Source organism: Thiopseudomonas sp. SA1F2-1K, from assembly GCF_057443035.1.
In genome coordinates, this window is the sequence record NZ_CM172014.1 from 180,001 (window position 1) to 236,628 (window position 56,628).

Consider the following 56,628-nt stretch of genomic DNA (forward strand, 5'->3'; position numbering starts at 1 on the left):
GTTCTGTGACTGCGTACCTTTTGTATAATGGGTCAGCGACTTATATTCAGTGGCAAGCTTAACCGAATAGGGAAGGCGTAGCGAAAGCGAGTCTTAATAGGGCGAATAGTCGCTGGGTATAGACCCGAAACCGGACGATCTATCCATGGGCAGGTTGAAGGTTGGGTAACACTAACTGGAGGACCGAACCCACTAATGTTGAAAAATTAGGGGATGACCTGTGGATCGGAGTGAAAGGCTAATCAAGTCCGGAGATAGCTGGTTCTCCTCGAAAGCTATTTAGGTAGCGCCTCATGTATCACTGCTGGGGGTAGAGCACTGTTTCGGCTAGGGGGTCATCTCGACTTACCAACCCGATGCAAACTCCGAATACCAGCAAGTGCGAGCATGGGAGACACACGGCGGGTGCTAACGTCCGTCGTGGAAAGGGAAACAACCCAGACCGTCAGCTAAGGTCCCAAAGTTATGGTTAAGTGGGAAACGATGTGGGAAGGCTTAGACAGCTAGGAGGTTGGCTTAGAAGCAGCCACCCTTTAAAGAAAGCGTAATAGCTCACTAGTCGAGTCGGCCTGCGCGGAAGATGTAACGGGGCTCAAACCATACACCGAAGCTACGGGTGCACTCTTTTGAGTGTGCGGTAGAGGAGCGTTCTGTAAGCCTGTGAAGGTGAGTTGAGAAGCTTGCTGGAGGTATCAGAAGTGCGAATGCTGACATGAGTAACGATAATGGGAGTGAAAAACTTCCACGCCGAAAGACCAAGGTTTCCTGCGCCACGTTAATCGACGCAGGGTGAGTCGGCCCCTAAGGTGAGACTGAGAAGTGTAATCGATGGGAAACAGGTTAATATTCCTGTACTTCTAACTATTGCGATGGAGAGACGGAGAAGGCTAGGCCAGCGCGGCGTTGGTTGTCCGTGTTTAAGGCAGTAGGCTGAGATCTTAGGCAAATCCGGGATCTTAAAGCCGAGAGCTGATGACGAGTCCTCTTATGAGGATGAAGTGGTTGATGCCATGCTTCCAAGAAAATCTTCTAAGCTTCAGATAGTTAGGAACCGTACCCCAAACCGACACAGGTGGTCGGGTAGAGAATACCAAGGCGCTTGAGAGAACTCGGGTGAAGGAACTAGGCAAAATGGCACCGTAACTTCGGGAGAAGGTGCGCCGGCTAGGGTGAAGGACTTGCTCCGTAAGCTCTGGCTGGTCGAAGATACCAGGCCGCTGCGACTGTTTATTAAAAACACAGGACTCTGCAAACACGAAAGTGGACGTATAGGGTCTGACGCCTGCCCGGTGCCGGAAGGTTAATTGATGGGGTTAGCGCAAGCGAAGCTCTTGATCGAAGCCCCGGTAAACGGCGGCCGTAACTATAACGGTCCTAAGGTAGCGAAATTCCTTGTCGGGTAAGTTCCGACCTGCACGAATGGCGTAACGATGGCGGCGCTGTCTCCACCCGAGACTCAGTGAAATTGAAATCGCTGTGAAGATGCAGTGTATCCGCGGCAAGACGGAAAGACCCCGTGAACCTTTACTATAGCTTTGCACTGGACTTTGAAGTTGTTTGTGTAGGATAGGTGGGAGGCTTTGAAACTGTGACGCCAGTTGCAGTGGAGCCATCCTTGAAATACCACCCTGGCAACTTTGAGGTTCTAACTCAGGTCCGTAAGCCGGATCGAAGACAGTGTATGGTGGGTAGTTTGACTGGGGCGGTCTCCTCCTAAAGAGTAACGGAGGAGTACGAAGGTGCGCTCGGGCCGGTCGGAAATCGGTCTAAGAGTATAAAGGCAAAAGCGCGCTTAACTGCGAGACCAACAAGTCGAGCAGGTACGAAAGTAGGTCTTAGTGATCCGGTGGTTCTGTATGGAAGGGCCATCGCTCAACGGATAAAAGGTACTCCGGGGATAACAGGCTGATACCGCCCAAGAGTTCATATCGACGGCGGTGTTTGGCACCTCGATGTCGGCTCATCACATCCTGGGGCTGAAGCCGGTCCCAAGGGTATGGCTGTTCGCCATTTAAAGTGGTACGCGAGCTGGGTTTAGAACGTCGTGAGACAGTTCGGTCCCTATCTGCCGTGGACGTTTGAGATTTGAGAGGGGCTGCTCCTAGTACGAGAGGACCGGAGTGGACGAACCTCTGGTGTTCCGGTTGTCACGCCAGTGGCATTGCCGGGTAGCTATGTTCGGAAACGATAACCGCTGAAAGCATCTAAGCGGGAAGCGTGCCTCAAGATGAGATCTCACTGGGATCTTGAATCCCCTAAAGGGCCGTCGAAGACTACGACGTTGATAGGTTGGGTGTGTAAGCGCTGTGAGGCGTTGAGCTAACCAATACTAATTGCCCGTGAGGCTTGACCATATAACACCCAAACAATTTGGGTCTGGTTGATACCAAAACAAACGAAAATTTAGTTGAACTCAAAACACCGAATCAACTACTATTACATACCTAATTCGAAGGCACGACTAAGCCGAGGCACACCTGCCCAGCCCACAACGGACCTTCTAAAGAATTGCTTGACGACCATAGAGCGTTGGAACCACCTGATCCCTTCCCGAACTCAGTAGTGAAACGATGTATCGCCGATGGTAGTGTGGGGTTTCCCCATGTGAGAGTAGGTCATCGTCAAGCGCCAAACAAAAAATCCCCTGTACGCTCATCGCGACAGGGGATTTTTTTTGCTTAGGATTTATTGCTTTTAAGATAATTACTTCGAATGGCGTACTTTTATTAGGAGTTGTGGCGAACTACTGAGTGAAAGTATGCTACTTTGCTCTATTTGTTTATGGCTGAGAGTGATTATGTTTCAGTTACTGCAGTTACTTAATGATGGTCAGTATCACTCTGGTGAGGCAATTGGTAAGCACTTAGGTATCTCTCGGGCGGCAGTCTGGAAGCGGATTGAAGCACTGGAGCAGAGCATGGGGCTGCCAGTTGAGCGCTTGAAGGGTAAAGGCTATCGCCTGCCGCAGGGGCAATGGCTGCTCGATCAAACATTGATTGAACAGGCGGTAGCGATGCCGGTAACGGTGTATCAGAGCACTGACTCCACTAACCAAGCAGCAACCTTTTTGCTGGCTAAACAAGCCGCGCCTTTTTTAGTGTTGGCCGAGCAGCAAACTGCAGGCCGAGGCCGACGTGGGCGAGACTGGGTAAGTCCGCCGGCGCAAAATATTTATCTAAGTTTAGTGTGGCCAGTGAAACACAGCTTTGCCCAGTTAGAAGGCTTGAGTTTAGTGGTTGGCTTGGCGTTATATCGGGTCTTGAAGCAGCAACTGCCTGACCTGGATCTAGGGCTTAAGTGGCCTAATGACTTACTGCTCAATGGCAGTAAGTGTGCCGGTATTTTGCTGGAAATTGTTGGTGATCCTTCAGATAAGTGCCATGTGATTATTGGCGTTGGTATTAATGTCAATATGCAGCAGGCTGAGATTGACCAAGCTTGGACTTCATTGCGTGAGGCAAGTCAGCAGTTACTGAATCGCAATCAGCTGGTGCAGCAGTTTATTGTTGAGCTGCAAGACATGCTTGAGCAGCACTTTAGTCAAGGTTTTAGTGGTTTTCGAGAAGAGTGGCAGCGTGCCAATAGTTGGCAGGGGCAAGCTGTAAGCGTGTCGACTGCGAGTCAAGTGGTTCATGGTCAGTTAACTGGGGTGGCTGGTACTGGTGCTTTGATTGTCACACTTGATAATGGTGAGCAGCAGGTGTTTAGTGGTGGTGAAATCAGTTTACGGAAACAACATGATTCTTGAGCTAGATTGCGGTAATACTCGAGTGAAGTGGCGGTTACTCAGTGCCTCTGACGGGGTGGTGGCGCGTGGAAGCTTAACCCCTAAGCAAGACGTATGTAAAAGCTTGCCAGTACCTGCAGCCAAGATTAAGGCTTGCAGAATTGCTAGTGTATGGCAAGAGCAGGCGATAACAGAGTATGCTGAGTCTATTGCCAGCCAAGGTGTTGCAGTTTATTTAGTCCACTCTTCAGCAGAGTTAGCAGGTGTTAGAAATAGTTACCGTCAGCCTGAAAAATTAGGTGTTGATCGCTGGTTGGCGGTTGTTGCGGCTTACGATCGTTATCAAAGTGCGTGTTTAGTGTTAGATTTTGGGACCGCGGTGACAGCTGACTTTGTCGATAATCAAGGGACTTATCGCGGTGGTGTGATTGCCCCAGGTCTAGAGTTAATGCGTTCTACCCTTATGCAAAAAGCACAGCGCTTGAATGTTGCCTTGGATGGGGAGAACCCTGATCTACTGATGCCACAAGTGACCACAGCTGCAGGTATTGAGGCGGGGGTAAGGCAGATGATGAAGGGGTTTATTGCACAGCAATTGTTAGTCGCTGAGCAAACTTTTACAGCTAATTTTAAGCTAATCGTGGTCGGTGGGGATGCTGAGTTGCTTACTGAATTAGGCTTTGATGCGATTCAAGAGGCAGATTTAGTTTTTTTAGGGATGGCGTTGGCTTGTCCTTTGTAGTTTAAGTGCGAGTTTTTGAAGGGATAGGTATGCGCTGGTTGTTTTTTGGAGTGGTACTGTTAAATATAGGGTACTTTTTTACTTATGGGGTAGGACAAAACCTGGTAATTAATAGCAATGTTTTAGGTGAAGCAGTTACACGCTACAAGTTAAAAAAAGAATTGTTGCAACTAAAAGATACTCCATTATGGCTAGGTGGTTTTTTTGACAAGCGGCAAGCAGAGGCTTTATTGCAGCGCCTAGTTGCTAAGAATATTACGGCAAGCTTGGTTGAGCATGAAAAGATTCAAGAACTCACCTATTCACTGTATCTTGAAGGCGAGCCAGTAAAAAGCTCGGGGTTGGCAGTACATGCGCCGCTTGCTGGGTTAGATAGGTATCGACTATTGCAGGTTTTTGAGAGCTATGAGGCTGCATTAGGTATGCAGAAAAAGCTTGCGACTAGTGTTGATAATAAAACCTTTATCAAAGAAAACATCGAGAAGAGTCATACCTATTGGGTGAGCATGGGTGAGAGTGCAGCATTGGATGCAGGCCAGATATTAGCTCTATTTAAAGACTTTCCTGAGATGAAACTCGGTCGAGTTATTGAATAATTGCAAAATAATTAAAATTAGGCTTGACAGATGATTAAAGTGAAGGCAATATAGCGCCCTGTAAATCGGAGGGGTTCCCGAGCGGCCAAAGGGATCAGACTGTAAATCTGACGTCTACGACTTCGAAGGTTCGAATCCTTCTCCCTCCACCATTTTCTAGCGAGTTGCAGTTGCGGGTATAGTTTAGTGGTAGAACCTCAGCCTTCCAAGCTGATGATGCGGGTTCGATTCCCGCTACCCGCTCCAAATTGCAAGTTGTTTAAAAGTATAGACGCTCATGTAGCTCAGTTGGTAGAGCACACCCTTGGTAAGGGTGAGGTCAGCGGTTCAACTCCGCTCATGAGCTCCATTCTCATAAAGGCAGATATAACTATATATCTGCCTTTGTGCTATCTAGCTATCTATAAAAGTGCTTTCTGAATACTAAAGGAGCGTATCAATGGCTAAAGAAAAATTCGAACGCAGTAAACCGCACTTAAACGTTGGTACTATTGGTCACGTTGACCACGGTAAAACCACGTTAACAGCTGCATTAACTCGTGTATGTGCTGAAGTTTTCGGTGGCGCAGGCTCTTCTAAGGGCTATGACCAAATCGATAACGCTCCAGAAGAGAAAGCACGTGGTATCACCATTAACACGTCACACGTAGAGTACGATTCTCCGACTCGTCACTACGCGCACGTTGACTGCCCAGGTCACGCCGACTACGTTAAGAACATGATCACTGGTGCTGCTCAGATGGACGGCGCTATTCTGGTTTGTTCAGCGGCTGATGGCCCTATGCCACAGACCCGTGAGCACATCCTGCTGTCACGTCAGGTAGGTGTTCCGTACATCGTTGTGTTCCTGAACAAAGCGGACATGGTTGACGATGAAGAGCTGTTAGAGCTAGTTGAAATGGAAGTGCGTGATCTGCTCAGCACTTACGATTTCCCAGGCGATGACACCCCAATCATCACCGGTTCTGCATTAATGGCACTGAACGGCGAAGATGAAAACGGCCTAGGTACTACTGCGGTTAAGACCCTGGTAGAAACTTTAGACGCGTACATCCCAGAGCCAGTACGTGCAATCGATCAGGCGTTCTTGATGCCAATCGAAGACGTATTCTCAATTTCAGGCCGTGGTACTGTAGTAACTGGTCGTGTTGAGCGCGGTATCATTAAAGTAGGTGAAGAGATCGAGATCGTTGGTCTTAAAGACACCACTAAAACTACCTGTACCGGTGTTGAGATGTTCCGTAAACTGCTCGACGAAGGTCGTGCGGGTGAGAACTGCGGTATCTTACTGCGTGGTACTAAGCGTGAAGATGTTCAGCGTGGTCAAGTACTGGCTAAGCCAGGCACGATCAAGCCGCACACCAAGTTTGAAGCAGAAGTTTATGTTCTGTCTAAAGACGAAGGTGGTCGCCATACTCCGTTCTTCAAAGGCTACCGTCCACAGTTCTACTTCCGTACTACGGACGTAACTGGTAACTGTGAACTGCCAGAAGGCGTAGAAATGGTAATGCCAGGCGATAACGTTAAGCTAGAAGTTACTTTGATCGCGCCGATTGCGATGGAAGAAGGCTTACGCTTTGCGATTCGTGAAGGCGGTCGTACCGTAGGTGCGGGCGTTGTTGCGAAAATTATTGCTTAAGTAGTTGCTAATACTAGATTAGGTCTGTATCATGCGTGACCTAATCTAGCTACAGGCCACTAGCTCAATTGGCAGAGCGACGGTCTCCAAAACCGTAGGTTGGGGGTTCGATTCCCTCGTGGCCTGCCACTTTAACTCTAAAGTGGCTTTTTGAAACGGGATTCTGATTCATGAATGCAAAAGTTGAAGCTCAAGAACCCCGCTCCGATCTTATAAAGTGGATTGTTGTTGCGCTTCTGGTTGCAGTGGGAGTGGTAGGCAATTACTACTTTTCCGGAGAATCTGTTTTTTATCGTGCGATTGGTCTCGTTGTCTTAGCAGTTGCTGCTGGTTATGTGGCGCTTCAGACTGCAAAAGGACGTGCATTTGCCAAGTTGGCAAAAGAGTCGCGAGCAGAGATCCGTAGAGTTGTCTGGCCCACACGTCAAGAAACCACGCAAACTACTTTGATTGTAGTGGCTGTCGTATTAATTATGGCGCTGATCCTTTGGGGTATTGATACCTTTATTGGCTTCATCGTCTCGAAGATTCTAGGGTAGGTGCTCAGTGTCTAAAAGATGGTACGTTGTGCATGCCTACTCTGGTTATGAGAAGCATGTAATGCGCTCGTTGGCGGAGCGAATTGCTCTGCATGGCATGGAAGATCAGTTCGGTGAGATTTTGGTTCCTACCGAAGAAGTGGTCGAAATGCGTAATGGCCAGCGTCGCAAAAGTGAGCAAAAGTTCTTTCCAGGTTATGTCTTAGTACAGATGGAAATGAGCGAAGCGGCATGGCACTTAGTTAAAAGTACGCCACGAGTAATGGGTTTTATTGGTGGGACAGCTGATCGTCCTGCACCTATTACTGAGCGCGAGGCAGAAGCAATTTTGCGTCGAGTGGCAGACAGTGGTGACAAGCCAAGACCGAAAACATTGTTTGAGCCAGGTGAAACGGTACGTGTTAACGAAGGTCCGTTTGCTGACTTTAATGGTGTGGTTGAAGTGGTTAACTACGAGAAGAACCGCTTGCAGGTGGCAGTGTCTATTTTTGGACGCTCAACCCCAGTAGAGCTTGAGTTCTCTCAAGTAGAAAAAGTTTAGTAAAAAGCACAGTATTCTACTGTGCTTTTGCTGTTTCGGCAGCGTATTAATCGGGGAGCCGTAAGGCGATCACCCATCTGGAGTAAAACATGGCAAAGAAAATTCAAGCTTATATTAAGCTTCAAGTAAAAGCGGGCCAAGCAAACCCGTCACCACCAGTTGGTCCTGCATTGGGTCAGCACGGTGTAAACATTATGGAATTCTGTAAAGCATTCAACGCTAAAACACAAAGCATGGAGCCAGGCTTACCGGTTCCTGTAATTATCACTGTGTACAGCGACCGTAGCTTTACTTTTGAAACTAAAAGTACTCCAGCTGCATTCTTATTGAAGAAAGCCGCAGGCGTTAACGCCGGTTCTGCGCGTCCAAACACTCAGAAAGTGGGTACTGTAACGCGTGCACAATTAGAAGAAATTGCTAAAGCTAAAGATGCTGACTTAACCGCAGCCGACTTAGAAGCAGCAGTTCGTACCATCGCTGGCTCTGCGCGCAGCATGGGTCTAAATGTGGAGGGCGTATAATGTCTAAAGTAACTAAGCGCCAAAAGGCCATTGCGGAAAAAGTAGAAGCGTGCAAAGTGTACGCGTTCGAAGATGCAGCCGCATTATTAGCTGAATTATCCACCGTTAAGTTTAAAGAGTCAGTTGACGTGGCGGTTAACCTAGGTGTTGATCCACGTAAATCAGACCAAGTAGTACGTGGTGCTACCGTATTACCAAATGGTACCGGTAAAACTGTACGTGTTGCTGTATTCACTCAAGGTCCAGCTGCTGAAGCGGCATTAGCTGCAGGCGCTGACAAAGTGGGTATGGAAGATCTCGCTGAAGAAATGAAAGCGGGCGACTTAAACTACGACGTAGTTATTGCCTCACCTGACGCTATGCGTGTTGTGGGTCAATTAGGTCAAGTATTAGGTCCACGTGGCTTAATGCCTAACCCGAAAGTGGGTACCGTGACTCCAGACGTAGCGACTGCAGTGCAGAATGCTAAGTCCGGTCAGGCGCGTTTCCGTACCGACAAAAACGGTATTATCCACGCAGCGATTGGTCAAATTGATTTTGAACCAGCAAAATTAAAGCAGAACGCAGAAGCATTATTAAATGAACTGCGTCGCTTAAAGCCAGCAAGTTCCAAAGGTATCTACATCAAGCGTATTACGCTGAGTAGTACTATGGGACCTGGTTTAATCATTGATGCGGCTTCTTTGTCCGATAAGTGATTTAACAATTTGGGGTCCCTGCTTAGCGGGGGCCGTCCAAGACCGTAGGTGGCATGCCTTAATAATTAAGCCTACGTAGATGGTGCTCCCGGTTCCTTGAGAATCAGACACCAAACACGCTCAAAGTAATTTGAGCATAAAGGTAATAAGCAGGAGTTAAACCCGTGGCAATTAGACTCGAAGACAAGAAAGCCATCGTCGCTGAAGTCAATGAGGCTGCTAAAGGTGCTCTGTCCGCTGTTGTGGCTGATGCCCGTGGCGTGACCGTTGGTGCAATGACTCAACTGCGTAAAGAAGCTCGTGAAGCCGGTGTTTATGTGCGTGTAGTACGTAACACTTTACTGCGTCGTGCAGTAGAAGGAACGGAGTACACCGTTCTGGCTGAGACCTTTACCGGTCCTACCTTGATTGCTTTCTCTAACGAACATCCGGGCGCAGCTGCTCGTATTTTCAAAGAGTTCGCTAAAGGTCAAGACAAGTTTGAGATCAAAGGCGCCGCGTTTGAAGGCAACTTTATCGCAGCTACCCAGATTGATGTGTTGGCAACTTTACCAACTTACGACGAAGCTATCTCCAAGCTGATGAGCGTTATTCAAGGCGCTACCAGCAAGCTGGCTCGTACTCTGGCGGCAGTTCGCGACCAAAAAGAAGCAGAAGCGGCATAAGCCTAACTGCACTTTTTGTAAATTATTTTTTGATTTTGATGGCGTTAAAGCGCTATCCCTACTATAGGAAGATAGAGTCATGGCTCTTACTAACGAAGATATCCTAAATGCAATCTCTGAAATGTCAGTGATGCAAGTTGTTGAACTGATCGAAGCAATGGAAGAGAAGTTCGGCGTAACTGCAGCAGCAGCTGTAGCAGCTGGCCCAGCGGCTGGTGGTGCTGAAGCAGCAGCAGAGCAAACTGAGTTCACCATCATGCTGTTAGAAGCAGGTGACAAGAAAGTTAACGTTATTAAAGCAGTACGTGAAATCACTGGTTTAGGCTTGAAAGAAGCTAAAGCAGTAGTTGACGGTGCTCCAGCTGCAGTTAAAGAAGACGTTGCTAAAGAAGAAGCTGAAGCAGCTAAAAAAGCGCTTGAAGAAGCGGGCGCTAAAGTCGAACTTAAGTAATTTCGACTTTGCGTTACAGCCAGCTCTTCGCAAGGCTGATGGCTGGTGGCAATTGCCACCGGCCTTTTTCCGTTCTAAAAGCTTAAAGCAAGTTAGACGGCTCCACCCCGTTGAGGGTGAGCAAACGAGTAGTTTTGCACGATTTTCTGGTTACTCACGTCGAGTAATCAATAAGCAGGTGACCAAGCTGGGGAACGCTAATGGCTTACTCATATACTGAGAAAAAACGTATCCGCAAGGACTTTAGCAAGCTGCAAAATGTCATGGATGTGCCTTATTTGCTGGCAATCCAATTAGACTCTTATCGCGAATTTTTGCAGGCAGGCGTGAGCAAGGAGCAGTTCCGCGACATTGGCCTACATGCGGCCTTTAAGTCTGTATTTCCAATCATGAGCTACTCGGGCAACGCGGCCCTTGAGTATGTTGGCTACCGCTTAGGTGAGCCAGCTTTTGATGTTAAAGAATGCTCTTTACGTGGCGTGACCTATGCGGCACCGCTACGGGTAAAAGTGCGCTTAATTATTTTTGATCGCGAATCAGCAAACAAAGCGATTAAAGACATTAAAGAGCAAGAAGTGTATATGGGGGAGATCCCCTTGATGACCGAAAACGGTACCTTTGTAATTAATGGTACTGAACGGGTTATCGTTTCTCAGTTACACCGGTCACCGGGCGTTTTCTATGATCATGACCGTGGTAAAACCCATAGCTCAGGTAAACTTCTTTATTCGGCACGAGTTATTCCTTACCGTGGTTCATGGTTAGACTTTGAGTTTGATGCAAAAGACTGCGTGTTCGTACGTATCGACCGTCGTCGTAAATTACCTGCATCGGTATTGCTGCGTGCTATTGGCTATAGTACGGAAGAAATTCTAGAAATTTTCTATGACACCAACGTATTCCATCTGTCGGCAGATGAAGGCTTTAACCTTGAGTTAGTGCCGGCCCGTTTACGTGGTGAAATTGCGGCCTTTGATATTAAAGACGATAAAGACCAAGTAGTGGTCGAGCAGGGTCGTCGTATCACCGCGCGCCATATTAAACAGTTAGAAGCTGCAGGCATTAATAAGCTAGCAGTACCTGTGGAGTATGTGGTTGGCTTTACTACAGCAAAAGCTGTAATTCATCCAGCAACGGGTGAAATTTTAGTTGAGTGCAACACCGAGTTAACCCTTGAGCTGCTAGCAAAAATTGCTCAGGCCGGTGTGGTGCGAATTGAAACCCTGTACACCAACGAAATCGACTGTGGTCCATTCATTTCAGATACCCTGAAAATCGATACCACCAGCAATGAGTTGGAAGCACTGGTAGAAATCTACCGCATGATGCGTCCAGGCGAGCCGCCAACTAAAGAAGCTGCAGAAAACCTATTCAACAACTTATTCTTTAGCTCTGAGCGCTATGACCTTTCAGCAGTTGGACGGATGAAGTTCAACCGTCGTATTGGCCGCGAAGAAATCGTTGGCGAAGGCGTGCTCAGCAAAGAAGACATCGTTGATGTATTAAAAACCTTAGTGGATATCCGTAACGGTAAAGGTATCGTTGATGATATCGACCACTTAGGTAACCGTCGTGTGCGCTGCGTAGGTGAGATGGCCGAAAACCAATTCCGTGTTGGTTTAGTGCGTGTCGAGCGTGCGGTTAAAGAGCGCTTATCGATGGCTGAAAGCGAAGGCTTAATGCCCCAAGACTTAATTAACGCTAAGCCGGTAGCGGCTGCGGTTAAAGAGTTTTTTGGTTCAAGCCAGCTGTCACAGTTTATGGACCAAAACAACCCGCTGTCAGAAATTACCCACAAACGTCGTGTATCGGCGCTTGGCCCAGGTGGTCTGACCCGTGAGCGCGCTGGCTTTGAAGTGCGCGACGTACACCCAACCCACTACGGTCGTGTGTGTCCGGTAGAAACGCCGGAAGGTCCAAACATTGGTCTGATTAACTCGCTAGCAACCTATGCCCACACTAACGAATATGGTTTCTTAGAAAGTCCATATCGCATTGTTAAAGAAGGCCAGGTAACCGACGAAATCGTCTTCTTGTCAGCGATTGAAGAAACCGATCACGTCATTGCTCAGGCTTCTGCGGCAATGAACGAAGAAGGTCGTTTAACGGAAGAGTTAGTGACCGTTCGTCACATGAACGAGTTTACGGTGAAAGATCCTAGCGAAGTGACGCTAATGGACGTTTCGCCTAAGCAGGTAGTGTCGGTTGCTGCTTCTTTGATTCCATTCCTTGAGCACGACGATGCTAACCGGGCCCTCATGGGTTCGAACATGCAGCGTCAGGCAGTTCCAACTTTGCGCGCAGATAAGCCGTTGGTAGGAACCGGAATGGAACGTAACGTAGCGCGTGACTCGGGAGTCTGTGAAGTTGCCCGCCGTGGTGGGGTGATTGAGTCAGTTGATGCCAGCCGGATCGTGGTGCGGGTAAATGATGATGAAGTTGAAGCCGGTGAAGCAGGGGTAGATATCTACAACCTGACCAAATACACCCGCTCTAACCAAAATACCTGTATTAACCAGCGTCCCTTAGTGAGCAAAGGTGATCAGGTGCAACGTGGCGATATTATGGCCGATGGTCCTTCCACCGATATGGGTGAGTTGGCACTGGGTCAGAATATGCGCGTGGCCTTTATGCCGTGGAATGGTTACAACTTCGAAGACTCCATCCTCCTCTCTGAGCGTGTGGTACAAGAAGACCGTTACACCACCATCCATATTCAAGAGCTGACCTGTATCTCCCGTGATACCAAGTTAGGTGTGGAAGAAATCACTTCGGATATTCCGAACGTGGGTGAAGCTGCACTGAATAAGCTGGATGAGGCTGGTATTGTGTACGTCGGTGCTGAAGTTGAAGCCGGTGATATTCTGGTGGGTAAAGTCACGCCTAAAGGTGAGACCCAATTAACCCCAGAAGAAAAACTGCTCCGTGCCATCTTTGGTGAAAAAGCCAGTGAAGTAAAAGACACTTCATTGCGAGTGCCGACCGGTACTAAAGGTACAGTGATTGACGTTCAAGTATTTACCCGTGATGGGGTTGAGCGTGACTCACGGGCGATCGAAATTGAAAATGCCCAGCTTGATGAGATCCGTAAAGATCTGAAAGAAGAGTTCCGTATTGTTGAGCAGGCCACCTTCGAGCGTTTACGCAGCCACTTAGTGGGCGCTAAAGCCGATGGCGGTGCGGGTGTGAAAAAAGGCACCGAGCTTAGCGACGAAATTTTAGATGGTATCGAGCACAGCAACTGGTTCAAGTTGCGCATGGTTGACGACGAGCTGAATGAGCAACTGGAAAAAGCCCATGCTTACTTAGTTGATCGCCGTAAATTACTGGATGAGCGTTTTGAAGATAAAAAACGCAAGTTACAACAGGGCGATGACCTCGCTCCTGGTGTACAGAAAGTAGTGAAGGTGTACTTAGCGATTCGTCGTCGCATTCAGCCAGGCGACAAGATGGCTGGTCGTCACGGTAACAAAGGTGTGGTCTCAGTCATTATGCCGGTAGAAGATATGCCGCATGATGAGAATGGCGTACCGGTTGATATCGTGTTGAACCCGCTGGGTGTACCGTCACGGATGAACGTCGGACAGATTTTAGAAACGCACTTAGGTTTAGCCGCCCATGGTTTAGGCGTCAAAATCAACCGCATGCTTGAAGAGCAGCGCGAGATTGCAGAAATGCGCGACTTCCTGGATCAGGTCTATAACAAAGTGGGTGGCTCGGTGGAAGATCGCGTCGACCTTAATCAGTTGAGCGATAAAGAAATCGTTGATTTGGCGAAAAACCTGCGCGCTGGTGTGCCTATGGCAACCCCGGTGTTTGATGGTGCTGAAGAGCCTGAAATCAAAGCTATGTTGCGTTTAGCCGATTTACCCGATAGCGGTCAAATGCGCTTATTTGACGGCCGTACAGGTAATGCCTTCGATCGTCCGGTAACTGTCGGTTACATGTACATGCTCAAGCTCAACCACTTAGTGGATGACAAGATGCACGCACGTTCAACGGGCTCGTACAGCTTGGTTACTCAGCAGCCGCTGGGTGGTAAGGCACAGTTCGGTGGCCAGCGATTCGGTGAGATGGAGGTGTGGGCACTTGAAGCATACGGTGCAGCATACACACTTCAAGAAATGCTCACAGTTAAGTCGGATGACGTAAACGGCCGTACCAAAATGTATAAAAACATTGTGGATGGCGATCACCGTATGGAGCCTGGCATGCCAGAGTCCTTCAACGTACTGATCAAAGAAATCCGCTCGCTCGGTATTGATATTGAGCTAGAAACCGAATAATACCTGCGCACCACAGGAGCGGGAGCGAATCCCGCTCCTTGCTCCACTTGGAGGAAAGGCCTTGAAAGATTTATTGAATCTATTAAAAAACCAGAGCCAGAATGAAGAGTTCGATGCGATTAAAATTTCGCTCGCCTCACCAGAACTGATTCGCTCCTGGTCATTTGGTGAAGTTAAAAAGCCAGAAACCATCAACTATCGTACGTTCAAGCCAGAGCGTGATGGGTTATTCTGTGCCAAAATTTTTGGTCCCGTTAAAGACTATGAGTGCTTGTGCGGTAAGTACAAGCGTTTGAAGCACCGCGGCGTTATTTGTGAGAAGTGCGGTGTTGAAGTGGCCTTATCTAAAGTTCGTCGTGAGCGTATGGCCCACATCGAGCTGGCCTCGCCGGTTGCGCATATTTGGTTCTTGAAGTCCTTACCTAGCCGTATCGGTTTGTTATTGGATATGACACTGCGTGACATTGAGCGTGTGCTTTATTTTGAAAGCTACGTGGTGATTGATCCGGGTATGACTACCTTGGAGAAAAACCAGCTGCTCAATGACGAACAGTATTTTGAAGCCTTAGAAGAGTTTGGTGATGACTTTGATGCCCGCATGGGTGCTGAAGCTATTCGCGAACTGATGATGCAAATTGATCTGGACTACGAGATTGAGCGTCTGCGTGAAGAAATTCCGCAAACCAACTCTGAGACCAAGATCAAAAAACTTTCTAAGCGCTTAAAGCTGATGGAAGCCTTCCACGCCTCAGGTAATAAGCCTGAGTGGATGATTCTGACAGTACTGCCGGTATTACCGCCAGATTTACGCCCGCTGGTACCCTTGGATGGTGGTCGTTTTGCGACCTCAGATTTGAACGATCTGTACCGCCGGGTAATTAACCGTAACAACCGCTTAAAGCGCCTGTTAGATTTAGCTGCACCTGACATTATCGTACGTAACGAAAAACGTATGCTGCAAGAGTCAGTAGATGCGCTGTTAGATAACGGTCGTCGTGGTCGTGCGATTACTGGTAGTAACAAGCGTCCGCTTAAGTCTTTAGCCGATATGATTAAGGGTAAGCAGGGTCGTTTCCGTCAGAACCTGTTAGGTAAGCGGGTTGACTACTCGGGCCGTTCGGTAATTACCGTAGGACCTACCTTACGTCTGCACCAGTGCGGTCTACCGAAAAAAATGGCGCTTGAGCTATTTAAGCCTTTTATCTTCGGCAAGCTAGAAGAGCGTGGTTTAGCGACCACCATTAAAGCGGCGAAGAAAATGGTTGAGCGTGAGCTGCCAGAAGTATGGGACGTGTTAGCTGATGTGATTCGCGAGCACCCAGTACTGCTAAACCGTGCACCAACACTGCACCGTTTAGGTATTCAGGCATTTGAGCCGGTACTAATTGAAGGTAAAGCGATTCAGTTGCACCCCTTAGTTTGTGCGGCCTATAACGCTGACTTCGACGGTGACCAGATGGCGGTTCACGTGCCACTGACCTTAGAGGCTCAGTTAGAAGCCCGTGCGTTAATGATGTCAACCAACAACATCTTATCGCCTGCAAACGGTGAGCCGATTATTGTTCCTTCCCAGGACGTGGTCTTGGGTCTGTACTACATGACCCGTGAAGCAGTTAACGCCAAAGGTGAAGGCCGAATTTTTGCTGACTTGCAAGAAGTAGACCGCGTGTATCGCGCCGGTGAAGCTTCACTGCACGCAAAAGTTAAGGTGCGGATCACCGAAGCTGAGAAAAATGAGCAAGGCGAACTGGTCTATACCACCCATTTAGTGGATACCACGATCGGTCGTGCACTGTTATTCCAAATCGTGCCTGATGGTCTTCCTTTTGCTTTGGTTAACCAAAGCATGAAAAAGAAAGCGATTTCTAACTTAATTAACCAGTGCTACCGCAGCGTTGGTTTAAAAGAAACCGTAATCTTTGCTGACCAGTTAATGTACGCCGGTTTTGCTTACTCCACGATTTCTGGAGTGTCGATTGGGGTGAATGACTTTGTTATCCCTGATGAGAAAGCCGAGATCATTAACGCTGCGATTGATGACGTTAAAGAAATTGAAGATCAGTATGCCTCGGGTCTGGTTACCCAGGGTGAGAAGTACAACAAGGTAATTGACCTGTGGTCTAAAGCCAACGACGAAGTGTCCAAGAAAATGATGGCTAACCTCTCTAAAGAGAAGGTGGTTGATCGTGATGGCAACGAAGTTGAGCAAGAGTCCTTCAACTCTATGTATATGATGGCTGACTCGGGCGCGCGGGGTTCTGCGGCGCAGATTCGTCAGCTAGCTGGTATGCGTGGTCTGATGGCAAAACCTGATGGCTCGATTATTGAAACACCAATTACCGCTAACTTCCGTGAAGGTCTAAACGTACTGCAGTACTTTATTTCTACTCACGGTGCGCGTAAAGGTCTGGCAGATACCGCGTTGAAAACCGCTAACTCCGGTTACCTCACCCGTCGTCTGGTTGATGTGGCCCAAGACTTAGTAGTAACAGAAGTAGATTGCGGTACCGATAAGGGTCTGTTAATGACTCCGCACATTGAAGGCGGTGACGTTGTAGAGCCATTAGGTGAGCGTGTACTTGGTCGTGTTGTAGCTCAAGATGTACTGGATCCGGCCAGCGATGAAGTATTGGTACCAGCTGGAACACTAGTGGATGAGCATTGGGTTGAGTTTATTGAAGCCAACAGTATCGATGAGATTTTAGTACGCTCACCGATTACCTGTGACACGCGCCATGGTATTTGTTCGGCCTGTTACGGTCGTGATCTAGCCCGTGGCCACATTGTGAACATGGGTGAAGCGGTTGGGGTTATTGCAGCTCAGTCAATTGGTGAGCCGGGTACCCAGCTAACCATGCGTACCTTCCACATTGGTGGTGCGGCGAGCCGAACTTCAGCGGTGGATAGCGTACAGGTTAAAAACGGCGGTACCGTGCGTCTGGTAAACGTCAAGCACGTAACCCGTGAAGACGGCAATCTGGTATCGGTGTCGCGTTCAGGTGAGTTGGCGATTGCCGATGAGTTTGGTCGCGAGCGCGAGCGCTATAAGCTGCCATACGGTGCGGTTATCTCGGTTAAAGAAAACGAAAAAGTGGCGGCCGGTGCGATTATCGCCAAATGGGATCCGCACACTCACCCGATCGTTTCTGAAACCACCGGTACCATTCAGTTTGTGGGTATGGAAGATGGTATTACCATCAAGCGCCAAACGGATGAGCTCACTGGTTTAAGTAACATTGAGGTACTGGATCCGAAAGATCGTCCGGCGGCCGGTAAAGAGTTGCGCCCAGCCATTAAACTGGTCGACGAGCAAGGTAATGACTTGCTGTTACCTGGCACTGACGTTATTGCCCAGTACTTCTTGCCTGCCCATGCGTTGGTTAACTTAACCGATGGTGGCCGGATTAATATTGGTGACGTAGTTGCCCGTATTCCGCAAGAAACTTCAAAAACCCGTGATATTACGGGTGGTCTGCCCCGCGTGGCTGACTTATTTGAAGCTCGTCGTCCAAAAGAAGCGGCGATTCTGGCGGAAATCAGCGGTACTATTTCCTTCGGTAAAGAAACGACCACTAAGCGTCGCTTAGTGATTACACCTACCGATGGTAGCGAGCCATATGAGGAGCTAATCCACAAGTGGCGTCACCTGAACGTGTTCGAAGGGGAGCAAGTAAACCGTGGGGAAGTTATTTCCGACGGCCCAAGCAACCCACACGATATTTTACGCCTGTTAGGTGTGAGTGCTTTAGCGCGCTACATCGTGACTGAGATCCAAGAAGTTTACCGCCTGCAAGGGGTAAAAATTAACGATAAGCACATCGAAACCATCCTGCGTCAGATGCTGCGTAAAGTTGAGATCTTGGACTCAGGTGATTCTAGCCTGATCAAAGGTGATCAAGCGGAATACACCCAGGTATTGGAAGAAAATGAGCAGTTAGAAGCGAAAGATCGTTTCCCTGCCAAGTATGAGCGCGTCCTGTTAGGTATTACCAAAGCGTCCTTGTCAACTGAGTCGTTTATCTCTGCCGCATCGTTCCAAGAAACGACGCGCGTATTGACTGAAGCTGCAGTGACAGGTAAGCGCGACTACTTACGTGGTCTGAAAGAAAACGTAGTGGTCGGCCGCTTGATTCCTGCCGGTACGGGTTTGGCTTATCATGCTGAGCGTAAAAACCAGCGTGCGCTAGACAGTGGTAATGTGAGTGCCAGCGATGTAGAAGCAGCACTGACAGAGGCGCTGAACTTAGCAGAATAGTGATTATTGCTCAGTAAAAAGAGTGGTAATTAACTTGACTGGGTACAAGAGTCTCATTAGACTCTTGTACCCTTGATTTTGGCTGAATTTTATTTGGCCATTTTTTCGTGTCGAAAGACAACAGTGGAGCAAATAGATGGCAACAATTAACCAGCTGGTGCGTAAGTCGCGCAAGCGTATCGTCGAAAAAAGCGACGTACCTGCGCTACAAAACTGCCCACAGCGTCGTGGAGTATGTACTCGTGTATATACCACTACGCCTAAAAAACCTAACTCAGCACTCCGTAAAGTGTGCCGTGTACGTTTAACTAACGGCTACGAAGTCGCTTCTTACATCGGTGGTGAAGGCCACAACTTGCAAGAGCACAGCGTTGTGTTAATCCGTGGTGGACGTGTTAAAGACTTACCGGGTGTGCGTTATCACACCGTACGTGGTTCTTTAGATACTTCTGGAGTTAAGGATCGTAAGCAAGGCCGTTCTAAATACGGTGCTAAGCGTCCTAAGTAGTAATCATTTTTTAATATCGAGTCGATAAGAGTAAGGTCGGGCGCTGTAACAGGAGTCCCGAGCTAACCTGAAGACCGTTTGAGGGCTTATCAATGCCAAGACGTCGCGTAGTCGCAAAGCGTGAGATCCTAGACGATCCAATGTACGGAAGTCAGATCCTCGCTAAATTTATGAACCACGTTATGGAAAGCGGTAAAAAAGCCGTTGCCGAGCGTATTGTTTATGGTGCATTAGACACCGTTAAAGCACGTAAAAACAGTGAGCCACTGGAAATCTTCGAGAAAGCACTCGAGGCCATCGCTCCGCTGGTCGAAGTAAAGTCCCGCCGCGTTGGTGGTGCGACTTACCAAGTTCCTGTTGAAGTGCGTCCATCTCGTCGTAACGCGCTAGCCATGCGTTGGTTAGTTGAAGCTGCGCGCAAGCGTGGTGAGAAATCTATGGCGCTACGTTTAGCAGGCGAACTGCTAGATGCTTCAGAAGGTAAAGGCGCTGCTGTTAAGAAGCGTGAAGACGTTCACCGTATGGCGGAAGCGAACAAAGCCTTCTCGCACTACCGCTTCTAATCTAGCGAGGAACCTATTGTGGCTCGTACAACACAAATTAACCGCTACCGTAACATCGGTATCTGTGCTCACGTAGACGCGGGTAAAACTACAACTACCGAGCGTATCCTGTTCTACACGGGTGTTAACCACAAGATGGGTGAAACCCACGATGGTGCTAGTACCACAGACTGGATGGCGCAAGAGCAAGAACGCGGTATTACTATTACTTCTGCGGCGGTCACTGCTTTCTGGCAGGGTTCGCAAAAGCAGTATGACAACTACCGTGTTAACGTAATTGACACCCCCGGCCACGTTGACTTCACCATTGAAGTTGAGCGTTCGCTGCGTGTACTTGACGGTGCTGTGGTTGTATTCTGTGGTTCTTCAGGTGTTGAACCGCAGTCTGAAACCGTATGGCGTCAAGCAAACAAGTACGGTGTTCCACGTATCGTTTACGTGAACAAGCTAGACCGTCAAGGTGCTGACTTTAAACGCGTTGTAGCGCAAATTAAACAGCGCTTAGGTCACACGCCAGTGCCTATTCAGTTACCTATCGGTTCTGAAGAGAACTTCGTAGGTCAAGTTGATTTAATCAACATGAAAGCCTACTACTGGAACGACAACGACATGGGCATGACCTTCCGTGAGGAAGAAATCCCTGCCGAAATGCTTGCTGAAGCAGAAGAGTACCGTTCTAACCTAGTGGAAGCTGCGGCTGAAGCTAACGAAGAATTAATGGATAAGTACCTTGAAGAAGGTGAGCTGTCTATTGAAGAAATCAAAGCCGGTCTGCGCGCGCGCACTATTGCGTGTGAAATCGTACCTGCGGTTTGTGGTTCTTCGTTCAAGAACAAAGGAGTGCCATTAGTACTTGACGCCGTGATCGACTACTTACCAGCGCCGGATGAAATTCCTGCGATTAAAGGTGTTGATCCACATGACGAAGAGAAAACTGGCGAGCGTAAGTCAAGCGATAGCGAGCCATTTGCTGCGCTAGCGTTCAAAATTGCTGCTGACCCATTCGTGGGTACTTTAACCTTCGTTCGTGTTTACTCGGGTGTTCTGTCTTCCGGTGACTCAGTTCTGAACTCAGTTAAAGGTAAGCGTGAGCGCGTAGGTCGTATGGTGCAGATGCACGCTAACGATCGTCAAGAGATTAAAGAAGTGCGCGCGGGTGATATCGCAGCATTGATTGGTATGAAAGACGTGACCACAGGTGAAACTCTGTGTGACATGGATAACCCAATCATTCTTGAGCGTATGGAGTTCCCAGAGCCTGTTATCTCGGTAGCGGTTGAGCCAAAAACCAAGGCTGACCAAGAGAAAATGGGTATTGCTCTTGGCCGTTTGGCACAAGAGGATCCATCGTTCCGCGTTAAGACTGACGAAGAGACTGGTCAAACCATTATTTCTGGTATGGGTGAGCTTCACCTAGACGTACTGGTTGACCGTATGCGTCGTGAGTTTAACGTTGAAGCAAACATTGGTAAGCCTCAAGTTGCTTACCGTGAAACAATCCGCAACAGCTGCGAAATTGAAGGTAAGTTCGTTCGTCAGTCTGGTGGTCGTGGTCAGTTTGGTCACTGTTGGATTCGTTTCGCCCCTGCTGACGAAGGTCAGGAAGGGTTGGAGTTCCACAACGAAATCGTTGGTGGTGTAATTCCAAAAGATTACATTCCTGCGATCCAGAAAGGTATCGAAGAGCAGATGAAAAACGGTGTGGTAGCCGGTTATCCTCTGATCGGTCTGAAAGCGACAGTTTTCGACGGTTCGTACCACGATGTTGACTCCAACGAAATGGCGTTTAAGATCGCTGCGTCTATGGCAACAAAACAGCTTGCACAAAAAGGCGGTGCTGTGTTACTAGAGCCAGTGATGCAGGTTGAAGTTGTAACGCCAGAGGATTACATGGGTGACGTGATGGGAGACTTGAACCGTCGCCGCGGCCTGATTCAGGGTATGGATGACAGCCCATCAGGTAAGGTAATTCGCGCAGAGGTTCCTTTAGGAGAGATGTTTGGTTACGCTACCGACGTTCGCTCCATGTCACAAGGTCGCGCGAGCTACTCTATGGAGTTCTCAAAGTACGCAGAAGCACCAGCGAACATCGCTGATGCGATTGTTAAAAAACAAGATTGATCCCGCCCATTAAGTAAGAGGTTACATATCGTGGCTAAGGAAAAATTCGAACGCAGTAAACCGCACTTAAACGTTGGTACTATTGGTCACGTTGACCACGGTAAAACCACGTTAACAGCTGCATTAACTCGTGTATGTGCTGAAGTTTTCGGTGGCGCAGGCTCTTCTAAGGGCTATGACCAAATCGATAACGCTCCAGAAGAGAAAGCACGTGGTATCACTATTAACACGTCACACGTAGAGTACGATTCTCCGACTCGTCACTACGCGCACGTTGACTGCCCAGGTCACGCCGACTACGTTAAGAACATGATCACTGGTGCTGCTCAGATGGACGGCGCTATTCTGGTTTGTTCAGCGGCTGATGGCCCTATGCCACAGACCCGTGAGCACATCCTGCTGTCACGTCAGGTAGGTGTTCCGTACATCGTTGTGTTCCTGAACAAAGCGGACATGGTTGACGATGAAGAGCTGTTAGAGCTAGTTGAAATGGAAGTGCGTGATCTGCTCAGCACTTACGATTTCCCAGGCGATGACACCCCAATCATCACCGGTTCTGCATTAATGGCACTGAACGGCGAAGATGAAAACGGCCTAGGTACTACTGCGGTTAAGACCCTGGTAGAAACTTTAGACGCGTACATCCCAGAGCCAGTACGTGCAATCGATCAGGCGTTCTTGATGCCAATCGAAGACGTATTCTCAATTTCAGGCCGTGGTACTGTAGTAACTGGTCGTGTTGAGCGCGGTATCATTAAAGTAGGTGAAGAGATCGAGATCGTTGGTCTTAAAGACACCACTAAAACTACCTGTACCGGTGTTGAGATGTTCCGTAAACTGCTCGACGAAGGTCGTGCGGGTGAGAACTGCGGTATCTTACTGCGTGGTACTAAGCGTGAAGATGTTCAGCGTGGTCAAGTACTGGCTAAGCCAGGCACGATCAAGCCGCACACCAAGTTTGAAGCAGAAGTTTATGTTCTGTCTAAAGACGAAGGTGGTCGCCATACTCCGTTCTTCAAAGGCTACCGTCCACAGTTCTACTTCCGTACTACGGACGTAACTGGTAACTGTGAACTGCCAGAAGGCGTAGAAATGGTAATGCCAGGCGATAACGTTAAGCTAGAAGTTACTTTGATCGCGCCGATTGCGATGGAAGAAGGCTTACGCTTTGCGATTCGTGAAGGCGGTCGTACCGTAGGTGCGGGCGTTGTTGCGAAAATTATTGCTTAAGCAATGAATCAGCAAGAAGCCTCCTTTATGGGGGCTTTTTGTGTTTATAGTTGACATGCTGGTAATGCAAGATTAAAATTGCGCCTCCTTTTGCTTCGTGATTGCACGTGGCAGGGAAATACTAGGAGTCTGAGGTCAAAATGCAAAATCAACAAATCCGTATCCGGTTGAAGGCTTTTGACCATCGCCTGATCGATCAATCAACCCAGGAAATCGTAGAAACTGCGAAACGTACTGGTGCTCAGGTGCGTGGTCCGATCCCGCTCCCTACTCGTAAGGAACGATTCACTGTTCTGGTTTCTCCGCACGTTAACAAAGACGCGCGTGACCAGTATGAGATTCGTACTCATAAGCGTGTGCTGGACATCGTTCAGCCAACAGATAAAACTGTTGATGCTCTTATGAAGCTCGACCTTGCAGCGGGTGTGGAAGTACAAATTAGCCTCGGCTAAGTCATACAGCGACTTACGTCGTGTAACGCTCTGCAATGGGCGGCCATAGCGGGTGAAAGCCCCGTACACTCATGAGGTTTTAAAGCATGACTATTGGTGTAGTCGGTCGTAAATGCGGCATGACCCGTATTTTCACCGAAGAAGGTGTCTCGATTCCGGTGACTGTAATTGAAGTCGAACCGAATCGCGTGACCCAATTCAAAACAGAAGAGACTGACGGTTATCGTGCTGTACAGGTGACTTACGGCGTACGTCGTGACTCACGTGTTACTAAAGCACAGAAAGGTCACTTCTCTAAGGCTGGCGTTGCAGCTGGTCGTAAAGTGGTTGAGTTCCGTCTGGAAGAAGGCGAATACCAAGCCGGCGATCAAGTAACTACCGAGTTATTTGAAGCAGGTCAAAAGGTAGACGTTACTGGCCAGTCTAAAGGTAAGGGCTTTGCCGGTACCATTAAGCGCTGGAATTTCCGCGGACAAGACAACACACACGGTAACTCCGTATCTCACCGTGTCCCTGGTTCTATTGGTCAGTGCCAAACTCCAGGTCGCGTATTTAAGGGTAAAAAAATGTCTGGTCATATGGGCGCTGAGCGCGTGACCGTGCAATCCCTTGAAGTGGTGCGTGTTGATGCTGAGCGCAATTTACTATTGGTTAAAGGTGCTGTACCAGGCGCTACTGGTAGTGATGTGATTGTGCGTCCGGCAGTCAAGGCTCGCGGTTAAGAGAGGAATGCCGAAAATGCAATTAAATGTTAATGGCGCCCAAGCTATCGAAGTTTGTGAGCGTACTTTTGGCGCTGAGTTTAACGAGACACTAGTACACCAAGCAGTTGTTGCTTACATGGCTGGTGGTCGTCAAGGCACTAAAAAGCAAAAAACACGTTCCGAAGTTTCTGGTGGTGGCCGTAAGCCATGGCGTCAGAAAGGAACTGGTCGTGCCCGTGCAGGTAGTATCCGTAGCCCAATCTGGGTTGGCGGTGGTGCTACATTTGCTGCGCGTCCACAAGATCATTCGCAAAAACTAAACAAGAAAATGTATCGCGCTGCGATGCGTTCTATTCTTGCAGAATTGGTTCGTCAAGAGCGCTTAGTCGTTGTTGAAGAATTTGCAGTTGATGCGCCCAAAACTAAAGGCTTACTCACTAAGTTAGAAGCTTTAGGTTTACAGGACGTACTGATTGTTTCCGATTCAGTTGAGCAGAATCTGTACTTAGCTGCACGTAACCTACCACACGTAGATGTGCGTGACGTACAAGGTTCTGATCCAGTGAGCCTAATTGCATATGACAAAGTCTTAATGACTGTCTCTGCAGTTAAGAAGTTTGAGGAGATGCTAGGATGAACCAAGAACGCGTATTCAAAGTGCTACTTGGCCCGCACATCTCTGAAAAGGCCACTATGTTAGCTGACGGTAAAAGTCAGTTCGTTTTCAAAGTTGCAGTCGATGCAACTAAGCTGGAAATCAAGACCGCTGTTGAACAACTGTTCGAGGTTAAAGTAGCTAACGTTACTACCGTTAAAGTAAACGGTAAGACTAAGCGTACTGCTCGTGGTTTAGGCAAGCGTAGCGACTGGAAAAAAGCGTACATTGCGCTGCAGCCAGGCCAGGATCTCGATTTCATCAGCGCTGCTGAGTAAGCTAGAGGTGCATCATGGCAATTGTTAAATGCAAACCGACTTCCGCTGGACGCCGTTTCGTCGTTCGCGTAGTCAACAAGGAGTTGCATAAAGGCGCTCCTTACGCACCACTGCTCGAGAAAAAATCGAAGACTGGTGGTCGTAACCATAATGGCCGTATTACTACCCGTCATATCGGTGGTGGTCATAAGCAACATTATCGTTTGGTCGACTTCCGTCGCAACAAAGATGGCATCCCAGCTATCGTTGAGCGCTTAGAATACGATCCAAACCGTACCGCACACATTGCACTATTAAAGTACTTAGACGGCGAGCGTCGCTATGTATTAGCCCCTAAAGGTGTTAGTGCCGGTGAGCAATTAATGTCGGGCGCCCACGCTCCGATTAAAGCGGGTAACTGCTTACCTTTACGTAACGTACCAGTAGGTTCTACGGTTCACGCGATTGAGTTAAAGCCAGGTAAGGGCGCGCAAATTGCACGTTCAGCTGGTACTTCAGCGCAAGTTGTTGCCCGTGAAGGCAACTACGTGACCCTGCGTTTACGTTCAGGTGAGATGCGTAAAGTTCTCGCAGATTGCCGTGCAACATTAGGCGAAGTTTCAAACCATGAGCACTTCTTGCGCTCCTATGGTAAAGCTGGTGCGAAGCGTTGGGCGGGTGTTCGTCCAAGCGTTCGTGGTGCTGCTATGAACCCTGTAGATCACCCACACGGTGGTGGTGAGGGTCGTACTTCTGGTGGTCGTCACCCGGTTACTCCGTGGGGCAAGCCAACGAAGGGTGCGAAAACTCGTACCAACAAGCGCACTACCAACATGATTGTTCATCGCCGCAAGTAATTAGAGGGATAAACTAGTGCCACGTTCACTGAAAAAAGGTCCTTTTATCGATCTTCACCTCTTGAAGAAGGTCGAAACCGCGGTAGAGAAGAACGATCGCAAACCAGTAAAAACCTGGTCGCGCCGCTCTATCATTCTGCCGCAAATGGTGGGTTTAACCATCGCAGTACATAACGGTCGTCAACACGTTCCCGTTCTCGTGAGCGAAGATATGGTTGGCCATAAACTCGGCGAATTTGCTGCTACTCGTACCTATCGTGGTCACGTAGCAGACAAGAAAGCCAGACGCTAAGGGGTAAGTAAGATGGAAGTAGCTGCTAAGTTATCCGGCGCTAGCATTTCCGCTCAGAAAGCTCGCTTGGTCGCTGACCAAATTCGCGGGAAGAAAGTGGGTGAAGCGCTTAACTTGTTAGCCTTCAGCAGCAAAAAAGCTGCTGTGCTTTTCAAGAAAGTTCTTGAGTCGGCTGTAGCCAACGCAGAGCATAACGAAGGTGCTGATATCGACGATTTAGTCGTATCAACTGTTTTCGTTAACGAGGGTCGCTCTTTGAAACGTATCATGCCACGCGCTAAAGGCCGTGCAGATCGTATCATCAAGCGCTCTTGCCATATCACTGTCAAGGTTGCCGACAAGTAACGGAGTTGATCAGATGGGTCAGAAAGTACATCCCGTTGGCATACGCCTGGGAATCGTCAAAGATCACACGTCAGTCTGGTATGCAGACCGCAAAGATTATGCGGATTATCTGAATGCTGACTTAGAAGTACGTGCGTATCTTTTAGACAAACTAAAAAACGCGTCCGTGAGCCGTGTCGACATCGCTCGTCCAGCTCAGACTGCACGCATTACTATCCACACTGCGCGTCCTGGTATTGTTATCGGGAAAAAAGGTGAGGATGTAGAAAAACTGCGTCAGGACCTGACCAAGAAAATGGGTGTGCCTGTGCACATCAATATCGAAGAGATTCGTAAGCCAGAGCTCGATGCGATGCTGGTTGCTCAGAGCGTTGCTCAGCAATTAGAGCGTCGTGTAATGTTCCGTCGCGCTATGAAGCGTGCGGTACAGAGCGCAATGCGTCTTGGTGCCAAAGGTATCAAGATTCAGGTAGGCGGTCGTCTTGGTGGTGCTGAAATCGCACGTTCGGAGTGGTATCGCGAAGGCCGTGTGCCGTTGCACACGTTGCGCGCAGATATCGATTATGCCACCTATGAAGCTCATACTACGTATGGTGTTTTAGGCGTAAAGGTTTGGATCTTTAAGGGCGAGGTCATCGGTGGCCAGCACGAAGAACTAAAACCTGTTGCACCAACACCGCGTAAGAAAGCTGGACGATAAGGAGTACGCCACATGTTACAGCCAAAGCGTACGAAGTTCCGCAAGATGATGACAGGCCACAACCGTGGTCTAGCACAACGCGGCAGCAAGGTTAGCTTCGGTGAGTATGCTTTAAAAGCTACTGGCCGTGGTCGCCTAACAGCACGTCAGATTGAAGCAGCGCGTCGTGCGTTGACCCGTCACGTTAAGCGTGGTGGTAAAATCTGGATCCGTGTTTTCCCCGACAAGCCAATTACCAAGAAGCCTCTTGAGGTTCGTATGGGTAAAGGTAAAGGTTCTGTTGAATATTGGGTAGCCCTAATTCAGCCGGGCAAGGTCCTATACGAAATTGAAGGTGTGTCCGAAGAACTCGCGCGTGAAGCATTTGCTTTAGCCGCTGCGAAGTTACCTATCGCTACCTCCTTTGTTAAACGGACGGTGATGTGATGAAAGCTAACGAACTTCGTGAAAAATCAGTAGAGCAGTTGAATGAGCAGTTGCTCGAATTACTGCGCGATCAGTTCAATCTGCGTATGCAGAAAGCAACTGGTCAGTTAGGGCAGTCACACCTGCTCACACAAGTTAGACGCGACATTGCGCGCGTTAAAACTGTGCTCAACCAGAAGGCAGGTAATTAATCATGGCTGAAGCTCAGAATGTAGTCCGCACGCTAACCGGTCGTGTTGTTAGCGATAAAATGGACAAAACCATTACTGTATTGATTGAGCGTCGCGTTAAGCACCCAATCTTTGGTAAATATCTTAAGCGTTCGACCAAACTGCACGCCCACGATGAAACCAACCAATGCCGTATCGGCGACAAAGTCACTATTCGTGAAACTCGTCCGGTAGCTAAGACTAAGTCTTGGGCATTAGTTGAAATCGTTGAACGCGCAGAAGTGGTCTAAGGGCCTAGGGTCGGAGAAATTATATGATTCAGACTCAATCTATGCTCGATGTGGCCGATAACAGCGGCGCGCGTCGTGTAATGTGCATCAAGGTCCTAGGCGGTTCACACCGCCGCTATGCTGCAATCGGTGACATCATTAAGGTTACCGTTAAGGAAGCAATTCCACGCGGCAAAGTGAAAAAGGGCCAAGTAATGACCGCTGTTGTTGTGCGTACCCGTCACGGTGTACGTCGCGCAGATGGTTCCATCATTCGTTTCGATGGCAACGCTGCTGTTCTTTTGAACACTAAGCAAGAGCCAATCGGAACACGTATCTTCGGGCCAGTGACGCGCGAACTTCGTACTGAGAAGTTCATGAAAATCGTTTCACTCGCACCCGAAGTACTGTAAGGAGTAGCCGTCATGCAAAAGATTCGTCGTGACGACGAGGTCATCGTCATTGCCGGCAAGGATAAGGGCGAAAAAGGTAAAGTACTAAAAGTACTGGCTGATAATCGCGTAGTAGTGGCTGGTGTTAACTTAGTTAAACGCCACACTAAGCCTAATCCAATGCTCGGAACTCAAGGCGGTATCGTCGAGAAAGAAGCGCCATTGCACGTTTCTAATGTGGCTATTTTTAACGCAGAAACTAACAAGGCTGATCGCGTTGGTTTTAAAGTTGAAGACGGCAAAAAGATTCGTGTCTTCAAATCCACTCAAAAGCCAGTTGGCGCTTGAGATAAATAGGTGAAATGATGGCACGATTAAAAGATTTATACCGTAACGAACTTGCACCACAGCTTAAAGAAGAACTTAAGCTAGCTAACGTGATGGAAGTTCCACGTATTACTAAAATCACTCTGAACATGGGTTTAGGTGAAGCCGTTACTGATAAGAAAATTATCGATAACGCAGTGGCTGATCTAGAAAAAATCACCGGTCAAAAGCCAGTGGTCACCTATGCGCGCAAATCTATCGCTGGTTTTAAAATCCGTGATGGTTGGCCGATCGGGGTTAAAGTAACTTTACGTAACGATCGTATGTACGAGTTCTTAGACCGTCTGCTAAGTATCTCTTTACCACGTGTACGTGACTTCCGTGGCCTGAACGGCAAATCGTTCGACGGTCATGGTAACTACAGCATGGGTGTAAAAGAGCAGATTATCTTCCCAGAAATCGACTACGATAAAATCGATGCGCTACGTGGTTTAGATATTACTCTAACTACATCTGCGCGTAACGATGATGAAGGCCGTGCGTTACTCAAGGCTTTCAAATTCCCGTTCCGTAACTGAGGATTAGCAAATGGCTAAAATGGGCATGAAAAACCGTGAGCTGAAGCGTCAGCGCACGGTCGCTAAATTCGCTGAAAAGCGTGCAGCGCTCAAAGCAACCATCGCCAATCCGAACTCCACCGCTGAAGAGCGTTGGGACGCGCAGGTTGCTTTACAAAAGCAACCGCGTGATGCAAGCCGTTCACGTTTACGTAACCGCTGCCGCATCACTGGCCGTCCGCACGGTGTATACCGTAAGTTCGGACTAAGCCGTAACAAACTTCGTGAAGCTGCAATGCGCGGTGATGTACCAGGTTTAGTTAAGGCTAGCTGGTAATTTAACAACTGAAATTATTTCAGTTTGTTGAAAAAATGATCAAGCCCCTTCATTGGGGCTTGATTCGTTTTTACTATTTCATTTACAATGCCTGACTCGCAACAAGACCGAGGGTTTTGTGTGCGTGTTTCTAATGGTCGAGAGACCTCAATCTTTTCAGGAGCTACAAGCCCATGAGTATGCAGGACCCGTTAGCTGATATGCTAACTCGTATCCGTAATGCCCAGATGGCTGAGAAATCCGTAGTTACCATGCCTTCTTCAACACTGAAAGTCGCTGTTGCGAACGTGTTAAAAGAAGAAGGTTACGTAGCGGATTATCAGATCAGCGGTGACGCGAAACCTCTGCTTTCCATCGAACTAAAGTATTTCGAAGGCCGTCCGGTCATCGAAGAGTTACAACGCGTAAGCCGTCCTGGTCTGCGCCAGTACAAAGCTGCTGGTGAATTGCCGCAAGTCCGTGGCGGACTGGGTGTAGCGATTGTTTCCACCAATAAAGGTGTGATGACTGATCGCGCCGCGCGTGCTGCCGGTATCGGTGGCGAAGTTCTTTGCAGTGTATTCTAAGGGGATCAAGCATGTCTCGCGTTGCTAAAAATCCCGTTAAGCTACCTGCTGGCGTAGAACTTAAACTCGCTGGCCAACAGCTTTCGGTAAAAGGCGCTAAAGGCGCTTTAGAATTGACTATTCACCCAGCCGTTGAGGTTTCTCAAGAGGATGGCGAGTTACGTTTTGCAGCTCGCAGTGGTGATCAACAGTCACGTGCTATGGCCGGTACTACCCGTGCCTTAGTAAACAATATGGTAGTGGGTGTAAGCCAAGGCTTTGAGCGTAAGCTACAACTAGTTGGTGTAGGTTACCGTGCGCAAGCTAAAGGTAGTGTGCTTTCACTCGCATTAGGTTTCTCTCACTCAATCGAGTATGAGCTGCCAGAAGGCGTAACCGCAGAAACTCCAAGTGCTACTGATATCGTGATTCGCGGTATTGATAAGCAAGTACTTGGTCAAGTAGCGGCAGAGATTCGCGATTACCGTCGCCCAGAGCCATACAAAGGCAAGGGTGTACGTTACGCTGAAGAAAACGTACTTCGTAAAGAAGCTAAGAAGAAGTAGGGCCTAGCAAAATGACCGACAAAAAAGTTTCAAGACTGCGTCGCGCTCGCAAAGCACGCCTGAAAATGCAAGAACTGCAAACAGTTCGTCTTTGCGTGTATCGCTCTTCGCAGCACATTTACGCCCAAGTGATTTCTGCTGACGGCGGTAAAGTATTAGTTCAAGCTTCTACTTTAGATAAAGAACTGCGCGATGGCGCAACAGGTAACATCGAAGCGGCCAAGAAAGTTGGCCAATTAGTTGCCGAGCGTGCTAAAGCGGTAGGAGTTGCCAAAGTGGCTTTTGACCGTTCTGGCTTCAAGTACCACGGCCGTGTGAAAGCATTGGCTGATGCTGCTCGTGAAGGCGGGCTGGAGTTTTAAGTTATGGCAAATCACGAGCAAAAACGCGATAACCGCGAAGATAGCCGCGACGAAGGCTATATCGAAAAATTAGTGCAAGTTAACCGTGTTGCTAAAACCGTAAAAGGTGGTCGTATCTTCACTTTCACCGCGTTAAGCGTAGTGGGTGATGGTAAAGGTCGCGTAGGTTTTGGCCGTGGTAAGTCACGCGAAGTCCCTGCAGCCATTCAAAAAGCAATGGAAGCAGCACGTCGCAACATGATCCAAGTGGATCTGAACGGTGTAACTTTGCAGTACCCAATTAAATCTGTTCACGGTGCTTCACGCGTTTACATGCAACCTGCTTCGGAAGGTACGGGTGTAATTGCTGGCGGTGCAATGCGCGCTGTTTTAGAAGTGGCTGGTGTTCAAGACGTACTCGCTAAGTGCTACGGCTCTACGAATCCAATCAACGTTGTTTACGCAACGTTCAAGGGTCTGAAAAATATGCAGTCCCCTGATTCAGTAGCAGCTAAGCGTGGCAAGAGTGTCGAGGAGATTCTCTAACCATGTCTCAAGCAACTGTTAAAGTGACTCTAGTTAAGAGCACAAACGGCCGTTTGGCTAATCATAAAGCCTGCGTACGTGGCCTCGGCCTACGTCGCATTGGTCACACCGTAGAGGTTCTGGATACTCCAGAAAACCGCGGTATGATCAATAAAGCTTATTACTTACTCCGTGTGGAGGGCTAAGCCATGCAATTGAACGATTTACGTTCTGCACCTGGTGCCCGCCGTGAGAAACTTCGCTTAGGCCGTGGTATCGGTTCTGGTCTAGGTAAAACTGCTGGTCGTGGTCACAAAGGTTTGACTTCACGTTCAGGCGGTAAAGTTGCTCCGGGCTTCGAGGGTGGTCAACAGCCTATATACAAGCGTTTACCTAAGTTTGGTTTTACCTCACGTATGGCGCTTGTGCGTGCTGAAATCCGTACTTCTGAACTTGCAAAAGTGGAAGGCGACGTTGTTTCTTTGCAAACTCTGCGTGAAGCAAACCTGATTAACGCTAGCGTTAAGCGCGTTAAAGTTATGCTGTCAGGTGATGTGACTCGTGCAGTCACTTTGCAAGGCATCGGGGCTACCAAAGGTGCCCGTGAAGCTATCATCGCAGCAGGCGGTAAGATCGAGGAATAAATGGCTAAGCAAGGTGCTCTCTCAGCGTTAGGTGGCGGCGGATTATCCGAGCTTTGGGCTCGTTTGCGCTTTCTATTCATGGCGATTATCGTTTATCGAATTGGTGCGCATATTCCGGTACCAGGAATTAACCCCGAACGACTCGCTGATCTGTTTCGACAGAACGAGGGAACCATTCTCAGTCTATTCAATATGTTCTCAGGCGGTGCGCTAGAACGTATGTCTATTTTTGCCTTGGGGATCATGCCGTATATTTCGGCGTCGATCATCATGCAATTAATGACAGCGGTTAGCCCACAGCTTGAGGCGTTGAAGAAAGAGGGTGAAGCTGGTCGTCGTAAGATTAGCCAGTACACCCGTTACGGCACCTTGGCGTTGGCTTTGGTTCAGGCATTTGGTATGTCTATGGGCTTGGCCGGTCAAGGTGTTACTTTCGCAACCGACTTCAGCTTCTACTTTACAGCGATCACTACCTTTGTAGCGGGCGCAATGTTTATGATGTGGCTGGGTGAGCAAATTACTGAGCGTGGTATCGGTAACGGCATTTCGATGCTGATTTTTGCTGGTATTGTGGCAGGTTTGCCGTCGGCGATAGGACAATCTTTTGAATCTGCGCGTCAAGGAGACATCAACATTTTCGCCTTAATGGCGATTGGTTTACTTGCCGTTGCGATTATTGGTTTCGTTGTGTTTGTGGAGCGTGGTCAGCGTCGTATCGCTGTGCATTACGCAAAGCGTCAGCAAGGCCGCAAAGTGTTTGCAGCACAGCAAAGTCACTTACCTTTAAAAGTTAATATGGCTGGGGTTATTCCTGCTATTTTTGCGAGCAGTATCTTACTGTTCCCGGCTTCTTTAGGTCAGTGGTTTGGTCAGTCTGAAGGCATGGGTTGGTTAGCTGATCTGTCACAAGCATTAGCGCCTAACCAGCCGTTAAACATTATTCTGTTTACCGCAGGGATTATTTTCTTCTGCTTCTTCTATACAGCTTTAATGTTTAACCCGAAAGATGTTGCGGAAAACCTTAAGAAATCTGGTGCGTTTATCCCAGGTATCCGTCCCGGTGAGCAATCAGCACGCTACATTGATGGCGTACTTACTCGCTTAACGGTGTTCGGTTCCTTATACATGACGGCCGTATGTTTGTTGCCGCAGTTTCTTGTGGTGGCGGCAAACGTTCCGTTCTATCTTGGCGGGACCTCGCTGTTGATCGTTGTTGTGGTTGTAATGGACTTCATTGCTCAAGTACAATCGCACCTCGTTTCTAACCAGTACGATTCCCTGATGAAAAAAGCAAACCTGAAGGGCTATGGCAGCGGCATGATCCGCTAAGCACTAGTTCGTAAGGTTGGAGGAGTGGGTAATGAAAGTTCGTGCATCAGTAAAGAAACTATGCCGTAACTGTAAGATCGTACGTCGCGACGGTGTCGTACGTGTGATCTGTAAAGCAGAACCGCGTCACAAACAGCGCCAAGGCTAATTTGTGTTTGCGTCAATAATCTAGCAGCTAGTGCGCTGCTAGGTTGATTAATGATTATTACAGCGTTAAACTCTTGCGCCCTTTCTTGGCTTCCGGGGCTCAGGTAGCTGTCAATTGGAGTTTCACTGAATGGCCCGTATTGCAGGCGTTAACATTCCGGATAACAAGCATACTGTTATCTCGCTGACCTACATCTACGGTGTAGGACGCACAACTGCACAGAAAATCTGTGCCGCGACTGGCATTGCTCCAGAAGCGAAAATTAAAGATCTAAGCGAAGAGCAGTTGGATCAATTACGTGGTGAAGTAGCTAAGTTAACTACTGAAGGTGACTTACGCCGCGAAATTAACATGAATATCAAACGCTTGATGGACTTAGGTTGCTACCGTGGTATTCGCCATCGTCGTAGCTTACCACTTCGCGGTCAGCGCACTAAAACTAACGCGCGTACTCGTAAAGGTCCACGCAAACCAATCCGTAAATAATCGTATTGGTTTCTAGATAGGAATTTGATCATGGCTAAACCAGCTGCTCGTGCTCGTAAAAAAGTAAGAAAGACGGTGGTTGATGGCATCGCCCACATCCACGCTTCTTTCAACAACACAATTGTTACTATTACTGACCGTCAAGGTAATGCTCTGTCTTGGGCAACCTCAGGTGGTTCAGGATTCCGTGGTTCGCGTAAAAGTACGCCGTTCGCTGCGCAGGTTGCTGCTGAGCGTGCGGGTCAAGCGGCCCTCGAATTTGGCTTGAAAAACTTAGAAGTTAACGTTAAGGGCCCAGGTCCTGGACGTGAGTCTGCAGTTCGTGCGTTAAACGGCTGCGGCTACAAAATTTCTAGCATTACAGATGTGACGCCTATTCCGCACAACGGATGCCGTCCACCTAAAAAACGTCGCGTGTAATCAAGGAGACAGTGAAAAATGGCTCGTTACATTGGTCCAAAATGCAAACTGTCTCGTCGTGAAGGCACAGATCTTTTCTTGAAAAGTGGTGCGCGCGCGATTGAGTCAAAATGCAACTTAGAAACCGCACCTGGTCAACATGGCCAACGTCGCACTCGTTTATCTGAGTACGGCTTACAGTTGCGTGAAAAACAAAAAGTACGTCGTATTTACGGTGTGCTAGAACGCCAATTCCGTGGCTACTACAAAGAAGCAGCGCGCCGTAAAGGTGCAACTGGTGAAAACCTGCTGCAATTGCTGGAATCACGTTTAGATAACGTGGTATACCGCATGGGTTTTGGTGCAACTCGCGCTGAGTCCCGTCAACTGGTTTCGCACAAAGCGATCACAGTAAATGGTAAGACGGTAAACATTCCATCTTTCCAGGTACAACCAGGTGATGTAGTGGCTGTTCGCGAAAAAGCGAAAAACCAATTACGTATTTCCCAGGCTCTCGAACTTTGCGCCCAACGCGGTCGCGTAGAGTGGGTTGAGGTGGATACTGCGAAGAAAGAAGGTACGTTCAAAAGCGTTCCTGCTCGTAGCGATTTATCAGCCGACATCAACGAAAGCCTGATTGTCGAGCTCTACTCCAAGTAAGGGCTAGAAAATAGGTGTATCCATGCAGATTTCGGTAAATGAGTTTCTAACCCCACGTCAAATTAATGTTGATCAGGTTAGTCCAACCCGCGCCAAAATTACGCTCGAGCCGCTCGAGCGTGGTTTTGGACATACTTTAGGCAACGCGTTACGACGCATTTTGTTGTCTTCAATGCCCGGCTGTGCAGTGGTAGAAGTCGAAATTGACGGTGTGTTGCACGAGTACAGTGCCATTGAAGGAGTGCAGGAAGACGTCATCGAAATCCTGCTCAACCTCAAAGGCTTGGCCGTGATTATGCACGGACGTGACGAAGCCACCCTAAGCCTGAGCAAAAAAGGGCCGGGTGTGGTGACTGCTGCCGATATTCAGCTGGATCATGATGTTGAAATCGTCAATGGCGACCACATCATTGCCCATTTAGCTGACAAGGGTGAGTTAAACATGAAGTTGCGTATTGCGCGTGGTCGTGGCTATCAGCCAGCCGACGCACGTACGCAAGACGATGATGAAAGCCGTTCTATCGGCCGTCTACAACTTGATGCGTTATACAGCCCGGTTCGCCGTGTGGCATATGTGGTAGAAAATGCTCGTGTTGAGCAGCGTACTGACTTAGATAAGTTAGTCATCGACTTAGAGACCAATGGCACTTTAGATCCTGAAGAAGCCATTCGTCGCAGCGCAACTATTCTTCAGCATCAATTAGCTGCCTTCGTTGATTTACAAAGCGAAGAGCCGGTTGAAGAAGAGAAACCAGAAGACGAGATTGATCCTGTCTTACTGCGCCCTGTGGATGATTTAGAGTTAACCGTGCGTTCCGCTAACTGCCTCAAAGCAGAAAGCATCTACTATATTGGTGATCTGATTCAGCGCACCGAAGTAGAGTTACTGAAAACGCCAAACCTCGGTAAGAAATCTTTAACTGAAATTAAAGACGTTCTGGCTGAGCGTGGTTTATCTCTGGGTATGCGCCTCGACAACTGGCCGCCTGCAAGTCTGAAGAAAGACGACAAGGCCACGGCCTGATCGTCATTACCACCAACGAGAGAGTTTGGTAAGGAATTGAATCATGCGTCATCGTAAAAGTGGCCGTCACCTAAGCCGTACTAGCGCCCACCGCAAGGCTATGTTCCAGAACATGGCTGTGTCGCTGTTCGAGCATGAGTTGATCAAAACCACATTGCCTAAAGCTAAAGAACTGCGCCGCGTAGCCGAGCCGCTAATCACTTTAGCCAAAGAAGACAGTGTTGCTAATCGTCGTTTAGCCTTTGACCGTACTCGCTCGAAAGAAGCGGTAGGCAAGTTATTCAACGATTTAGGTAAGCGTTATGCAACCCGTCAGGGTGGATACCTGCGCATCTTAAAGTGCGGTTTCCGTCCAGGTGACAACGCACCTATGGCTTATGTGGAACTGGTTGACCGTCCGGTAGCTGGTGAAGTAGAAGCAGAATAAGCCTTAGGGTTTATTTAAAAAAGCCGAGCCTAGTGCTCGGCTTTTTTGTGGCTAATCATATTTGATCAAAGGTGAAGGATGCAGGGCTTAAAGCGCAAACTGGTGTATGTCAGCTTATTTGAAACCATTGCCATAGTTCTGACCACGTTGCTGTTAATGCTGCTAGGGCATGATTCTGCGCACTCTGGCGCGGTGTCGGTGGTGATTTCAGTGATTGCGGTGGTATGGAATCTGATTTGGAATTACAGCTTTGAAGCCTGGGAAAGGCGGCAAACAGTTAAAGGTCGGAGTATTCGACGCCGAGTGGTGCATGCAGTGGGTTTTGAGTCGGGCCTGGCCTTGATGACGATTCCCTTATTGGCTTGGTGGCTTTCGATTGGGGTATTTGAAGCCTTGGCCTTGGATATTGGCTTGTTGTTGTTCTTTTTGTTTTATACCTTTGTCTTTAACTGGGGCTTTGATCGAATCTTTGGTTTGCCAGAATCGGCCCTGTGATTTAGCTTAGGTACAATTAATCATTGATTTGAGGAGCGGCAGATGAGTAAAAAAATTGCAGTGATTTTATCCGGTAGTGGTGTGTATGACGGCAGTGAGATTCACGAGGCAGTGCTGACCCTGCTGCGTTTAGATCAATTAGGCGCTACGGTGCAGTGCTTTGCCCCTGATATTAAGCAACACCATGTCATTAATCATCTAACCGGCGAAGAGATGTCAGAGACGCGCAATGTGTTGCTTGAGTCGGCTCGCATCGCCCGAGGCAATTGTAAAGCGGTGACGGAGTTAACGGCCGCTGAGTTTGATGCAGTGATTTTACCCGGTGGCTTTGGCGCGGCAAAAAACCTATCAGACTTTGCCTTTAATGGCGCCAATTGCACGGTAGAACCAGCCACCTTGGCTGCGGTACAAAGCTTTGTGGCTGCTGGTAAGCCGGTGGGGTTAATGTGTATTGCTCCGGCCTTAGCGGCTAAGTTTTTTGGGCAGGGCGTGCTGTGTACCATTGGTAGCGATCCGGCCACCGCCGAAGCACTAGAACAAATGGGCGCCAAGCATCAAACCTGCACGGTAGATGCGTTGGTGATTGATGAAAAAAATAATCTAGTAACCACCCCAGCCTATATGCTGGCGGAAAACATCAGCCAAGCGGCTGAGGGTATTTTTGAGCTGGTGGATGAGGTGGTAAAGCGCGCTTAGTTGATGCACCTGCCTTAACCGAGCTAATGGATCCCGGGGCAAGCCCGGGAAGACGGTGGGGGAGAGTATTGTGTTGGTCTTGAGCTTAAACGTCACGTCGGACTTAACCGCCGTATGTTGCGCCGACCTTAACCCGAACCGTCGTACCCGATTTCACTCTCAATCATCGCGCGTAACCTCGCCAAAACGTCATGCCCGATTTCACTCTCAATCGTCGCGCCGGACTCCCACAAAACGTCGTGCCGGACTTGATCCGGCATCTGCTGCAGGTGAGCACGATCTTGCCGCGTGATTATTGGTTATAAAGTGGGCTGTAATGGGGTGCCTGTCGTAACGAGGTTAATGGATCCCGGGTCAAGCCCGGGATGACGGGGGAGAGTATCGTGTAGGGCTTGAACCTAAACGTCACGTCGGACTTAACCGCCGTATGTTGTGCGGACCTTAACCCCAACCGTCGTACCCGATTTCACTCTCAATCGTCGTGCCGGACTCCCACAAAACGTCTTGCCGGACTTGATCCGGCATCTGCTGCGGGTGAGTACGATCTTGCCGCGTGACCATTGGTTATAAAGTGGGCTGTAATGGCCGTGCTGCATGGGCGCCTGTCGTAACGGGGTTAATGGGTCTCGGGTCAAGCCCGGGAAGACGGTGGGGGAGAGTATTGTGTTGGTCTTGAGCTTAAACGTCATGTCGGACTTAGTCGCCGTACGTTGTGCCTACCTTAACCCCAACCGTCGTACCCGATTTCACTCTCAATCGTCGCGCCGGACTCCCACAAAACGTCGTGCCGGACTTGATCCGGCATCTGCTGCAGGTGAGTACGATCTTGCCGCGTGATCATTGGTTATAAAGTGGGCTGTAATGGCCGTGCTGCATGGGCGCCTGTCGTAACAGGGTTAATGGATCCCGGGTCAAGCCCGGGAAGACGGTGGGGGAGAGTATTGTGTCGGCCTTGAACCTAAACGTCACGTCGGACTTAACCGCCGTATGTTGTGCCGACCTTAAGCCCAACTGTCATGCCCGATTTCACCCCAACCGTCAGGCCGGACTCCCACAAAACGTCTTGCCGGACTTGATCCGGCATCTGCTGCGGGTGAGTGCAATCTTGCTGCGTGACCATTGGTTATAAAGTGGGCTGTAATGGGGTGCCTATCGTAACGGGGGTAATGGATCCCGGGTCAAGCCCGGGAAGACGGTGGGGGAGAGTATTGTGTCGGCCTTGAACCTAAACGTCACGTCAGGCTTAACCGCCGTATGTTGTGCGGACCTTAACCCCAACCGTCGTACCCGATTTCACTCTCAATTGTCGTGCGTGACCTCGCCAAAACGTCATGCCCGATTTCACTCTCAATCGTCGCGCCGGACTCCCACAAAACGTCGTGCCGGACTTGATCCGGCATCTGCTGCAGGTGAGCACGATCTTGCCGCGTGATCAGTGATTATAAAGTGGGCTGTAATGGCCGTGCTGCATGGGTGCCTGTCGTAACGGGGTTAATGGGTCCCGGGTCAAGCCCGGGGCGACGGGGGTGGGCTTATAAAAGTTCAGAATATAGGTCTCGCCAATTAGGATTGCTTTGTTCTATTAGTGTGATTTTCCATGCGCGCTTCCAGTTTTTTAGTTGCTTTTCACGCGTAATAGCTGAATACATGTCTTCATGTATTTCATAAAATACTAAACGAGTCACAGAGTACTTTTTTACAAAGCCTGTGGCATGGTATTTGTGTTGATACACGCGCTGTATGAGATCGCTAGTAACACCGATATAGAGCGTGCCATCCAATTTACTAGCCAGGATATATACTGCGGGTTGCATTGTTATTTCCTTATAAATGTTTGTATAAGGAAATATAGATGTTGATGGGGAGGGCGCAAAACTACGTCTTACACAAAGTGTATTGTGATTTGGATGAATGGGGCCTGGGACGACGGGGAGAGTATCGTGTTGGTCTTGATCCTAAATGTCACGTCGGGCTTAATCGCCGTATGTTGCGCCGACCTTAACCCCAAGCGTCGTACCCAATTTCACTCCCAACCGTCGTGCGTGACCTCGCCAAAACGTCATGCCCGATTTCACTCTCAATCGTCGTGCGTAACCTCGCCAAAACGTCATGCCCGATTTCACCCCAACCGTCGTGCCGGACTCTCACAAAACGTCTTGCCGGACTTGATCCGGCATCTGCTGCGGGTGAGTGCAATCTTGCTGCGTGACCATTGGTTATAAAGTGGGCTGTAATGGGGTGCCTGTCGTAACGGGGTTAATGGGTCCCGGGTCAAGCCCGGGACGACGGGGGAGAGTATCGTGTCGGCCTTGAACCTAAACGTCACGTCGGACTTAACCGCCGTATGTTGTGCCGACCTTAACCCCAAGCGTCGTACCCAATTTCACTCCCAACCGTCGTGCGTGACCTCGCCAAAACGTCATGCCCGATTTCACTCTCAATCGTCGTGCCGGACTGCCCAAAACCTTGTGCAGGATTTCTCCCAACCGTCGCGCTGGACTGCCCAAAACCTTATGCAGGATTTCTCCCAATCGTCGTGCCGGACTTGATCCGGCATCTGCTGCAGGGTGTATGGCACTAGTATGGATTCTGGGACTACGGGAATAGGTTTTAAGGCACGTACTACGCCTACGGATTGTTTGGGCTAAGTTCGCTATTGGAGTCTTGGTTGCCGCTGATATGTTCTGATTTGACTAAAATAGGCGGTACATAGGGTTGCATAAAGTCTGGCCAACCATAGCCGTAGAAATGCCATACGGCTAACGCAACCAAAATAACTGTTAGCGGTTTTTTCATTCTCATCCTCCCTGGTGTGGCTTACCAAGCGCAATCTACTACTGGATGCAGCCAAGTTTAAGGGTAAGAACACGCCTTAACAGAGTGATATTGAGCGGTAGAAGTCTTGGTTTGCGGTGGCTAGGGCGTGGCCTAGTGTTGGGGGTGATTTTATACCAGCAGTGTACAGTGACAATTAATACTTCAGTATTATGTGATGTGTTTCCGATTTTAAAAGGGGGGAGGTATTGTCTCGAAGGTGCAAGCTATCATTACTTAAATAATTAAGTATGAACAATAATAGCCAACACACTAATTTACTTGCGTTACACGGCGTTGATAAAACCTACGTTCCAGCCAATAGTGGCTAGCCATGGCGCACATTAGCCCCAGCCCACCACCTGCCAAAGCCATTAAACGCCAATCTTCTATCCATGGTTTTAGTGCCTGCATGATTGGGTAATGCCATAAGTAAAGGCCGTAAGACATGAGAGCTAACCACGTCCACACTTTACCTGCCAGCCAGCGGGGTTGACTTAAAACAATCAAAGCAGCTCCGACTTCGGCCACAGTAAAACCATACTGTGCAGAGGGTAGCCAGTGCGTGCTAAAAAAGGTAAATGCAAACCCTAGTAGCAGCAACCCTACCCAACCCCATGTTTCAGGTAGGCGGCGCCCCAACATTGCAATAAAAGCACCTAATAATAAGCCGCTAGCACGCGCATCGGTGCGCACATAAAAACCCCATACGTCACCTGAATAGGTGGCCAACCAAGCACGCCAACCAGTAACAGCAAGAAATAACGCAAACACAACTAATAAGCATACACGCACAGGTGCTTTACGAATGAGTAGAAACAAGAGAGGCCAAACTAAATAAAACTGCATTTCTACTGCCAGCGTCCAGACATGGCCAAGCAAAACAACTTTGTCGCCAAATACTGTGGCGTAATTGATGACATAAAGGCTCGTCCAAAAGGCATCGCGTGCATGGCTTGTCCAAGGTGCATAATCAAAAAAGAACGGTGCGGCAATTAAATACGCCAGCAACATAAGCAGTAGCGCAGGCATTAAGCGGCGTAAACGGCGTAGCGTGAAAGCCTTGTAATTAATAGTGCCTGTGCTTTTGTTTTCTGCCATAAGCAAACGCGTAATTAAAAACCCAGATAACACCAAAAACACATCCACGGCCATATAACCGCCCGATATCATTGGTGCTTTTGCGTGATACAGCACAATCAACCAAGCCGCCAACGCACGCAAGCCATCTAAGCTTGGTAAATACGTTGGCAAAACTTGCGTTGGCTTATTCATAATGCGCCGCCAAAAGCTCATACATGGCATCGAGCATGTTATCTGAAGCACTGCCTTTGGGGGCTGAGCCATTGCCTAGCCATACGAATACACCGCCATGCTCATCAAATATTAACGATGAGGATGCACCGAACACATAGCCTTGTTGCACTTGCACCAGTAAGTCACTGCCTTGTTTACGGTACGGAAATAAGGCATAGCCATAGCAAGCGCGCTTTTTGCTTAGGTCGCACTTTTGTGGCCATACGTGCTCGGTAGCGGTGAGTGTATTGTTTTGGCGTTGAGCGGCAATCCATTCAATTAGCCCTAATGCAGTGCCAGACAACCCTGCCGAAGAGGCTAACGCTGGGAAATCCATGTATTCGTAATAATTTTCACTGTAAAACCCAGTATGGCGAAAATCATATTGCACTTCATCGGGCAAATAGGGGCCTACTATAAACTGCATATCAAAGTTGCTGATGCCCAGTGTGTTTTCTAATACCTCGGTAAAAGGTACATCGGTGAGTTGTTCGAGCACCAAGCCAAGCAAGCAATACGTTAAGTTGGAATAGCCATAATCTGTGCCTGGATCAAAATCGAGTGTAAATTTTTCAAGCTGTTCCATATCGCCAGGGCACCACGGCGTTACGGCGTGGCGCGTCATAGGGTCATAGGAACGCAGCCTATCAAGGCCTGCGCTATGGGTAAGTAATTGCTCAATGGTGACCTCTGCCCAGCGTGAATCTTGAGCGTTCTTCGCTTCGGGGATGAACTGAGATAAAGGTGTGTCAAGTGGCAGTGCTTGCTCTGCCATTAAAGTGAGCACGGCTTGTGCGGTAAACAGCTTGGTTAAACTAGCGTAACGGTAGCGAGCCTTGAGGCTGGGGGTTTCACCGCGAGGGGCACTAGCACAGGCAGACATTTCACCATTCGGTGATAAATAAGCCACTTGTGAGGCTAAAGAGCCTTGTTCGCGCCCTGCTTGTAAAACTTGTTTTAGCAATTTTTCTTTAGAGCCATGGCAATGCTCATTATTAGAGGCAAGTAAACTTTCTAAAAGATAAAACTGGCGACTAATCCAAGTGCCATCCTGGGCTGAGTGATGCACAATCCAAAGCCCGAATGAACAAGCTATTACCAGAATGCCGTAGAAACATACTCGTATCATTTTTATTCGCTTAGCTTAATTATAATTTTCAAAACAAAAACGCCCTGAAAAATCAGGGCGTTTTGTAAAACGCATTACTGCTTTCAAGCTAAATTAGTCACCAGTAGCAGGAGCAGCTGCAGCAGTGCATCCTGCAGGTGCAAACTTTTCAGATACAGTTGTACCGCAAGTCCATACAGCATCCTTATCACGCGTCCAGGTTAGTTTTTTAGTTGCAATAGCTTGGGCTGCATTATTACCAAAGGTAGCCTCAATCGTTGTATTAGCATCAGCACTTGCTGCCCAGCTTACAACTAAGCCGCTTTGACCAGTACCGCTACCTTCAGTACCGCTACCATTACCGCTACCTTCATCGCTACCTGCGATTAAATTACTTTTAGTCCATCCTAGCTCACAATCATCACCTGTTTTGCCATCTAGCAAGCAAGCTTCAACTGCTGTACGAAGACTACCCGTCTCACTCATCACACGGCTAACCTGTGACTTAGCAATATAGTTCTGGTACTGAGGAATCGCTACCGCGGCCAAAATACCGATGATCGCTACTACGATCATTAATTCAATAAGGGTAAAACCCTTTTGCATTTGTGCTTTCATGTGAAAACTCCATTTAGGTTAAAAAATCAGACTCGAATGAATCTGTTGCTAAAAGTATAAGCAAGCTTTGTGCCAACTTTCAAATAGTATTTTTATTTACCACTAAAGACTTGGCTTGTACGCCCTGTGGTGCTTAGGCTTAGGGGGCATATTAGCCACTATTTTTTACCCGGTTTTTGTCTTGTATCAGCTAATGATTAACTAATCTAACAATAAAATAAGCTGGCAAAAAAAAGTAATAACTGACGCTAAATGTCAGTTATCGAACAAAATGGCTTGGATTAAAGGCAAGCTTACATAAGCTAAAGTAAGCACGACAGTGACCCACCGCAAAACTCTGCGTTAAATGTTTGGCATGCTGCGGGCAGCCTAGTAAGATGCGGCTTTATTCTTTTACGCAAACAGTGGTACAGGTAGCTAAATGGATGCACCCATTAAATTAGTTGGGCTGGCACGGCAAATTGTTGATGCAGGCTTGGCCGAGCACAATAAAGTGGCTAAAGCAGTGGCCGATGCCAAGTTGGCTGGCCAGCCGGTTATTGCTTGGCTGGTTCAGCATAAATTGGTTAAAGCCAAAGCTGTGATGGAGCTAGCCGCCGATCAGTTTGGCGTGGCCTACTTTGACCTAAATAGTTTTAACGAAAAACTACTTAACAAAGAGCTGCTTAGCGAAAAAACTGCCCGTAAACACCGGGTATTGCCTTTGGCTAAAAAAGGCCATTTATTGTATGTGGGGCTAGCCGACCCTGGGGATCAGGCGGCCCTTAATGAAATTAAATTTACCACCGGGCTAGCGGTAGAAGCGGTACTGGTGGAGCAAGATAAGCTAGATCGGGCCCTAGATAAACTTTACGACAGTCTAGCGGACAGCCTAGGTGGGCTAGATGGCGAAGCCCTTGAAGGATTAGAGACTGAGTCAGACCAAGCCACTGAAAAAGAGCAAGCCACCGATGCCGCCGATGAAGCACCGATTGTGCGCTTTGTTAATAGCATGTTATTACGGGCGATTAAAATGGGTTCTTCGGATTTGCACTTTGAACCCTACGAGCACAGCTACCGGGTGCGTTTTCGTACCGATGGGGTGTTGCACGAGGTGACCAAGCAGCCGGTTAGTGTTCGCGACCGAATTTCCGCACGGTTGAAGGTGATGGCCAGTATGGATATCTCCGAGCGGCGCAAACCCCAAGATGGCCGGATTAAGTTAAAATTATCGCCCACTAAATCTATCGACTTTCGGGTAAATACCTTGCCCACCTTGTGGGGGGAAAAAATTGTCCTGCGGATTTTAGACTCCGACAGTGCCAAATTAGGTATTGATTCTCTGGGTTACGAGCCTGAACAAAAAGCCTTGTATTTAGAAGCCCTAGAACAACCCCAAGGCATGATTTTAGTTACCGGCCCCACTGGTTCGGGTAAAACCGTGTCTTTGTATACTGGGATTAACATTGTTAACACAGTTGAGCGTAATATTTCTACCGCAGAAGACCCAGTAGAAATTAACCTAGAAGGGATTAACCAAGTAAACGTTAACCCTAAGCAGGGTATGGATTTCTCCCAGGCGCTACGGGCGTTTTTACGTCAAGACCCTGATGTAATCATGGTGGGGGAGATTCGTGACTTAGAAACCGCCGAAATTGCCATTAAAGCTGCGCAAACTGGGCACATGGTAATGTCTACCTTGCATACTAACAGCGCCGCAGAAACCCTAACCCGCTTGCGTAATATGGGGGTGGCTGCATTTAACCTTGCTACTTCGGTCAACTTAATTATTGCTCAGCGCTTAGCTCGGCGTTTGTGTAATAGCTGTAAGGCGGTGGTAGAGGTACCCAAAGAAACTTTACTGCAAGAAGGCTTTACCGAGCAGCAAATAGGCACTTTTAAGGTGTATGGCCCAGTAGGGTGTGATAACTGTAATGGCGGCTATAAAGGCCGAGTGGGGATTTACGAAGTGGTTAAAATCACCCCTGCTCTGCAAGAAATAATTATGCAAGATGGCAACTCGATAGAGATAGATCAGCAAATGCGTAAAGAAGGCTTTAATGATTTACGCAGATCAGCATTAGAAAAAGTAATTCAGGGCGTAACCAGCCTCGAAGAAGTAAACCGTGTAACTAAGGACTAACAAATTATGGTGGCTAAGAAGGCTCAAAAAGAGCAGGTATTTGTTTGGCAGGGTAAAACTCGCCAAGGCAATAAACTGAATGGAAGCATGGCCGCGGTTGATATCAATATGGTGCGGGCCAAATTGCGGCGCCAAGGGCTTGCCGATATTAAGGTAAAAAAACAGGGCCTGACACTTGGCAGCAAACCCATTAAGCCCATGGATATTGCTATTTTTACCCGACAAATGGCGACCATGATGCAGGCCGGGGTGCCGTTATTACAGTCGTTTAATATTATTATTGAAGGGCTAGAAAAGCCCAGTATGCGCAAACTAATTGAAGAAGTACGCAATGACATTGCAGGGGGCAACAGCTTTGCCAGTGCTTTGCGTAAACACCCCCGCTATTTTGATGATTTGTACTGTAACCTAGTTGAGTCGGGCGAAACCTCAGGTTCCTTAGAAACCTTGTTAGCGCGGGTAGCAACCTATAAAGAAAAAACCGAAGCCCTTAAAGCTAAAATTAAAAAAGCCATGAACTACCCGATTGCGGTTATTGTGGTGGCGATTATTGTCTCGGCTATTTTGCTAATTAAGGTGGTGCCGCAGTTTGAAGAAGTGTTTTCTGGCTTTGGTGCTGAGTTACCGGCTTTTACCTTAATGGTGATTGGTATTTCTGAAATGCTGCAAGAGTATGGGCTGTATGTGCTTGGTGGCATGATAGCGTTATTTTTTATAATACGTGAGGTGCTACGCCGCTCGTTACCCGCTCGTAATGGTATGGACCGTTTACTGCTTAAAGCACCAGTATTTGGAAATATTATTTATAACTCGGCGGTGGCTCGGTTTGGCCGTACCTTAGCCACCACCTTTGCCGCTGGGGTGCCCTTGGTTGATGCCTTAGATTCGGTGGCTGGGGCGACGGGTAACGTGGTGTTTAAAAATGCGGTGATGCAAATTAAATCTGATGTTTCTACCGGGGTTCAGCTTAATACTTCGATGTTATCCACTGGGGTTTTCCCATCACTGGCTTTGCAATTAACTGCCATTGGTGAAGAGTCAGGGGCCCTAGATGAAATGCTCGATAAAGTAGCCACCCACTATGAGGCCGAAGTAGACAACGCAGTGGATGGCTTAACTGCTTTGCTTGAGCCGATTATTATGGCGGTCTTGGGTGTGTTAATTGGTGGTTTAATTATTGCCATGTACTTACCAATCTTCCAGTTAGGCAGCGTGGTATAACCCATGCACACTTGGATAGAACTTTTTAGCCAAAATCCGCTACTGTTTGTGGTCCTAGCTACTTTGCTGGGGTTATTGGTGGGTAGTTTTTTAAATGTGCTGGTGTATCGCCTACCCAAAATGCTGTACGCCGACTGGCAACAACAAGCCCGTGAAATTTTAATCGATAGTGGTGAGTTAGCGGCCGATAGCGTTCGCCCAGTCACACCCGCGCGTTTTAATTTATTGGTGCCACGCTCGGCATGCCCCCATTGCCAGCATGTGATTAAGCCTTGGGAGAATATTCCACTGCTTAGCTGGCTGGCGCTTAAAGGTAAGTGTTCAGGTTGTCAGCAAGCCATTAGCAAGCGCTATCCCTTGGTAGAGCTGGCCAGCGGCATTTTATCGGCAGTGGTGGCCTGGAAACTTGGCTTTGGTCTACCGGCTATGGCTATGTTGCTGCTGACTTGGGGCTTGTTGGCCATGAGCCTGATTGATGCCGATCATCAACTGCTGCCCGATATTTTAGTACTGCCACTACTTTGGCTTGGCTTGTTGTTAAATACTCAGGGTATGTTTGTCAGTTTAAGCGATGCGGTATTGGGGGCTGCTATCGGTTATCTGAGCTTATGGAGTATTTACTGGCTATTTAAGCTCATTATGGGCAAAGAAGGCATGGGCTACGGCGACTTTAAGTTGCTGGCGATGCTGGGCGCTTGGGGCGGCTGGCAAGTCTTACCGCTAACAATTTTGCTGTCTTCGTTAGTAGGCGCAGTTTTGGGTATTATTATTTTGCGCTTACAAAAAGAAGGCATGGAAAAGCCCATTCCCTACGGCCCTTACCTCGCCGTCGCCGGCTGGATCGCCTTACTTTGGGGCAATCAAATCACCCAAGCTTATTTAGAGTTTGCTGGGCTCTGAGTTTTACCTCCAAACTTTGTGCCTATCTTAACCCTCAACCGCGTCGTGTTGGACTTCACCCCTAAACGTCGGCCGGGCTTTACTCTCAATCGTCAGCCGGACTTACAATTGTCATGCCGAACTTTCCCCCAATCGTCGTGCCGGACTTGATCCGGCATCTACTGCAGGTTGTGTGCTGCTGACATGGATCCCGGGTCAAGCCCGGGAAGACGGTGGGGGGTGGGCTGTTTTAGGACTAAACCTGGACGAGTGTTACCTTAATCGCATCGTGCCAACTTCAATCAAGCGTTCCTGCCACTACGCTGTCTTTAATCCAAAACGTCATGTTGGACTTTCCCCAGTCGTCATGCCGAACTTTCCCCCAGTCGTCGTGCCGGACTTGATCCGGCATCTGCTGCAGGTTCTATGTTGCTGACATGGATCCCGGGTCAAGCCCGGGAAGACGGTGGGGGTGGGCTGTTTTGGGACTAAATCTGATCGAGAGTTACCTTAATCGCATCGTGCCAATTTCAATCAAGCGTTCCTGCCACTACGCTGTCTTTAATCCAAAACGTTATGTTGGACTTTCCCCAGTCGTCGTGCCGGACTTGATCCGGCATCTACTGCAGGTTGTGTGCTGCTGACATGGATCCCGGGTCAAGCCCGGGAAGACGGTGGGGGTGGGCTGTTTTGGGACTAAACCTGGACGAGTGTTGTCTTAGCCGCACTGTGCTTAACTTTCACTGAGCGCTTTCTTCATCGCACGGTGCCTACTTTCCCCCCAATCGTCGTGCCGGACTTGATCCGGCATCTACTGCAGGTTGTGTGCTGCTGACATGGATCCCGGGTCAAGCCCGGGAAGACGGTGGGGGTAGTGGGCAGATATCCACAAAAAAAGCGAAGCACTGATTAAGGTGCTTCGCTTAGGTTGACTGCCAGTAATGAGTTATGCAGTTATGGCGCCATCATCATTAACGGTAAGAAGTCCATCATGTTGAAATCGACAAACTCGGTGCCTTTGGCGTCTAGGGTAAAGGTGGGTTTGCCGAAGTTGCTGTAGTCAATCAGCACATTCAGGTTCACGGTTTCGCCTTCTAGCTCAAACGAGTACTTGGCTTCTTGGTGGATCGGTTGTTGCTTATCGTTGAGATACAGCAGGGTGTGTAACTGGTAGGCTTCGCCGGCTTGTTCGGCCAGAGCTTGCTCGATGTTAGGGAGTAACTCGGCTTTGTCTTCGGCGCTGATTTTATTGCTGGCTTTTACTTTTTCTACAATCAGCTGATTCATTTGCTGATTCATCGCTTTAGCATCGGCAGCATCTAAGGTCAGCTCAACTAAGGCCGCAGCTTTTAAAGTTTTAGCCTTTTCGTTGTCGGTGATTTTCTTAAACTTACTCTCAGCAACGGTTTTGCTCGCTTCAATTGAGCTGTTCATTAAAATGCTGATTAACTCAACGCCAGCGTCTTTTTTGGCTAAGGCTTCCGGCGGTAGGTTTAAGTCAGCGCTGGTGATGCGGGTAATTTTATTTTCATACTTGCTCAGCGCAGCGTACAAGCCTTGATCGAGCATGGCGGCCATTGGCACAACGCTGCTGCCATCAATTAGCAGGTGCTCTTGTTTTACATCAATCAGCACTGGCAGCTTGATTTGCATGATCGGCATGGAAATTTCAGGACGAATTTCGTACTTCAGTGCGCTGTTATCTGCAGCACCGGCCATGGTGAAACGAATCGACTGCAGCATCGGCTCTTCTAAGCCGGTCATGGTGCCGCTGAGATTAAAGTCATACTTAGAATCTTTAGCTACGGTGTACTCCATAGCTTTGTTATACAGCTCTTTGGCTGGTAAATCGGCTGTTTTGTCAGCGCCGCAAGCAATTAATAAGGCACTGAGACCCGCCACTAACAGCGGTTTAGAGCGAGACAGGGTAGAACGATTAAACATAAAAGCTTCCTTGATAAGCGCTGCAGAGACATTCAGCAGCATCGCATTAGATGAGCGATCGAGGTTAATGGCGAGATGCAGCGCCGACCAATAACATCTAACCCTCTATAAGTTAGGGGGATTCGATAGCTGTAAAAGGCAGCAGTTTAGCGATTTCAACGTCCAAACAGAAGAAAAATTACACCGCAGTGCCTGCCGCGTGGCCGCTGGCCCAAGCCCATTGAAAGTTAAATCCGCCCAACTGTCCGGTTACGTCTAAAACTTCGCCAATAAAGTACAAGTTAGCTTGTTTGAGTGACGCCATGGTTTTGGAGGAAACTTCTCGGGTATCGACGCCACCTAGGGTAACTTCGGCGGTGCGATAGCCTTCGGTACCGGCAGGAATCAGCTGCCAGCCATTTAACCAAGCGCCTATCTGTTGCAGTTGCTTGGCGTTGAGCTGTTTCAGTGGCAGGTTACTAAAAAACTGCTCACACAGAAGCTGCGCCATCTTTTTAGTAAAGCGCTCGGCTAACAGAGTTTTTAACTCCAGATTAGGGCGACTGTGTTGTTGCTCGGTTAGCCAGAGCGTGGCGTCGCGATCGGGCAGCCAGTTAATTTCTAATACATCACCCATTTGCCAAAATGATGAAATTTGCAGCATCACCGGGCCACTTAAGCCGCGATGGGTAAATAGCAGGTCTTCAGTAAAGGACTGGCCATTACAGCTAACCTGGCAATCGCTCACCGAGGTGCCCGACAGCTCAACACATAGCTGTTTCAGTTGCCCATCGGTAATGGTAAAGGGCACTAAACCGGCGCGTCGTGGCAGCAGCTGATGGCCAAATTGCTCGGCTACTTGATAGCCAAAGCCGCTGGCGCCAAGGGTTGGAATCGATAAGCCGCCTGTGGCAATCACCAGTGAGCGGCAGTGATACTGGGCCGCGCCTAGGGTTTTATGTTCGGTGTCTAGGCTAAAGCCGTGCTCAGTGGCGTGAATCTTAAGGATGCGGGTATCTAATTGCAGAGTGACGTCAGCGGCGGCGCACTCATCAAGCAAGAGATTTAAAATGGCGCTGGCTTTGCCGTCACAAAATAATTGGCCCAGTTTTTTTTCATGGTGCGTCACCTGATGTTTATCAATCAGTGCTAGAAAATCCCACTGGGTAAAGCGCGCCAAGGCCGACTTACAAAAGTGCGGGTTTTGGCTAATAAAATGACTGGCCTCGGTATAAAGGTTAGTAAAGTTACAGCGCCCACCGCCTGACATCAGAATTTTCTTGCCGGCTTTATTGGCATGATCCAGCACCAGCACTGATTTACCGCGGTGCCCCGCGGTTTGCGCACACATTAAACCAGCCGCACCGGCGCCTAAGACAATGACATCGACGTGTGCGGCGCTCATGGGGTAGCAACCAACACATATTGCCCGTTTAGCTCAGCAGCTAACTGGCCGTCTGCAGTAAAGACTTGGCTGGTTAAAGACAGACGCGCCCGTTGGCGGCGCTGATAGGTGTGAATAAACTTATCCCAGGCTTCGCTGCTTGGGCCTTGGCAGCGAATGTGAATATCTGAATTGGCGGGTGCTGGATAACGGATGTCACCGGCCTGTACCACTACTTCACCGTTAGTAATCCCAGCTTCTTGCAGGCGTAAATGTAACCAGCCCCAGCCGGCTAACACCGCCGCGCAATATAAGCTGCCACCGAAAATGGTGTTTTTATGGTTTTTATTGGCCGCTAAGGGCAGCTGCAGTTCGAGACAGTGCTGGTGCCAGCTCAGCACCTTTACGGCTAAGGCTTCAGTTAGAGGAATATTCTGACGAAAGACAGTTTCGAGTTCACGGCAGAGTGCTTGCATGCTTAAACCTAGCAAATCAATGGTAAAGAATAGCTATTGTAAAGAAATAACGGGGTCCTGGGCGAACTTGGCGCATCTTTTTAGTCCAACGCTTAGGGCCACCGCCAAGGCCATAGCTCAACCTAAGCACAATTTCTGTTAAATATCTGCTCTAAAGCCAAGGCTTGGGTGTGGTAAGCTTAGGCAATTTTTAATCAAACTCATGTTTTATCCACAGCTACTGGGATGCTAGGTAAAATCAGCCCTAGACCTGAATTAATAGCTGTTTTTTATCTAAGTGGACTATGCCATAGGGAGACCTTCGAATTGAATGCTGCAGCTACCAACAGTTTCTTTTTTATCGGCGGATTACTGGTTGCTGTCAGTATTTTGGTGAGTTCGGTTTCGTCACGGGTTGGGATTCCGATCTTAGTGATTTTCATGGGCGTGGGCATGATGGCTGGTACCGATGGCGTCGGTGGCATTGTGTTTAATGATTACTCGCTGACCTATTTTATTAGTAACTTAGCGCTGGCAGTGATTTTGCTCGATGGCGGTATGCGCACTCGGGTGGCTACCTTCCGCGTTGCACTATGGCCGGCGTTATCCTTATCCACCTATGGCGTCGTAGTAACGGCGGTGCTAACTGGGGTAGCGGCTTCTTGGCTGTTTAATCTGACCTGGTTAGAAGGCCTGCTGATTGGCGCAATTGTGGGCTCGACCGATGCCGCGGTGGTGTTTAATCTGCTTAATGGTAAAGGCTTAAACGAGCGGGTGGGGTCAACCTTGGAGATTGAGTCGGGCAGTAACGACCCGATGGCGATGTTTTTAACCGTCTCCTTAATTGGCATGTTGGTAGCCGGTGAGACCAGTTTTAGCTTAGATTTTTTAATTAGTTTGGTACGCCAATTTGGGCTGGGCACTTTATTAGGTTTAAGTGGCGGCTGGTTGTTGTTACAAGTAATTAATCGCTTAACCATTGCTGATGGTTTGTATCCGCTATTGGCAGTTAGCGGCAGCATCATGATTTATGCCTTTGCCGGCGAAGTCGGTGGCAGTGGCATTTTAGCTGTGTATGTCTGCGGTATGGTGCTAGGTAACCAGCCGATTCGTAACCGCCATGGCATTTTGCATATGTTTGATGGTTTGGCTTGGCTGAGTCAAATCGGCATGTTTTTGGTGCTGGGCTTACTGCTTACGCCCCATGAGTTACTCCCGATCGCGTTACCGGCATTATTGCTGTCGCTGTGGATGATTTTAGTGGCGCGGCCAGTGGCGGTGTTTACCGGCTTACTGCCATTTAGAGGCTTTAATCTGCGCGAGCGCCTGTTTATCTCATGGATTGGTTTGCGTGGTGCGGTACCGGTCATTTTGGCGGTGTTTCCATTAGTGGCAGGCTTACCTAATGCCCAGCTGTTTTTTAACGTTGCCTTCTTTATTGTGTTGGTTTCGCTCTTGTTGCAAGGTTCTACGCTGCCTTGGGCCGCGCGCAAAGCACGGGTTGAGGTGCCGCCGGTACCTTCACCCATTTCCCGCGCCGGTTTAGAGATTTATCCCACCAGTCAGTGGGAGTTATTTGTGTATCGTTTAGGTCGCGAAAAATGGTGTATTGGTGCGCCTTTGCGTGAGTTGAAAATGCCGGAAGGCACTCGTATTGCGGCTTTATTTAGAGATAACTGTTTGCTACACCCGAGCGGTTCTACCCGTCTTGAGGCGGATGATATTTTATGTGTGATTGGCCATGAAGAAGATTTATCGGCCCTAGGCAAGCTATTTATTAAAGCCCCTGAGCGCGGTTTGGATATGCGCTTCTTTGGTGATTTTGTGCTGGAGGGCGATGCCGAACTGGGTGATGTGGCGGCCATCTATGGCCTGAAACTAGAAAAGCTCAGCCCACATCTGACCTTGCGTGAATTTATCACCCATGCCGTAGGGGGTGAAGCGGTGGTCGGCGATCAAATTGAATGGCAGGGCTATACCTGGACGGTTGCGCAGATGGAAAATAACAAAGTGCGCAAAGTGGGTTTAAAGTTTCCCGACGGCAAAAAACCTGAGCTTGGCTTTTAGCTGAGTGAGCAGGTAGCAAATCAGCATTTCAAAATTAAGAGGCAATCAAGCGATGGCATTGCAGCAGAGTACTCATTTTAATTCGAGTTATCCGTGGCTGCAGTGCCGTTGGCTAATAGCACTGATTTTTTGCCTAGGTTGTTGCACCTTACTGCTACAGCCAACTGTGCAGGCAGCGGAGTTAAGCGCTGAGCAGGTGCAGCAAGAGCTAGATGATTTAGATAGCCGTAAGTTAACTGAAACCGAGCATGCAACGGTACAGCAACTGCTGGAGCAAACCTTAAGCTGGCTGAAAACCCGTGATGACTATGTGCGCGCGCAACAGCAATTGAGTCAACAGCTAGCCACTGCCCCCGAGCAAATTCGCCAAGCCGAGCAAGCCTTGCAGCGTTTTGTTCCGCAATCGGCTGAACGTTTTGCTGAGGCCCATAGTAATCAATCGATTGCTGAGCTTGAACAAGCCCTTGAGCAAACCAATCAGCAGCTCAATGCCTTACAAAAACAGCTCAGTGATGCCAATAGCTTAGTGATTACTACCCAAACGCGACCCGAGCGCGCACAGGCAGAAGTCACCAGTATTCAAGCGCGCATTCAAGAAATTAACACCCAGTTAAAGGCTAAAGAAGCAGCCAAAACCAGTTCGCCCGAGCGTCAAGAGCTATTACAGGCTGAGCTGCAAGCGATTCAGGAGCAAAGTAAGCTGCGCCGCGCTGAATTAGATGCCAATAACCAACTGCAAGAATTGGGCAGTGTGCAGCGGGATCTGTATCGCGCGCAGCTAACCGAGGTCGAGCAACAGGTGGCGGTGCTGCAAGAGTTGGTTAATACCCATCGTCAGCGTGAATCCCAGCAAGCGGTAGAAGAGTTATCGCTGGAAATTAGCCAAGCGGGTACGGATACACTCTTGGTGCGTGAAGGACGGTTGAATTTGCAGTTGTCGGATTACTTATTAATGGTGACCGAACGGCGCAATGATCTGACCCAACGTAACCTTAAGGTGCGCCAGCAGTTAGAAACCGTACAGCAAACCGATCAGGCCCTGGAAGAGCAAATCAGTGTCCTGCAAGGCAGCTTATTGCTGGCAAAAATTTTATATCAGCAGCAGCAGGCGCTGCCTTCGGTGAGTTTTGATCGTACCTTAGCCGAGCAAATTGCCGATATGCGTTTATATCAGTTTGAGCTACGGCAATTTCGGGAAAAAATTCGCGAGCCCGAGCGGTATGTGGATAAGTTACTTGGGGTGACCAGTGATCCGAGCGAAAATGCAGAATTACGCGGCAAGCTACTGGACACCATCAAAACCCGTAATCAATTGCTAGATAAGCTAAGTAAAGAATTAAACGCACTGCTGAGTGAAGCGATTAATTTACAGCTTAACCAAAAGCAATTAAAAAACTTATCCGATAGTTTGCGCGCCACTTTAGCTGAGCAAATGTTTTGGATTCCTAGTAATAAGCCGTTGGATGCTAGCTGGTTACAGCATTTCCCTGAAAATGCGCTGAAACAGCTAGAGCACTTACCGCTGCAAGCGGCATGGCAGGGCGTGTGGCAGGCTTGGGTAGCTATGCCGTGGTTATTTATCGGGCTGGCCGCGGTAGTTGTGGTGTTGTTGGCGTTACGGCCAAAACTCAATGCCTATGTGCAAAAAAGTAATCAAGACATTGGCCACTTTCGTTTAGACGGCCAGCTGCATACGCCCAAAGCGTTATTAATTACCATGCTCTATGCGCTTCCGGTTAGTTTACTCTTGGCTGGTGCCGGCTGGGGTTTGGGTTATCAGGCGGAAGGGGTGAATCGCTATCTTGGCGAAGCCTTGTTAGTTATGGCCCAGGTGTGGCTAGTGTTTAGTACGTTAGCTCGCATTTTAAAGCCCCACGGCATTGCTGAGGTTCATTTTCGCTGGCTTCCCAGTGAAAATACCTTTGCTCGCAAACAGGTGCGTGGGCTATTAGTGGTCATGCTGATGATGCTTCCGGTAGTGATTGTGGCGCAATATCAGCCAGCCATTTTAAGTGAAGATGTGTTGGGGCTAAGCACCATGCTAGTGGGCTTGGTCCTGTTGAGTGTGGTAATGACGCGCTTGATTTTGCACTCGTATCGCGGCAGCGCGCCCAATGCCTTTAAGCGCTTTTTAGGTTTAGTAGTAGCAATGGCGCCGTTAGGCTTAGTGATTGCCACCAGCTTAGGCTACTACTACACCAGTTTGAAACTTACTGGTCGGCTGTTTGGTACTTTATCTTTGTTTGTCGTGTGGTTGGTTTTAGAGGCCACGGTCGTGCGAGGTTTGGCAGTGGCAGCGCGGCGTTTAGCCTGGCAGCGCTCGGTTAATAGTAAAGTCAATCAGCCCCATGAAAGCAGTGAAGTGCCTGAGGTTGTGGCTGAGCCACAATTGGATATTAGCCAGATCAATGAGCAGTCATTACGTTTAGCACGGCTAATTTTATGGGGTGGCTTTTTTATCTCGTTGTATTGGTTGTGGGCCGATTTACTCTCGGTGTTTACCTATTTGGATAATATCAGCCTGTATCAAAACACCAGCGGCAGTGGTGATGCAGCAGTGACTGAGGTGGTTAGTTTAAGGGACGGCATTAATGCGCTGTTATTTGCCGCCGTGACCTTTATTTTGGCCCGTAA

59 protein-coding genes, 4 tRNA genes and 2 rRNA genes (2 of these 65 cut by a window edge) are annotated in these 56,628 nt (G+C 48.6%); 57 read left to right on the forward strand and 8 right to left on the reverse strand.

The genetic code is table 11. The features are described from left to right. From AC2T15_RS00850 to elbB, 52 genes are all read left to right on the forward strand, one after another. Positions 1-2,354 (forward strand): 23S ribosomal RNA (locus AC2T15_RS00850); it begins 538 nt to the left of the window's first position. A gap of 157 nt (positions 2,355-2,511) precedes the next feature. Then, positions 2,512-2,627, forward strand: a 5S ribosomal RNA gene (gene rrf, locus AC2T15_RS00855). Between the two features lie 170 nt (positions 2,628-2,797). Continuing rightward, positions 2,798-3,748, forward strand: coding sequence for a bifunctional biotin--[acetyl-CoA-carboxylase] ligase/biotin operon repressor BirA (gene birA / locus AC2T15_RS00860; protein ID WP_486778495.1), 951 nt, complete (start codon positions 2,798-2,800; stop codon positions 3,746-3,748). Beyond that, positions 3,738-4,469, forward strand: coding sequence for a type III pantothenate kinase (locus tag AC2T15_RS00865; protein ID WP_486778496.1), 732 nt, complete (start codon positions 3,738-3,740; stop codon positions 4,467-4,469). The genes birA and AC2T15_RS00865 overlap by 11 nt, the downstream gene beginning before the upstream one ends. Positions 4,470-4,498: 29 nt before the next feature. Continuing rightward, complete coding sequence (locus AC2T15_RS00870) at positions 4,499-5,065, forward strand: hypothetical protein (RefSeq protein ID WP_486778497.1); 567 nt, start codon at positions 4,499-4,501, stop codon at positions 5,063-5,065. A 67-nt stretch (positions 5,066-5,132) separates the two neighbouring features. Further along, positions 5,133-5,217 (forward strand) — tRNA-Tyr (locus tag AC2T15_RS00875). Between the two features lie 20 nt (positions 5,218-5,237). Beyond that, positions 5,238-5,311 (forward strand) — tRNA-Gly (locus AC2T15_RS00880). 27 nt (positions 5,312-5,338) lie between these two features. After that, a tRNA-Thr gene (locus tag AC2T15_RS00885) sits at positions 5,339-5,414 on the forward strand. Between the two features lie 90 nt (positions 5,415-5,504). After that, complete coding sequence (tuf, locus tag AC2T15_RS00890; RefSeq protein WP_053100960.1) at positions 5,505-6,704, forward strand: elongation factor Tu; 1,200 nt, start codon at positions 5,505-5,507, stop codon at positions 6,702-6,704. Between the two features lie 53 nt (positions 6,705-6,757). Further along, positions 6,758-6,833, forward strand: a tRNA-Trp gene (locus tag AC2T15_RS00895). 41 nt (positions 6,834-6,874) lie between these two features. Next, positions 6,875-7,243: a preprotein translocase subunit SecE gene (secE, locus tag AC2T15_RS00900; RefSeq protein WP_053100961.1), complete on the forward strand. Its 369-nt coding sequence runs from the start codon at positions 6,875-6,877 to the stop codon at positions 7,241-7,243. Positions 7,244-7,250: 7 nt separating this feature from the next. After that, entirely contained in the window at positions 7,251-7,784 is a 534-nt protein-coding gene (gene nusG / locus AC2T15_RS00905; protein ID WP_053100962.1) for a transcription termination/antitermination protein NusG, read from the forward strand. Between the two features lie 89 nt (positions 7,785-7,873). Then, positions 7,874-8,305 (forward strand): 50S ribosomal protein L11, encoded by a 432-nt coding sequence (rplK, locus tag AC2T15_RS00910; RefSeq protein ID WP_053100963.1) that lies wholly within the window; start codon positions 7,874-7,876, stop codon positions 8,303-8,305. Next, the gene (gene rplA / locus AC2T15_RS00915) at positions 8,305-9,003 is read left to right on the forward strand and encodes a 50S ribosomal protein L1 (RefSeq protein ID WP_486778498.1); all 699 of its coding nucleotides are present in this window, start codon (positions 8,305-8,307) and stop codon (positions 9,001-9,003) included. The genes rplK and rplA overlap by 1 nt, the downstream gene beginning before the upstream one ends. 164 nt (positions 9,004-9,167) lie before the next feature. Continuing rightward, complete coding sequence (rplJ, locus tag AC2T15_RS00920) at positions 9,168-9,668, forward strand: 50S ribosomal protein L10 (protein WP_053100965.1); 501 nt, start codon at positions 9,168-9,170, stop codon at positions 9,666-9,668. 79 nt (positions 9,669-9,747) lie between these two features. Beyond that, positions 9,748-10,119 carry a 50S ribosomal protein L7/L12 gene (gene rplL, locus AC2T15_RS00925; RefSeq protein WP_053100966.1) on the forward strand — a complete coding sequence of 124 codons (372 nt, stop codon included), beginning with the start codon at positions 9,748-9,750 and terminating at the stop codon, positions 10,117-10,119. Between the two features lie 200 nt (positions 10,120-10,319). After that, entirely contained in the window at positions 10,320-14,405 is a 4,086-nt protein-coding gene (rpoB, locus tag AC2T15_RS00930; protein WP_053106026.1) for a DNA-directed RNA polymerase subunit beta, read from the forward strand. 61 nt (positions 14,406-14,466) lie between these two features. Next, a complete protein-coding gene (gene rpoC / locus AC2T15_RS00935; RefSeq protein WP_286594549.1) occupies positions 14,467-18,660 on the forward strand; it encodes a DNA-directed RNA polymerase subunit beta' in 4,194 nt (1,397 codons plus the stop codon). Between the two features lie 136 nt (positions 18,661-18,796). Continuing rightward, positions 18,797-19,168: a 30S ribosomal protein S12 gene (rpsL, locus tag AC2T15_RS00940; RefSeq protein WP_053100970.1), complete on the forward strand. Its 372-nt coding sequence runs from the start codon at positions 18,797-18,799 to the stop codon at positions 19,166-19,168. Between the two features lie 92 nt (positions 19,169-19,260). Beyond that, positions 19,261-19,731 carry a 30S ribosomal protein S7 gene (rpsG, locus tag AC2T15_RS00945; protein WP_053100971.1) on the forward strand — a complete coding sequence of 157 codons (471 nt, stop codon included), beginning with the start codon at positions 19,261-19,263 and terminating at the stop codon, positions 19,729-19,731. An 18-nt stretch (positions 19,732-19,749) separates the two neighbouring features. Beyond that, on the forward strand, positions 19,750-21,852 hold the full coding sequence (fusA, locus tag AC2T15_RS00950; protein WP_486778499.1) for an elongation factor G: 2,103 nt from the start codon (positions 19,750-19,752) through the stop codon (positions 21,850-21,852). Between the two features lie 30 nt (positions 21,853-21,882). Then, positions 21,883-23,082: an elongation factor Tu gene (gene tuf, locus AC2T15_RS00955; protein WP_053100960.1), complete on the forward strand. Its 1,200-nt coding sequence runs from the start codon at positions 21,883-21,885 to the stop codon at positions 23,080-23,082. A 140-nt stretch (positions 23,083-23,222) separates the two neighbouring features. Next, complete coding sequence (gene rpsJ, locus AC2T15_RS00960; RefSeq protein WP_003186070.1) at positions 23,223-23,534, forward strand: 30S ribosomal protein S10; 312 nt, start codon at positions 23,223-23,225, stop codon at positions 23,532-23,534. A gap of 86 nt (positions 23,535-23,620) precedes the next feature. After that, positions 23,621-24,256 carry a 50S ribosomal protein L3 gene (gene rplC, locus AC2T15_RS00965; protein WP_053100975.1) on the forward strand — a complete coding sequence of 212 codons (636 nt, stop codon included), beginning with the start codon at positions 23,621-23,623 and terminating at the stop codon, positions 24,254-24,256. 16 nt (positions 24,257-24,272) lie between these two features. Beyond that, positions 24,273-24,875, forward strand: a complete 603-nt coding sequence (rplD, locus tag AC2T15_RS00970) for a 50S ribosomal protein L4 (protein WP_053101978.1) — start codon at positions 24,273-24,275, stop codon at positions 24,873-24,875. Continuing rightward, positions 24,872-25,171: a 50S ribosomal protein L23 gene (rplW, locus tag AC2T15_RS00975; RefSeq protein WP_053100976.1), complete on the forward strand. Its 300-nt coding sequence runs from the start codon at positions 24,872-24,874 to the stop codon at positions 25,169-25,171. The genes rplD and rplW overlap by 4 nt, the downstream gene beginning before the upstream one ends. A 14-nt stretch (positions 25,172-25,185) precedes the next feature. Next, positions 25,186-26,007 (forward strand): 50S ribosomal protein L2, encoded by an 822-nt coding sequence (gene rplB / locus AC2T15_RS00980; protein WP_053100977.1) that lies wholly within the window; start codon positions 25,186-25,188, stop codon positions 26,005-26,007. Between the two features lie 16 nt (positions 26,008-26,023). Further along, positions 26,024-26,299 carry a 30S ribosomal protein S19 gene (rpsS, locus tag AC2T15_RS00985; RefSeq protein ID WP_053100978.1) on the forward strand — a complete coding sequence of 92 codons (276 nt, stop codon included), beginning with the start codon at positions 26,024-26,026 and terminating at the stop codon, positions 26,297-26,299. Between the two features lie 12 nt (positions 26,300-26,311). Then, positions 26,312-26,644, forward strand: a complete 333-nt coding sequence (rplV, locus tag AC2T15_RS00990) for a 50S ribosomal protein L22 (protein WP_053100979.1) — start codon at positions 26,312-26,314, stop codon at positions 26,642-26,644. 13 nt (positions 26,645-26,657) lie between these two features. Beyond that, the gene (gene rpsC, locus AC2T15_RS00995; protein ID WP_053100980.1) at positions 26,658-27,344 is read left to right on the forward strand and encodes a 30S ribosomal protein S3; all 687 of its coding nucleotides are present in this window, start codon (positions 26,658-26,660) and stop codon (positions 27,342-27,344) included. A 12-nt stretch (positions 27,345-27,356) separates the two neighbouring features. Continuing rightward, positions 27,357-27,770: a 50S ribosomal protein L16 gene (rplP, locus tag AC2T15_RS01000; protein ID WP_053100981.1), complete on the forward strand. Its 414-nt coding sequence runs from the start codon at positions 27,357-27,359 to the stop codon at positions 27,768-27,770. Continuing rightward, a complete protein-coding gene (gene rpmC, locus AC2T15_RS01005; protein ID WP_053100982.1) occupies positions 27,770-27,961 on the forward strand; it encodes a 50S ribosomal protein L29 in 192 nt (63 codons plus the stop codon). Before rplP ends, rpmC begins: the two co-directional genes overlap by 1 nt. A gap of 2 nt (positions 27,962-27,963) precedes the next feature. Further along, positions 27,964-28,230 carry a 30S ribosomal protein S17 gene (rpsQ, locus tag AC2T15_RS01010; protein WP_053100983.1) on the forward strand — a complete coding sequence of 89 codons (267 nt, stop codon included), beginning with the start codon at positions 27,964-27,966 and terminating at the stop codon, positions 28,228-28,230. A 23-nt stretch (positions 28,231-28,253) separates the two neighbouring features. Next, positions 28,254-28,622, forward strand: a complete 369-nt coding sequence (gene rplN, locus AC2T15_RS01015) for a 50S ribosomal protein L14 (RefSeq protein WP_053100984.1) — start codon at positions 28,254-28,256, stop codon at positions 28,620-28,622. Between the two features lie 12 nt (positions 28,623-28,634). After that, complete coding sequence (gene rplX / locus AC2T15_RS01020) at positions 28,635-28,949, forward strand: 50S ribosomal protein L24 (RefSeq protein ID WP_053100985.1); 315 nt, start codon at positions 28,635-28,637, stop codon at positions 28,947-28,949. A 17-nt stretch (positions 28,950-28,966) separates the two neighbouring features. After that, positions 28,967-29,506, forward strand: coding sequence for a 50S ribosomal protein L5 (rplE, locus tag AC2T15_RS01025; protein WP_053100986.1), 540 nt, complete (start codon positions 28,967-28,969; stop codon positions 29,504-29,506). Positions 29,507-29,516: 10 nt separating this feature from the next. Next, positions 29,517-29,822, forward strand: a complete 306-nt coding sequence (gene rpsN / locus AC2T15_RS01030; protein ID WP_486778500.1) for a 30S ribosomal protein S14 — start codon at positions 29,517-29,519, stop codon at positions 29,820-29,822. Positions 29,823-29,995: 173 nt separating this feature from the next. Then, positions 29,996-30,388 carry a 30S ribosomal protein S8 gene (rpsH, locus tag AC2T15_RS01035; protein ID WP_053100988.1) on the forward strand — a complete coding sequence of 131 codons (393 nt, stop codon included), beginning with the start codon at positions 29,996-29,998 and terminating at the stop codon, positions 30,386-30,388. A gap of 11 nt (positions 30,389-30,399) precedes the next feature. Then, complete coding sequence (gene rplF, locus AC2T15_RS01040) at positions 30,400-30,933, forward strand: 50S ribosomal protein L6 (RefSeq protein WP_053100989.1); 534 nt, start codon at positions 30,400-30,402, stop codon at positions 30,931-30,933. A gap of 11 nt (positions 30,934-30,944) precedes the next feature. Next, entirely contained in the window at positions 30,945-31,295 is a 351-nt protein-coding gene (rplR, locus tag AC2T15_RS01045; protein ID WP_053100990.1) for a 50S ribosomal protein L18, read from the forward strand. 3 nt (positions 31,296-31,298) lie between these two features. Then, positions 31,299-31,820, forward strand: coding sequence for a 30S ribosomal protein S5 (gene rpsE, locus AC2T15_RS01050; protein WP_053100991.1), 522 nt, complete (start codon positions 31,299-31,301; stop codon positions 31,818-31,820). Positions 31,821-31,822: 2 nt separating this feature from the next. Continuing rightward, the gene (gene rpmD / locus AC2T15_RS01055; protein WP_053100992.1) at positions 31,823-32,005 is read left to right on the forward strand and encodes a 50S ribosomal protein L30; all 183 of its coding nucleotides are present in this window, start codon (positions 31,823-31,825) and stop codon (positions 32,003-32,005) included. Positions 32,006-32,008: 3 nt separating this feature from the next. Continuing rightward, on the forward strand, positions 32,009-32,443 hold the full coding sequence (rplO, locus tag AC2T15_RS01060) for a 50S ribosomal protein L15 (RefSeq protein ID WP_486778501.1): 435 nt from the start codon (positions 32,009-32,011) through the stop codon (positions 32,441-32,443). Next, positions 32,444-33,772: a preprotein translocase subunit SecY gene (gene secY / locus AC2T15_RS01065; RefSeq protein ID WP_053100994.1), complete on the forward strand. Its 1,329-nt coding sequence runs from the start codon at positions 32,444-32,446 to the stop codon at positions 33,770-33,772. A 31-nt stretch (positions 33,773-33,803) separates the two neighbouring features. Next, complete coding sequence (gene rpmJ / locus AC2T15_RS01070; RefSeq protein ID WP_027590520.1) at positions 33,804-33,920, forward strand: 50S ribosomal protein L36; 117 nt, start codon at positions 33,804-33,806, stop codon at positions 33,918-33,920. Between the two features lie 129 nt (positions 33,921-34,049). Next, positions 34,050-34,406: a 30S ribosomal protein S13 gene (gene rpsM, locus AC2T15_RS01075; protein WP_053100995.1), complete on the forward strand. Its 357-nt coding sequence runs from the start codon at positions 34,050-34,052 to the stop codon at positions 34,404-34,406. Between the two features lie 30 nt (positions 34,407-34,436). Then, the gene (gene rpsK, locus AC2T15_RS01080) at positions 34,437-34,826 is read left to right on the forward strand and encodes a 30S ribosomal protein S11 (protein ID WP_053100996.1); all 390 of its coding nucleotides are present in this window, start codon (positions 34,437-34,439) and stop codon (positions 34,824-34,826) included. Positions 34,827-34,844: 18 nt separating this feature from the next. After that, positions 34,845-35,465: a 30S ribosomal protein S4 gene (gene rpsD / locus AC2T15_RS01085; protein WP_053100997.1), complete on the forward strand. Its 621-nt coding sequence runs from the start codon at positions 34,845-34,847 to the stop codon at positions 35,463-35,465. A gap of 22 nt (positions 35,466-35,487) precedes the next feature. Further along, positions 35,488-36,489, forward strand: a complete 1,002-nt coding sequence (locus AC2T15_RS01090; protein WP_053100998.1) for a DNA-directed RNA polymerase subunit alpha — start codon at positions 35,488-35,490, stop codon at positions 36,487-36,489. Positions 36,490-36,532: 43 nt separating this feature from the next. Then, positions 36,533-36,916, forward strand: a complete 384-nt coding sequence (gene rplQ, locus AC2T15_RS01095) for a 50S ribosomal protein L17 (protein WP_053100999.1) — start codon at positions 36,533-36,535, stop codon at positions 36,914-36,916. Positions 36,917-36,994: 78 nt separating this feature from the next. Beyond that, positions 36,995-37,411: a PACE efflux transporter gene (locus AC2T15_RS01100; protein ID WP_486778502.1), complete on the forward strand. Its 417-nt coding sequence runs from the start codon at positions 36,995-36,997 to the stop codon at positions 37,409-37,411. A 42-nt stretch (positions 37,412-37,453) separates the two neighbouring features. Further along, positions 37,454-38,107, forward strand: coding sequence for an isoprenoid biosynthesis glyoxalase ElbB (gene elbB / locus AC2T15_RS01105; RefSeq protein ID WP_486778503.1), 654 nt, complete (start codon positions 37,454-37,456; stop codon positions 38,105-38,107). Between the two features lie 1,532 nt (positions 38,108-39,639). On the opposite strand, the gene AC2T15_RS01110 is transcribed toward elbB, so the two are convergent. The 5 genes from AC2T15_RS01110 to AC2T15_RS01130 all read right to left on the reverse strand — a co-directional run bounded on the left by AC2T15_RS01110 (position 39,640) and on the right by AC2T15_RS01130 (position 43,943). Beyond that, entirely contained in the window at positions 39,640-39,921 is a 282-nt protein-coding gene (locus AC2T15_RS01110; protein WP_286594537.1) for a GIY-YIG nuclease family protein, read from the reverse strand. 814 nt (positions 39,922-40,735) lie between these two features. After that, entirely contained in the window at positions 40,736-40,903 is a 168-nt protein-coding gene (locus AC2T15_RS01115) for a hypothetical protein (RefSeq protein WP_486778504.1), read from the reverse strand. Between the two features lie 291 nt (positions 40,904-41,194). Continuing rightward, entirely contained in the window at positions 41,195-42,196 is a 1,002-nt protein-coding gene (locus AC2T15_RS01120) for an acyltransferase family protein (RefSeq protein ID WP_486778505.1), read from the reverse strand. Continuing rightward, on the reverse strand, positions 42,189-43,346 hold the full coding sequence (locus tag AC2T15_RS01125; protein ID WP_486778506.1) for a serine hydrolase domain-containing protein: 1,158 nt from the start codon (positions 43,344-43,346) through the stop codon (positions 42,189-42,191). The genes AC2T15_RS01120 and AC2T15_RS01125 overlap by 8 nt, the downstream gene beginning before the upstream one ends. Positions 43,347-43,439: 93 nt before the next feature. Continuing rightward, positions 43,440-43,943, reverse strand: a complete 504-nt coding sequence (locus AC2T15_RS01130; RefSeq protein ID WP_486778507.1) for a pilin — start codon at positions 43,941-43,943, stop codon at positions 43,440-43,442. 421 nt (positions 43,944-44,364) lie between these two features. Between AC2T15_RS01130 and pilB the strand changes: the two genes are divergently transcribed. The 3 genes from pilB to AC2T15_RS01145 are packed head-to-tail and all read left to right on the forward strand — an operon-like array spanning position 44,365 to position 48,186. Further along, the gene (gene pilB / locus AC2T15_RS01135; RefSeq protein ID WP_486778508.1) at positions 44,365-46,065 is read left to right on the forward strand and encodes a type IV-A pilus assembly ATPase PilB; all 1,701 of its coding nucleotides are present in this window, start codon (positions 44,365-44,367) and stop codon (positions 46,063-46,065) included. A 9-nt stretch (positions 46,066-46,074) separates the two neighbouring features. Next, positions 46,075-47,286 carry a type II secretion system F family protein gene (locus AC2T15_RS01140; protein ID WP_486778995.1) on the forward strand — a complete coding sequence of 404 codons (1,212 nt, stop codon included), beginning with the start codon at positions 46,075-46,077 and terminating at the stop codon, positions 47,284-47,286. A 3-nt stretch (positions 47,287-47,289) separates the two neighbouring features. Beyond that, positions 47,290-48,186, forward strand: coding sequence for a prepilin peptidase (locus AC2T15_RS01145; protein ID WP_486778509.1), 897 nt, complete (start codon positions 47,290-47,292; stop codon positions 48,184-48,186). Positions 48,187-49,119: 933 nt separating this feature from the next. Here AC2T15_RS01145 and AC2T15_RS01150 read toward each other — a convergent pair. The 3 genes from AC2T15_RS01150 to AC2T15_RS01160 form a co-directional block, all read right to left on the reverse strand. Then, positions 49,120-50,109: a hypothetical protein gene (locus tag AC2T15_RS01150; protein WP_486778510.1), complete on the reverse strand. Its 990-nt coding sequence runs from the start codon at positions 50,107-50,109 to the stop codon at positions 49,120-49,122. Between the two features lie 178 nt (positions 50,110-50,287). Next, entirely contained in the window at positions 50,288-51,493 is a 1,206-nt protein-coding gene (locus AC2T15_RS01155; protein ID WP_486778511.1) for a BaiN/RdsA family NAD(P)/FAD-dependent oxidoreductase, read from the reverse strand. Further along, on the reverse strand, positions 51,490-51,948 hold the full coding sequence (locus AC2T15_RS01160) for a YiiD C-terminal domain-containing protein (protein ID WP_486778512.1): 459 nt from the start codon (positions 51,946-51,948) through the stop codon (positions 51,490-51,492). Before AC2T15_RS01160 ends, AC2T15_RS01155 begins: the two co-directional genes overlap by 4 nt. A 306-nt stretch (positions 51,949-52,254) precedes the next feature. On the opposite strand from AC2T15_RS01160, the gene AC2T15_RS01165 reads away from it, so the two are divergent. Next, positions 52,255-53,994: a potassium/proton antiporter gene (locus tag AC2T15_RS01165; RefSeq protein WP_486778513.1), complete on the forward strand. Its 1,740-nt coding sequence runs from the start codon at positions 52,255-52,257 to the stop codon at positions 53,992-53,994. 52 nt (positions 53,995-54,046) lie between these two features. Next, a protein-coding gene (mscK, locus tag AC2T15_RS01170; protein ID WP_486778514.1) for a mechanosensitive channel MscK crosses the window boundary here: on the forward strand, positions 54,047-56,628 show its 5' portion. Its footprint extends 811 nt past the window's final position; only the first 2,582 of its 3,393 coding nucleotides appear in the window; its start codon is at positions 54,047-54,049; its stop codon lies off the right edge, out of view.

What these genes read in the sequence shown, in the direction of transcription:
- birA (WP_486778495.1), top strand. Translation starts at nt 2,798, where the DNA reads ATGTTTCAGTTACTGCAGTTACTTAATGATGGTCAGTATCACTCTGGT.
- AC2T15_RS00865 (WP_486778496.1), top strand. Translation starts at nt 3,738, where the DNA reads ATGATTCTTGAGCTAGATTGCGGTAATACTCGAGTGAAGTGGCGGTTA.
- AC2T15_RS00870 (WP_486778497.1), top strand. Translation starts at nt 4,499, where the DNA reads ATGCGCTGGTTGTTTTTTGGAGTGGTACTGTTAAATATAGGGTACTTT.
- tuf (WP_053100960.1), top strand. Translation starts at nt 5,505, where the DNA reads ATGGCTAAAGAAAAATTCGAACGCAGTAAACCGCACTTAAACGTTGGT.
- secE (WP_053100961.1), top strand. Translation starts at nt 6,875, where the DNA reads ATGAATGCAAAAGTTGAAGCTCAAGAACCCCGCTCCGATCTTATAAAG.
- rplK (WP_053100963.1), top strand. Translation starts at nt 7,874, where the DNA reads ATGGCAAAGAAAATTCAAGCTTATATTAAGCTTCAAGTAAAAGCGGGC.
- rplA (WP_486778498.1), top strand. Translation starts at nt 8,305, where the DNA reads ATGTCTAAAGTAACTAAGCGCCAAAAGGCCATTGCGGAAAAAGTAGAA.
- rplL (WP_053100966.1), top strand. Translation starts at nt 9,748, where the DNA reads ATGGCTCTTACTAACGAAGATATCCTAAATGCAATCTCTGAAATGTCA.
- rpoB (WP_053106026.1), top strand. Translation starts at nt 10,320, where the DNA reads ATGGCTTACTCATATACTGAGAAAAAACGTATCCGCAAGGACTTTAGC.
- rpsL (WP_053100970.1), top strand. Translation starts at nt 18,797, where the DNA reads ATGGCAACAATTAACCAGCTGGTGCGTAAGTCGCGCAAGCGTATCGTC.
- rpsG (WP_053100971.1), top strand. Translation starts at nt 19,261, where the DNA reads ATGCCAAGACGTCGCGTAGTCGCAAAGCGTGAGATCCTAGACGATCCA.
- rpsJ (WP_003186070.1), top strand. Translation starts at nt 23,223, where the DNA reads ATGCAAAATCAACAAATCCGTATCCGGTTGAAGGCTTTTGACCATCGC.
- rplC (WP_053100975.1), top strand. Translation starts at nt 23,621, where the DNA reads ATGACTATTGGTGTAGTCGGTCGTAAATGCGGCATGACCCGTATTTTC.
- rplD (WP_053101978.1), top strand. Translation starts at nt 24,273, where the DNA reads ATGCAATTAAATGTTAATGGCGCCCAAGCTATCGAAGTTTGTGAGCGT.
- rplW (WP_053100976.1), top strand. Translation starts at nt 24,872, where the DNA reads ATGAACCAAGAACGCGTATTCAAAGTGCTACTTGGCCCGCACATCTCT.
- rplB (WP_053100977.1), top strand. Translation starts at nt 25,186, where the DNA reads ATGGCAATTGTTAAATGCAAACCGACTTCCGCTGGACGCCGTTTCGTC.
- rplV (WP_053100979.1), top strand. Translation starts at nt 26,312, where the DNA reads ATGGAAGTAGCTGCTAAGTTATCCGGCGCTAGCATTTCCGCTCAGAAA.
- rpsC (WP_053100980.1), top strand. Translation starts at nt 26,658, where the DNA reads ATGGGTCAGAAAGTACATCCCGTTGGCATACGCCTGGGAATCGTCAAA.
- rplP (WP_053100981.1), top strand. Translation starts at nt 27,357, where the DNA reads ATGTTACAGCCAAAGCGTACGAAGTTCCGCAAGATGATGACAGGCCAC.
- rpmC (WP_053100982.1), top strand. Translation starts at nt 27,770, where the DNA reads ATGAAAGCTAACGAACTTCGTGAAAAATCAGTAGAGCAGTTGAATGAG.
- rpsQ (WP_053100983.1), top strand. Translation starts at nt 27,964, where the DNA reads ATGGCTGAAGCTCAGAATGTAGTCCGCACGCTAACCGGTCGTGTTGTT.
- rplN (WP_053100984.1), top strand. Translation starts at nt 28,254, where the DNA reads ATGATTCAGACTCAATCTATGCTCGATGTGGCCGATAACAGCGGCGCG.
- rplX (WP_053100985.1), top strand. Translation starts at nt 28,635, where the DNA reads ATGCAAAAGATTCGTCGTGACGACGAGGTCATCGTCATTGCCGGCAAG.
- rplE (WP_053100986.1), top strand. Translation starts at nt 28,967, where the DNA reads ATGGCACGATTAAAAGATTTATACCGTAACGAACTTGCACCACAGCTT.
- rpsN (WP_486778500.1), top strand. Translation starts at nt 29,517, where the DNA reads ATGGCTAAAATGGGCATGAAAAACCGTGAGCTGAAGCGTCAGCGCACG.
- rpsH (WP_053100988.1), top strand. Translation starts at nt 29,996, where the DNA reads ATGAGTATGCAGGACCCGTTAGCTGATATGCTAACTCGTATCCGTAAT.
- rplF (WP_053100989.1), top strand. Translation starts at nt 30,400, where the DNA reads ATGTCTCGCGTTGCTAAAAATCCCGTTAAGCTACCTGCTGGCGTAGAA.
- rplR (WP_053100990.1), top strand. Translation starts at nt 30,945, where the DNA reads ATGACCGACAAAAAAGTTTCAAGACTGCGTCGCGCTCGCAAAGCACGC.
- rpsE (WP_053100991.1), top strand. Translation starts at nt 31,299, where the DNA reads ATGGCAAATCACGAGCAAAAACGCGATAACCGCGAAGATAGCCGCGAC.
- rpmD (WP_053100992.1), top strand. Translation starts at nt 31,823, where the DNA reads ATGTCTCAAGCAACTGTTAAAGTGACTCTAGTTAAGAGCACAAACGGC.
- rplO (WP_486778501.1), top strand. Translation starts at nt 32,009, where the DNA reads ATGCAATTGAACGATTTACGTTCTGCACCTGGTGCCCGCCGTGAGAAA.
- secY (WP_053100994.1), top strand. Translation starts at nt 32,444, where the DNA reads ATGGCTAAGCAAGGTGCTCTCTCAGCGTTAGGTGGCGGCGGATTATCC.
- rpmJ (WP_027590520.1), top strand. Translation starts at nt 33,804, where the DNA reads ATGAAAGTTCGTGCATCAGTAAAGAAACTATGCCGTAACTGTAAGATC.
- rpsM (WP_053100995.1), top strand. Translation starts at nt 34,050, where the DNA reads ATGGCCCGTATTGCAGGCGTTAACATTCCGGATAACAAGCATACTGTT.
- rpsK (WP_053100996.1), top strand. Translation starts at nt 34,437, where the DNA reads ATGGCTAAACCAGCTGCTCGTGCTCGTAAAAAAGTAAGAAAGACGGTG.
- rpsD (WP_053100997.1), top strand. Translation starts at nt 34,845, where the DNA reads ATGGCTCGTTACATTGGTCCAAAATGCAAACTGTCTCGTCGTGAAGGC.
- AC2T15_RS01090 (WP_053100998.1), top strand. Translation starts at nt 35,488, where the DNA reads ATGCAGATTTCGGTAAATGAGTTTCTAACCCCACGTCAAATTAATGTT.
- rplQ (WP_053100999.1), top strand. Translation starts at nt 36,533, where the DNA reads ATGCGTCATCGTAAAAGTGGCCGTCACCTAAGCCGTACTAGCGCCCAC.
- AC2T15_RS01100 (WP_486778502.1), top strand. Translation starts at nt 36,995, where the DNA reads ATGCAGGGCTTAAAGCGCAAACTGGTGTATGTCAGCTTATTTGAAACC.
- elbB (WP_486778503.1), top strand. Translation starts at nt 37,454, where the DNA reads ATGAGTAAAAAAATTGCAGTGATTTTATCCGGTAGTGGTGTGTATGAC.
- AC2T15_RS01110 (WP_286594537.1), bottom strand. Translation starts at nt 39,921, where the DNA reads ATGCAACCCGCAGTATATATCCTGGCTAGTAAATTGGATGGCACGCTC.
- AC2T15_RS01115 (WP_486778504.1), bottom strand. Translation starts at nt 40,903, where the DNA reads ATGAAAAAACCGCTAACAGTTATTTTGGTTGCGTTAGCCGTATGGCAT.
- AC2T15_RS01120 (WP_486778505.1), bottom strand. Translation starts at nt 42,196, where the DNA reads ATGAATAAGCCAACGCAAGTTTTGCCAACGTATTTACCAAGCTTAGAT.
- AC2T15_RS01125 (WP_486778506.1), bottom strand. Translation starts at nt 43,346, where the DNA reads ATGATACGAGTATGTTTCTACGGCATTCTGGTAATAGCTTGTTCATTC.
- AC2T15_RS01130 (WP_486778507.1), bottom strand. Translation starts at nt 43,943, where the DNA reads ATGAAAGCACAAATGCAAAAGGGTTTTACCCTTATTGAATTAATGATC.
- pilB (WP_486778508.1), top strand. Translation starts at nt 44,365, where the DNA reads ATGGATGCACCCATTAAATTAGTTGGGCTGGCACGGCAAATTGTTGAT.
- AC2T15_RS01145 (WP_486778509.1), top strand. Translation starts at nt 47,290, where the DNA reads ATGCACACTTGGATAGAACTTTTTAGCCAAAATCCGCTACTGTTTGTG.
- AC2T15_RS01150 (WP_486778510.1), bottom strand. Translation starts at nt 50,109, where the DNA reads ATGTTTAATCGTTCTACCCTGTCTCGCTCTAAACCGCTGTTAGTGGCG.
- AC2T15_RS01155 (WP_486778511.1), bottom strand. Translation starts at nt 51,493, where the DNA reads ATGAGCGCCGCACACGTCGATGTCATTGTCTTAGGCGCCGGTGCGGCT.
- AC2T15_RS01160 (WP_486778512.1), bottom strand. Translation starts at nt 51,948, where the DNA reads ATGCAAGCACTCTGCCGTGAACTCGAAACTGTCTTTCGTCAGAATATT.